At 63.6% G+C, this 55,786-nt stretch carries 53 protein-coding genes and 2 riboswitches (1 of these 55 cut by a window edge); of the genes, 25 read left to right on the forward strand and 28 right to left on the reverse strand.

What is annotated here, in order from left to right; translation table 11 throughout:
• The 3 genes in view from epsL to epsA are tightly spaced (at most 19 nt apart) and all read right to left on the reverse strand, a layout consistent with a single transcriptional unit that may run on beyond the window.
• On the reverse strand, positions 1-635 hold the 5' portion of the coding sequence (gene epsL / locus DT070_RS20620) for an XrtB/PEP-CTERM-associated polysaccharide biosynthesis outer membrane protein EpsL (protein ID WP_122957080.1). 568 nt of this gene lie to the left of the window's left edge; only the first 635 of its 1,203 coding nucleotides appear in the window; its start codon is at positions 633-635; the stop codon falls past the left edge of the window.
• Between the two features lie 19 nt (positions 636-654).
• Entirely contained in the window at positions 655-2,091 is a 1,437-nt protein-coding gene (locus DT070_RS20625; RefSeq protein WP_122957081.1) for an undecaprenyl-phosphate glucose phosphotransferase, read from the reverse strand.
• Complete coding sequence (gene epsA, locus DT070_RS20630; RefSeq protein WP_122957082.1) at positions 2,084-2,872, reverse strand: XrtB/PEP-CTERM-associated transcriptional regulator EpsA; 789 nt, start codon at positions 2,870-2,872, stop codon at positions 2,084-2,086. The genes DT070_RS20625 and epsA overlap by 8 nt, the downstream gene beginning before the upstream one ends.
• A 381-nt stretch (positions 2,873-3,253) precedes the next feature.
• Here epsA and DT070_RS20635 point away from each other — a divergent pair, with 381 nt between their 5' ends.
• From DT070_RS20635 to DT070_RS20690, 12 genes are all read left to right on the forward strand, one after another.
• Positions 3,254-4,249 (forward strand): acyltransferase family protein, encoded by a 996-nt coding sequence (locus DT070_RS20635; RefSeq protein WP_228778631.1) that lies wholly within the window; start codon positions 3,254-3,256, stop codon positions 4,247-4,249.
• A 143-nt stretch (positions 4,250-4,392) separates the two neighbouring features.
• On the forward strand, positions 4,393-5,655 hold the full coding sequence (locus DT070_RS20640; RefSeq protein ID WP_164483788.1) for a TAXI family TRAP transporter solute-binding subunit: 1,263 nt from the start codon (positions 4,393-4,395) through the stop codon (positions 5,653-5,655).
• A gap of 5 nt (positions 5,656-5,660) precedes the next feature.
• The gene (locus tag DT070_RS20645) at positions 5,661-6,959 is read left to right on the forward strand and encodes a TAXI family TRAP transporter solute-binding subunit (RefSeq protein WP_122957085.1); all 1,299 of its coding nucleotides are present in this window, start codon (positions 5,661-5,663) and stop codon (positions 6,957-6,959) included.
• A gap of 195 nt (positions 6,960-7,154) precedes the next feature.
• The gene (gene denD / locus DT070_RS20650; RefSeq protein ID WP_122957086.1) at positions 7,155-8,171 is read left to right on the forward strand and encodes a D-erythronate dehydrogenase; all 1,017 of its coding nucleotides are present in this window, start codon (positions 7,155-7,157) and stop codon (positions 8,169-8,171) included.
• A gap of 69 nt (positions 8,172-8,240) precedes the next feature.
• Entirely contained in the window at positions 8,241-9,212 is a 972-nt protein-coding gene (locus DT070_RS20655) for a TRAP transporter substrate-binding protein (RefSeq protein WP_122957087.1), read from the forward strand.
• Between the two features lie 105 nt (positions 9,213-9,317).
• Positions 9,318-9,812, forward strand: coding sequence for a TRAP transporter small permease (locus DT070_RS20660; RefSeq protein ID WP_122957088.1), 495 nt, complete (start codon positions 9,318-9,320; stop codon positions 9,810-9,812).
• A complete protein-coding gene (locus DT070_RS20665; RefSeq protein ID WP_122957089.1) occupies positions 9,809-11,086 on the forward strand; it encodes a TRAP transporter large permease in 1,278 nt (425 codons plus the stop codon). Before DT070_RS20660 ends, DT070_RS20665 begins: the two co-directional genes overlap by 4 nt.
• A gap of 343 nt (positions 11,087-11,429) precedes the next feature.
• Complete coding sequence (locus tag DT070_RS20670; RefSeq protein WP_122957523.1) at positions 11,430-11,999, forward strand: hypothetical protein; 570 nt, start codon at positions 11,430-11,432, stop codon at positions 11,997-11,999.
• Positions 12,000-12,018: 19 nt separating this feature from the next.
• Positions 12,019-12,134, forward strand: a riboswitch (glycine riboswitch).
• A 21-nt stretch (positions 12,135-12,155) separates the two neighbouring features.
• Positions 12,156-12,259, forward strand: a riboswitch (glycine riboswitch).
• A gap of 26 nt (positions 12,260-12,285) precedes the next feature.
• Positions 12,286-13,485: a glycine cleavage system aminomethyltransferase GcvT gene (gene gcvT / locus DT070_RS20675; RefSeq protein ID WP_228778664.1), complete on the forward strand. Its 1,200-nt coding sequence runs from the start codon at positions 12,286-12,288 to the stop codon at positions 13,483-13,485.
• 60 nt (positions 13,486-13,545) lie between these two features.
• A complete protein-coding gene (gcvH, locus tag DT070_RS20680) occupies positions 13,546-13,911 on the forward strand; it encodes a glycine cleavage system protein GcvH (protein WP_122957090.1) in 366 nt (121 codons plus the stop codon).
• Between the two features lie 129 nt (positions 13,912-14,040).
• The gene (gene gcvP, locus DT070_RS20685; RefSeq protein WP_122957091.1) at positions 14,041-16,935 is read left to right on the forward strand and encodes an aminomethyl-transferring glycine dehydrogenase; all 2,895 of its coding nucleotides are present in this window, start codon (positions 14,041-14,043) and stop codon (positions 16,933-16,935) included.
• A 1-nt stretch (position 16,936) separates the two neighbouring features.
• Positions 16,937-17,692 (forward strand): sulfite exporter TauE/SafE family protein, encoded by a 756-nt coding sequence (locus DT070_RS20690; protein ID WP_122957092.1) that lies wholly within the window; start codon positions 16,937-16,939, stop codon positions 17,690-17,692.
• An 18-nt stretch (positions 17,693-17,710) separates the two neighbouring features.
• On the opposite strand, the gene DT070_RS20695 is transcribed toward DT070_RS20690, so the two are convergent.
• Positions 17,711-18,361, reverse strand: coding sequence for a c-type cytochrome (locus DT070_RS20695; RefSeq protein ID WP_122957093.1), 651 nt, complete (start codon positions 18,359-18,361; stop codon positions 17,711-17,713).
• 9 nt (positions 18,362-18,370) lie between these two features.
• The gene (locus DT070_RS20700; protein WP_122957094.1) at positions 18,371-19,597 is read right to left on the reverse strand and encodes a molybdopterin-dependent oxidoreductase; all 1,227 of its coding nucleotides are present in this window, start codon (positions 19,595-19,597) and stop codon (positions 18,371-18,373) included.
• Between the two features lie 169 nt (positions 19,598-19,766).
• On the opposite strand from DT070_RS20700, the gene DT070_RS20705 reads away from it, so the two are divergent.
• Entirely contained in the window at positions 19,767-20,165 is a 399-nt protein-coding gene (locus DT070_RS20705) for an FKBP-type peptidyl-prolyl cis-trans isomerase (RefSeq protein WP_122957095.1), read from the forward strand.
• Between the two features lie 15 nt (positions 20,166-20,180).
• Here DT070_RS20705 and DT070_RS20710 read toward each other — a convergent pair whose 3' ends face one another.
• On the reverse strand, positions 20,181-21,056 hold the full coding sequence (locus DT070_RS20710) for an alpha/beta fold hydrolase (RefSeq protein ID WP_164483789.1): 876 nt from the start codon (positions 21,054-21,056) through the stop codon (positions 20,181-20,183).
• 99 nt (positions 21,057-21,155) lie between these two features.
• Here DT070_RS20710 and DT070_RS20715 point away from each other — a divergent pair, with 99 nt between their 5' ends.
• Positions 21,156-22,145: an LLM class flavin-dependent oxidoreductase gene (locus DT070_RS20715; RefSeq protein ID WP_122957097.1), complete on the forward strand. Its 990-nt coding sequence runs from the start codon at positions 21,156-21,158 to the stop codon at positions 22,143-22,145.
• A gap of 214 nt (positions 22,146-22,359) precedes the next feature.
• Positions 22,360-22,971: a YitT family protein gene (locus DT070_RS20720; protein WP_122957098.1), complete on the forward strand. Its 612-nt coding sequence runs from the start codon at positions 22,360-22,362 to the stop codon at positions 22,969-22,971.
• A 40-nt stretch (positions 22,972-23,011) separates the two neighbouring features.
• Here the strand turns inward: DT070_RS20720 and arfB are convergent, their stop codons facing one another.
• From arfB to DT070_RS20790, 14 genes are all read right to left on the reverse strand, one after another.
• Positions 23,012-23,428, reverse strand: coding sequence for an alternative ribosome rescue aminoacyl-tRNA hydrolase ArfB (arfB, locus tag DT070_RS20725; RefSeq protein WP_122957099.1), 417 nt, complete (start codon positions 23,426-23,428; stop codon positions 23,012-23,014).
• Between the two features lie 18 nt (positions 23,429-23,446).
• Positions 23,447-23,896: a type II 3-dehydroquinate dehydratase gene (gene aroQ / locus DT070_RS20730; RefSeq protein ID WP_122957100.1), complete on the reverse strand. Its 450-nt coding sequence runs from the start codon at positions 23,894-23,896 to the stop codon at positions 23,447-23,449.
• Positions 23,893-25,020 (reverse strand): Gfo/Idh/MocA family protein, encoded by a 1,128-nt coding sequence (locus DT070_RS20735; RefSeq protein ID WP_122957101.1) that lies wholly within the window; start codon positions 25,018-25,020, stop codon positions 23,893-23,895. Before DT070_RS20735 ends, aroQ begins: the two co-directional genes overlap by 4 nt.
• A gap of 1 nt (position 25,021) precedes the next feature.
• Positions 25,022-25,804 (reverse strand): alpha/beta fold hydrolase, encoded by a 783-nt coding sequence (locus DT070_RS20740; RefSeq protein ID WP_122957525.1) that lies wholly within the window; start codon positions 25,802-25,804, stop codon positions 25,022-25,024.
• 5 nt (positions 25,805-25,809) lie between these two features.
• Positions 25,810-26,217: a carboxymuconolactone decarboxylase family protein gene (locus tag DT070_RS20745; RefSeq protein ID WP_122957102.1), complete on the reverse strand. Its 408-nt coding sequence runs from the start codon at positions 26,215-26,217 to the stop codon at positions 25,810-25,812.
• The gene (gene pcaB / locus DT070_RS20750) at positions 26,214-27,449 is read right to left on the reverse strand and encodes a 3-carboxy-cis,cis-muconate cycloisomerase (RefSeq protein ID WP_122957103.1); all 1,236 of its coding nucleotides are present in this window, start codon (positions 27,447-27,449) and stop codon (positions 26,214-26,216) included. The genes DT070_RS20745 and pcaB overlap by 4 nt, the downstream gene beginning before the upstream one ends.
• 44 nt (positions 27,450-27,493) lie before the next feature.
• Positions 27,494-28,387, reverse strand: a complete 894-nt coding sequence (locus tag DT070_RS20755) for a sugar phosphate isomerase/epimerase (RefSeq protein ID WP_122957104.1) — start codon at positions 28,385-28,387, stop codon at positions 27,494-27,496.
• Positions 28,388-28,402: 15 nt separating this feature from the next.
• Positions 28,403-29,305 (reverse strand): 4-hydroxyphenylpyruvate dioxygenase, encoded by a 903-nt coding sequence (locus tag DT070_RS20760; RefSeq protein ID WP_122957105.1) that lies wholly within the window; start codon positions 29,303-29,305, stop codon positions 28,403-28,405.
• Between the two features lie 13 nt (positions 29,306-29,318).
• Positions 29,319-30,068, reverse strand: a complete 750-nt coding sequence (locus DT070_RS20765) for an ABC transporter ATP-binding protein (protein ID WP_122957106.1) — start codon at positions 30,066-30,068, stop codon at positions 29,319-29,321.
• A 1-nt stretch (position 30,069) separates the two neighbouring features.
• Complete coding sequence (locus tag DT070_RS20770; RefSeq protein ID WP_122957107.1) at positions 30,070-30,828, reverse strand: ABC transporter ATP-binding protein; 759 nt, start codon at positions 30,826-30,828, stop codon at positions 30,070-30,072.
• Positions 30,825-31,829: a branched-chain amino acid ABC transporter permease gene (locus DT070_RS20775; RefSeq protein WP_122957108.1), complete on the reverse strand. Its 1,005-nt coding sequence runs from the start codon at positions 31,827-31,829 to the stop codon at positions 30,825-30,827. Before DT070_RS20775 ends, DT070_RS20770 begins: the two co-directional genes overlap by 4 nt.
• Positions 31,826-32,701, reverse strand: a complete 876-nt coding sequence (locus DT070_RS20780) for a branched-chain amino acid ABC transporter permease (protein WP_122957109.1) — start codon at positions 32,699-32,701, stop codon at positions 31,826-31,828. Before DT070_RS20780 ends, DT070_RS20775 begins: the two co-directional genes overlap by 4 nt.
• 80 nt (positions 32,702-32,781) lie before the next feature.
• Positions 32,782-33,936, reverse strand: a complete 1,155-nt coding sequence (locus tag DT070_RS20785; RefSeq protein ID WP_122957110.1) for an ABC transporter substrate-binding protein — start codon at positions 33,934-33,936, stop codon at positions 32,782-32,784.
• Between the two features lie 50 nt (positions 33,937-33,986).
• Entirely contained in the window at positions 33,987-34,940 is a 954-nt protein-coding gene (locus DT070_RS20790) for a shikimate dehydrogenase (protein WP_122957111.1), read from the reverse strand.
• 232 nt (positions 34,941-35,172) lie between these two features.
• Here DT070_RS20790 and DT070_RS20795 point away from each other — a divergent pair, with 232 nt between their 5' ends.
• Positions 35,173-35,985 carry an IclR family transcriptional regulator C-terminal domain-containing protein gene (locus DT070_RS20795; protein WP_122957112.1) on the forward strand — a complete coding sequence of 271 codons (813 nt, stop codon included), beginning with the start codon at positions 35,173-35,175 and terminating at the stop codon, positions 35,983-35,985.
• A 209-nt stretch (positions 35,986-36,194) separates the two neighbouring features.
• A complete protein-coding gene (locus tag DT070_RS20800; RefSeq protein ID WP_122957113.1) occupies positions 36,195-37,079 on the forward strand; it encodes a DMT family transporter in 885 nt (294 codons plus the stop codon).
• Between the two features lie 146 nt (positions 37,080-37,225).
• On the opposite strand, the gene aroC is transcribed toward DT070_RS20800, so the two are convergent.
• On the reverse strand, positions 37,226-38,326 hold the full coding sequence (gene aroC / locus DT070_RS20805) for a chorismate synthase (RefSeq protein ID WP_122957114.1): 1,101 nt from the start codon (positions 38,324-38,326) through the stop codon (positions 37,226-37,228).
• A 385-nt stretch (positions 38,327-38,711) separates the two neighbouring features.
• On the opposite strand from aroC, the gene DT070_RS20810 reads away from it, so the two are divergent.
• Positions 38,712-42,425 carry an autotransporter domain-containing protein gene (locus tag DT070_RS20810; RefSeq protein ID WP_164483790.1) on the forward strand — a complete coding sequence of 1,238 codons (3,714 nt, stop codon included), beginning with the start codon at positions 38,712-38,714 and terminating at the stop codon, positions 42,423-42,425.
• 271 nt (positions 42,426-42,696) lie between these two features.
• Positions 42,697-43,119, forward strand: a complete 423-nt coding sequence (locus tag DT070_RS20815; protein ID WP_122957116.1) for a cupin domain-containing protein — start codon at positions 42,697-42,699, stop codon at positions 43,117-43,119.
• Between the two features lie 306 nt (positions 43,120-43,425).
• Here DT070_RS20815 and DT070_RS20820 read toward each other — a convergent pair whose 3' ends face one another.
• The gene (locus DT070_RS20820; protein WP_122957117.1) at positions 43,426-44,082 is read right to left on the reverse strand and encodes a glutathione S-transferase; all 657 of its coding nucleotides are present in this window, start codon (positions 44,080-44,082) and stop codon (positions 43,426-43,428) included.
• 193 nt (positions 44,083-44,275) lie between these two features.
• Between DT070_RS20820 and DT070_RS20825 the strand changes: the two genes are divergently transcribed.
• Positions 44,276-45,496 carry a polyhydroxyalkanoate depolymerase gene (locus DT070_RS20825; RefSeq protein ID WP_122957118.1) on the forward strand — a complete coding sequence of 407 codons (1,221 nt, stop codon included), beginning with the start codon at positions 44,276-44,278 and terminating at the stop codon, positions 45,494-45,496.
• Between the two features lie 835 nt (positions 45,497-46,331).
• Here the strand turns inward: DT070_RS20825 and DT070_RS20835 are convergent.
• Positions 46,332-47,543, reverse strand: coding sequence for an MFS transporter (locus tag DT070_RS20835; RefSeq protein ID WP_228778630.1), 1,212 nt, complete (start codon positions 47,541-47,543; stop codon positions 46,332-46,334).
• A 159-nt stretch (positions 47,544-47,702) separates the two neighbouring features.
• Positions 47,703-48,158: a CBS domain-containing protein gene (locus DT070_RS20840; RefSeq protein WP_122957119.1), complete on the reverse strand. Its 456-nt coding sequence runs from the start codon at positions 48,156-48,158 to the stop codon at positions 47,703-47,705.
• Positions 48,159-48,321: 163 nt separating this feature from the next.
• Between DT070_RS20840 and DT070_RS20845 the strand changes: the two genes are divergently transcribed.
• The 4 genes from DT070_RS20845 to DT070_RS20860 are packed head-to-tail and all read left to right on the forward strand — an operon-like array spanning position 48,322 to position 53,924.
• Complete coding sequence (locus DT070_RS20845; RefSeq protein WP_122957120.1) at positions 48,322-49,635, forward strand: O-acetylhomoserine aminocarboxypropyltransferase; 1,314 nt, start codon at positions 48,322-48,324, stop codon at positions 49,633-49,635.
• Between the two features lie 2 nt (positions 49,636-49,637).
• A complete protein-coding gene (locus DT070_RS20850) occupies positions 49,638-50,456 on the forward strand; it encodes an alpha/beta fold hydrolase (RefSeq protein WP_122957121.1) in 819 nt (272 codons plus the stop codon).
• An 8-nt stretch (positions 50,457-50,464) separates the two neighbouring features.
• Positions 50,465-52,615 carry an acetyl-CoA hydrolase/transferase C-terminal domain-containing protein gene (locus DT070_RS20855; protein ID WP_122957122.1) on the forward strand — a complete coding sequence of 717 codons (2,151 nt, stop codon included), beginning with the start codon at positions 50,465-50,467 and terminating at the stop codon, positions 52,613-52,615.
• A 16-nt stretch (positions 52,616-52,631) separates the two neighbouring features.
• The gene (locus tag DT070_RS20860) at positions 52,632-53,924 is read left to right on the forward strand and encodes a cytochrome P450 (protein ID WP_122957123.1); all 1,293 of its coding nucleotides are present in this window, start codon (positions 52,632-52,634) and stop codon (positions 53,922-53,924) included.
• 1 nt (position 53,925) lies between these two features.
• Here DT070_RS20860 and DT070_RS20865 read toward each other — a convergent pair whose 3' ends face one another.
• Entirely contained in the window at positions 53,926-54,330 is a 405-nt protein-coding gene (locus DT070_RS20865; RefSeq protein ID WP_122957124.1) for a thioredoxin family protein, read from the reverse strand.
• Positions 54,331-54,437: 107 nt separating this feature from the next.
• Between DT070_RS20865 and DT070_RS20870 the strand changes: the two genes are divergently transcribed.
• Entirely contained in the window at positions 54,438-54,812 is a 375-nt protein-coding gene (locus DT070_RS20870) for a DUF962 domain-containing protein (protein ID WP_122957125.1), read from the forward strand.
• A gap of 10 nt (positions 54,813-54,822) precedes the next feature.
• Here the strand turns inward: DT070_RS20870 and DT070_RS20875 are convergent, their stop codons facing one another.
• From DT070_RS20875 to DT070_RS21445, 3 genes are all read right to left on the reverse strand, one after another.
• Positions 54,823-55,077, reverse strand: coding sequence for a hypothetical protein (locus tag DT070_RS20875; protein WP_122957126.1), 255 nt, complete (start codon positions 55,075-55,077; stop codon positions 54,823-54,825).
• Positions 55,074-55,271, reverse strand: coding sequence for a DUF3606 domain-containing protein (locus DT070_RS20880; protein WP_228778629.1), 198 nt, complete (start codon positions 55,269-55,271; stop codon positions 55,074-55,076). Before DT070_RS20880 ends, DT070_RS20875 begins: the two co-directional genes overlap by 4 nt.
• Before the next feature lie 242 nt (positions 55,272-55,513).
• Positions 55,514-55,672 carry a hypothetical protein gene (locus DT070_RS21445; RefSeq protein WP_153976326.1) on the reverse strand — a complete coding sequence of 53 codons (159 nt, stop codon included), beginning with the start codon at positions 55,670-55,672 and terminating at the stop codon, positions 55,514-55,516.
• Positions 55,673-55,786: the final 114 nt, after the last annotated feature.

Below are 55,786 nucleotides of genomic sequence, written 5' to 3' on the forward strand. Positions count from 1 at the left end.
TCCCTGAACCGGTACGCCATCGACGTGCCGGAGGGATAGACATAGCGCACCCCCGCCTCGCCGCCATGGACTTTGGAATCCGCTTCGAAGGTGTTGGGCTGGCTGTTGGAACTGGTCCGCTCGAACACGCCACCGACCAGGCGCCAGACGCCGTCGAGTTCATACTCCGCGTCAAAAATGGTGGATCGGTTGGTCCGGCGGTTGATCTGCCCGGTGCCCTGCACGTCGGCGTAGGTGTCCACAAACTCGCGCCTGTCCGTCGTCAGGTTGCCATGCAGCGCCGGCGTGAAGCTCCATCGCCACGCTGCGGCGTAGTTCAGGGCTGTGAAGTCCAGGTAGGAAAACCGGCTGTAGCGATGGTCTTCGATATTGGCGTCGAACTCGAACCGCTGCAAGCCATACGGTTTGTTGATCTTGAAACCCGCTGTCGTGACGGCGACTGTGTCATCGCGGTCGGGCGTTCCTATGACCGCTTGTGCGTTGGCGCTGTCCGACAGCCGGAACACATTGCTGTCATGCATCACGCTTTGGCCCGCCCTGAACTGCAGGGTGTCGAGCTCGTCAGCCTGTGCGGCCGGCGGCAGCAGGCCGAGCAGCAAGAGCGGAAGCGGCAGGAGTTTGTGGCGGGGATTCAAAGGGCAGTCTCCGTTCTTTTCAATAAGCCGCACCGTCCTTGAACACCAGGCGAATGGTTTTCAGGATGATGAAAAAATCAAGCTGCAGCGACCAGTTGCGCAGGTAGTCGAGGTCACAGTCGATACGCGACTGCATCTTGTCCAGCGTGTCGGTCTCGCCGCGCTGGCCGTTGACCTGCGCCCAGCCCGTGATGCCGGGCCGGACCTTGTGGCGCACCATGTAGCCCTTGATGAGCGAGCGGTACATCTCGTTGTGCGCCACGGCGTGCGGGCGGGGGCCAACGATGCTCATGCGGCCCTGCAGCACGTTGAAGAACTGCGGCAGCTCGTCCAGCGAGGTCTTTCGCAAAATGGCGCCCAGGCGGGTCACGCGCATGTCGTTCTTGCTGGCCTGCCGGATGGTGCCGCCGTCTTCGGTGACGGCCATGGAGCGGAATTTGTAGACCAGTATTTCTTCACCGTCCAGGCCGTAGCGGCGCTGCTTGAAGATGACGGGGCCGGGCGAATCCAGCTTCACCATCAGTGCAATGACGGCCATGACCGGCAGGATCAGCAGCAGGATCAGCAGCGACAGCACGATGTCGCTGGCCCGCTTGAGCACGCCGTGAGCGCCGCGAAACGGTGTGTCGCATACCGAGATCACCGTCACGCCGCAGACCGTGTCGCTGCGGCCCTGGATCAGGTCGGTGATGAACATGTCGGGCACAAAGTAGATCGATGCCGTGGTGTCCTTGAGGCCGTCCAGCACCTGCAGGATACGCGGCCTGGAGGCCATGGGAAGCGACAGGTAGATGAACTGGATGCGGTGCTGCTTGACGTAAGCCGGCAGGTCGTCGATTTTCCCGATCAGACGGTGGCCGTCCTGCCCGTCCTGTGCCGTCCTGCGCTCTTCACCGCGGTCGTCGAAAAAGCCCTTGAGGTCGATGCCCGAATAAGCGGAGCCGGCGATGTGCCCGGCCAGGGACACGCCCTGCTCGTTCATGCCGACAATCACCGCGCCGCGCGGCGGGCCTTGCAGCTTCAGCAACTGCGGCGCCGCGGCCCTGAGCGCCAGGTGCGCGCCGATTTGGGCCAAGGGAGCCACCCACAGCCAGTGGCCCAGAACAGCCATGGAAAATTTGTGGAAGTACTCCGTGACGTAACCCGTCAGCAGCAGCAGGCCGGCAATCCATATCCAGTGAAAGGCGATCTTGAACAACACCTTCCACACCGGCAATCGCAACTGGGAACTGCCCGGGAAGGTCAGGGAAAAGACGATGAGCGACAGGATCAGGTAAGCCGGCCGCACCGAGCCCTCGTAGTAAAACGCCAGCCCCCACAGCGAGAACACCAGCACCAGCGGGTCCAGGCCGGCCTCGACGGCGGTGAAAAGGTGGCTTCGGCCCAGCCCCATGGAGCGGGGCTCGCGCTGGTTGAGCCATGCGGACGCTGAATTGAGTGGATTCGCTTCAGCCATAGATGCTCACCCTTGTGACTTTGGACACCGCCTGTGCGCGGTTGAAGACATTGAGCTTCTGGAAGATGCGCTGCATGTGGTTCTTCACGGTGAAACCGCTGATGCTCAGGATGGCGCCGATCTCGGAGTTGGTTTTCCCCATGGCCACCCAGGCCATGATCTGGGTTTCGCGCTCGCTCAGGCCGCAGGCGTCATCTGCGGCCCCACGCAAAGGCGCCGCCGCCGGGCGCCGTTGCTGGGGCAAGGGGGCCATCTGTCGCAACGCGGCGTCCATGCTGGGCATCAGCATGCGGATGGCCATGTGAGCCGGTTCGGACGGGATGTCCTTTGCGCCCATCAAGACGTATACGCAGTCTTGCTGTGCCCTTTCGTCGTGCATCCCGTGGATCAACACGGAGCGCATGCCGCGCAAACTGCCGCTGAAGGAGCCCGGCAGACTCGCCTGGCCCAGGAGGTACTCGAATTCGCTGAAGTCCAGGCTGCAAGGCTGCCGGCCGGCCGCCAGCCACCGGTCGTGAAACTTTGCGAGCAGAAAAGGCAGGCCGTCGGTGCCGGCAGCGTAGGAGCGCGCCCCGGGCAACACAGACACGACGTCATGCTGGATGGCGCCCTCCTGGAAATTGCCCCAGCCCGCCAGCAGGATGTCGTGCGGAAGGAATGGCTGGACGTCGCCCTGCAGCCAGTCAAGCAGTTCGGCGTGCCGCGTGATGGTCGTGCCTTGTTCTATGAGCGCTGCATAGCGCGCTGAATCTTCGCTTGAAAGCGGAGTCTGGAACTTCATGTCTGGATGTCACTTCCCTGTGTTTGTTTTGCGAACGCGCTGTGTGGCAGCGCTGCAGAACAGCTGATTGAGAATCAAACAGTTCGGCCGGGGGCGCAATGCGCAAGGCCGGACAGTTGATGTAGGAGATTGACGACTAAGTTTAGGGTTTCCCCGCTTGATTCATTTGACAAGCAGGGGTCGCATTCGTTGCAACAACGTAACAGCTGTGCGCTTGATGGCGGATGTTGTGCAAAGCGATACCGCTTGCAACAGTTTGCTTTTCCCCGTGCCCAGGCTCACGCGGTGATTGATTACGCTCTCTCCCACGAACAGTTTTGCGTTCGTGATTTAGCACGCGCAAGCAAAGAGAGGACCCCGCATCCGATGACCGGTCAGAAAATGAAACGCAATCTTGAAGTAGATACCTTGAGGGGCATTGCGTGCGTCTTGCTAGTCCTGTTTCATGTGGTGGGAGACACACCGTCGACGGGCCTGCGCATCCCGGAAGGCCACTGGGTGCAGGTTGTGAACGAGGCGCTCGCCTATATACGCATGCCCTTGTTTTCCTTTATCTCCGGCTATGTCTATGCGTTTCGCCCGTACCAGGGCAATGCGCCCGGTTTTGTCAAAGGCAAGGTGCGCAGGCTGCTGTTGCCGCTGATCACGGTGGGCACCCTTTTCGCCATCGTGCAGTCCGTGACGCCGGGCGCCAACAACTCCGTCGATCACTGGTGGCTGCTGCACATCGTGCCGGTGGGGCACTTCTGGTTTCTGGAGGCGCTGTTCATTGTCTTCCTGGTTGTGATCCTGCTGGAGCACTTCAAGGCACTGTCCACACCCGCCGGGTTTGCCGTGACGTGGGCGCTGAGCGCCGTGCTGTTCGATTACTTCAGCCCACCGAACTACTTCGCCGCCCAGGGCGCTGTTTACCTGCTGCCGTTTTTTCTGGCGGGCCTGTCCTGCAAGCGCTTCGAAATAAGCGGCCCTGTGGCGCGCGGCGCGGCGGCTGCGGCCTTTATCTGCGCCGCCACGGTGGCCATGCTGTTTCCGCAGTTCTCCGCGCAAGGAAGCTCCATCGCGGCGCTCGGCCTGGGTGTGTGCAGCGCCTTTTTGCTTTTGCGCAGCGGCTGGAGTTCGCGCTACCTCGCCTACGTCGGCTCTTATTCATTTGCGATCTACCTGCTGCACGTGTTCTTCACCGCGGCAAGCCGCATCGCCTTGAAGAAGCTGGGTATGACGGATACCTATGTATTGATGATGGCCGGCCTTGCCGCCGGCCTCATCGGCCCCATCGTCTCTGCCCTGCTGATCAGCCGGCACGCAGGGCTTAATCTGTGGCTGCTGGGCGTGACAGCCCCCAAGCCCAAACCCAAGGCTGCGGCAGCCCCGGCCTGACAAAAACCGGCTTTCGCCCTCCGCGTTACTCCGCCTGACGGAAGTAACCTCCATGCGCTATAAAGGTACAACCTTTTACAGGACGACACCCTGTGCGCATGGCGAAGTTATACCAACGCAAATGGCTCTGGATCCGGCTTCCGATGGTCCTTGCAGCCGCCGCCACGGCCACGGGTCTATGGCTGTTCGCCTGGCCCATGCCGCCATCGCGCCTGAGCATCGCCACGGCGGGGGCGGATGGGGCGTACTACCTTCATGCGCAGCGCTATGCCGAAAGATTTGCGGCGCACGGCATCACGCTGGACATCCAGACATCCGCAGGCTCACAGGAAAATCTTGCGCGCATTCGCCAGGGCGCGAATCCTTCCGACCTGGCCTTGATGCAAGGCGGCTTTGGTTACCTCGGAAGCTCACTGGAAAGACGCGACCGCAGCCGCGTCGAAACGCTGGTCAATGTGGACGTGGAGCCTTTGTGGATTTTCACGCGCGGGCGCGAGATCGACTCGCTCAACCAGTTGCAGGGCTTGCGGGTGGCCATCGGCCCCGAAGGCAGCGGCACACGCAAGGTGGCGCTCAAGCTGCTGGAGCAGGCCAGGATTGAGCCCAGGGACCTGACACTCTTGCCGGTGACCAGCAGCCCGGCGATCCAGGCGCTGCGGCAGAACGCGGTCGACGTGGTGTTTCTGGTGGCGGCGCCCGAGTCCTTTGTGGTGCAGAACATGCTGATCCTGCCGGGCATCCACCTGGCGAACATCCGCAAATCCGCCGCGATCACCGAACGCAACCCCTACCTTGAATCCCGCCTGCTGGCGCAAGGCACCCTGGATGCGCGGCTTCCCCCGCGCGACATCACACTGCTTACCACCACAGCCAGCCTGGTGGCGCGCGAAGATTTACACCCGGCCCTCAAGCGGCTGGCCATTGCGGTGGCCATGGACGTTCATGCGGGCGGGGGGCTGTTTCACCGCGCGGGTGACTTCCCCGCCCTGCGGCGCATCGACTTCCCGACCGCACCCCAGGCACGTGAGACCCTGACGCACGGCCTGCCCTGGCTGGAAAGGCTGCTGCCGTTCTGGTGGGCCCAGGTCGCCGAACGCATCCTGCTCATCGTGCTGCCGGTGGTCCTGCTGGCCCTGTGGCTGATGCGGCTCGTCCCGGCTTACCTGCGCTGGATGCTGGAAAGCCGGGTCAACCGCTGGTATGGCGAGCTCAAGTTCATTGAAAACGACCTCAACCAGGAATCGCTGTCGGGCCTGGACCTCACACGTTTCCTGCTTCGCCTGAACGGCATCGACAAGGCCATGATGGCGTTTGCCACGCCCCGCGACCTGATGGCGCGCTGCTACACGCTGCACCAGCACATCGAATTTGTGCGCCAGCGGCTTTACCGCATGAGGGGGCGATAAAGGCGATGAAGCTGCTCCTCCTTTACCGCCGGCGCTGGTGGCTGTTTTATTTTCCGGTGCTGCTGTGCACGGCCCTCGCCTTGTGGTGGGCCGCCACGCAATGGAAGGTGCTGCCGCCCGCAGAAACGGTGATAGCGGCAGGCTCGCCGCAGGGCGGCTATTCGATGCTGGCCCAGCGCTACGCGGAGCAGCTCGAACGCAGGGGTGTGCGCGCCGAGATCGTCTATTCAGACACCCAGAAGGGCTCGCTGGAGCGGCTCACGCGCGCGGGGGACGCCACCAGCATCGGTTTTGCCCATGGCATTTATGCCAATGCCGCCACCAGGGTGCATGCGCTGGCCGTCGTGGGCCAGGAGCCGGTGTGGATCTTCTCCACGATCAACGGGCCGTCGTCGCTGGCGCAAACCAAAGGACTGCGCATCGCGGCCGGGCCGGCCTCGGCGTCGTCCTTCATCGCGGCCAAACTGATGCTGGAGCACGCAGGCGTGCGGCCCGCGGACGTACAGTTTGACAGCGCTACCGGCGTTGCGGCTGCCAACGCCTTGATCGACGGCAAGGTCGATCTGGTGTTCCAGGCCGCCGGTGAAGATTCGCAGGCCGTGCAGCTCTTGACGCGCAGCAGCGGAATCCAGTTGCTGGGCGCCGAACGCGCCGGCGCGCTGGCCGCGCAGGACCCGCACCTGCAGCCGCTGCTGCTGCCGCAGGGCGCGATTGAACTGCGCGGCGACATTCCCCCCAGGGACCTCACGCTGATGAGCCTGCAAACGCACCTGCTGGTGCGGCCGGACACGCACCCCGCGCTGCAACGCGCATTGCTGGATGCCGCTTTCGAGATTCACGAAATCCCCAACTTCCTGCAGCGTCACGGGCAGTTTCCCAGCTTCCGGGGCAGCGATTTCCCGCTGTCGCCCCCGGCCCGCGCTTACAGCCTGGGTTCACGCCCATGGATGGAAACCCTGCTGCCCTACCGGACGGCGCAGTATGCGGAATTGATCTTCTATGCCGTTGTGCCGATTCTCGCCATCGCCGTTTTGCTGCTGGCCTGGATCCCCAAATTGTTCGACTGGCGCATCAGCTCGGCCCTGCACCATTTCTACGGCGACCTGAAGTTTCTGGAGGCCGAGATGGACGAGGTTGCCGCCGACAACCCGATGGCGCTGCGGCGCTTGCTGGAGCGGCTTGACAACATCGAGCGGCAGGTGGTGTCGCTTGATTTGCCCGATGAGTTTTCACAGCGCTGGTACACCCTGCGCGAGCACCTCGCCGCCGCCCGCGACCGCCTGCTCAAGCTCAGGACGCGTTAGGGCCTGTTACCGTCAAGGCCACAGACGCTTTGTTTTTAACCTGCGTACATCTGCGTAACCTGCGTAATCTGCGGATGAATTTTTTATCCACAGATTGCGCAGATTTACGCAGATTAAGGAAAAAACCTAAACTGTGCGGCACACCCGGCAGCAAGCCGCGGTAAAAAAGCAGCAAAGCACGGAGACAAAGGACACATGAACATCGTCATCACCGGCGGCGCCGGATTCCTGGGCGCCAGGCTGGCGCACCAACTGCTTGAACAAGGAAAACTTTCTCTTGCGGGCGGCCCGACGCAAATCATCCAGACCGTGACCCTTGTTGACCGCGTCGCTCCGCACGCTGCACTGACGGCGGACCGTCGGGTTCGTGTCGTGGTCGGCGACCTCAACGACCTCCTGGAGGACTCACCGGCACAAGTAGTGCGTGCCACCGACGCTCTTGTCTTTCACCTCGCCGCCGCTGTCAGCGGCGAATGCGAAGCTGACTTCGACCTCGGCATGCGCAGCAATGTCGACGCCACGCGCGCGCTGCTGCAGGCCTGCCGCGCACTCGGAACGACACCCACCGTGGTGTTTGCCAGCTCGCTGGCGGTCTTCGGCAACTCGCCGGCACAGCCCCTGCCGCCGGTGATTGACGATCGCACGCTGCCGACACCGCAAAACAGCTACGGCATCCAGAAGTTCATCGGTGAGCAACTCGTGGCCGACTACGCACGCAAGGGATTTATCCGCGGGCGTAACGTACGCCTGATGACGGTCAGCGTGCGGCCCGGCAAACCCAATGGTGCGGCGTCCAGTTTTTTGAGCGGCATGATCCGCGAGCCGCTGGCCGGTGTGCAGGCCGCGTGCCCGGTGCCCCCCGAAACGGCGGTGGCCCTGGCGTCCCCTGCGCGAACCATCGAAGGACTGATACGCGCGGCCGAAGCCGGCGACGCCGAGTGGGGCGCACGCACCGCCATCAACCTGCCGGCTCTCAAAACCACGGTGGGTGAAATGGCTGCGGCGCTGGAGCGTCTGGCCGGCAAGGAGGCAGCCGGCCTGATCGACTGGACGCCGGATCCCACCATCGCCAACATCGTGACCAGCTGGCCTGCGGCCATAGACGCGGCCCGGGCCAGGTCCCTGGGCCTCTTGCCCGACGGTGACTTTGACAGCATCATTGCCGCCTATTTAAGCGAAAACCCGCGCACTGCGCCGCAGGCGGCGAAGTAATAATAGGTGTGCATACGGCTTGACGCCGTAGTCGCGGATTTTCTGGACAACGATTATTTTGGAGACAACATGAAAATTTCAAAACTGCTGGTCGGCATGGCCCTGGGCCTGGGATTCATCGCATCTGCAAGCGCGCAAAGCACGATGCGCATCAGCATTTCCACCGCCCAGAACTCGCATCAGGGCGTTGCCATCGATACCTTCGCCAGGGAAGTCGAGAAACGCACAGCCGGCCGCTACAAGATCCAGACCTTTTATAACGGGGCACTGGGTGGTGAGCGCGAATCCATCGAAGCCGTACAACTGGGCACCCAGGAACTGGCCTTCTCCTCGACGGGCCCGATTCCCAACTTTGTGCCTGAAACCAAAATCCTCGACGTTCCCTTCCTGTTTCGCGACAAGGCGCATGCACGCGCCGTACTGGACGGCCCGATCGGCCAGGACCTGTTGACCAAATTCGATGCCAAGGGCTTCAAGGCGCTGGCCTGGGCCGAGAACGGCTTTCGCCACATGACCAACAGCAAGCGCGACGTGAAGCTGCCGGAAGACCTGAAGGGCCTGAAGATGCGCACCATGGAGAATCCGGTGCACATCGCGGCCTACAAAGGCCTGGGCATCATCACCACGCCGATGGCCTTTCCTGAAGTGTTCACCGCGCTGCAACAAGGCACTGTGGACGGCCAGGAAAATCCCCTGTCCGTGATCATGTCGGCCAAATTCGACCAGGTCCAGAAGCACCTGTCGCTGACCGGCCATGTGTATTCCCCCTGCATCTTCGTGATGAACAAGGCAGCCTTCGACAAGCTCAGCGCCGCCGACAAGACGGCCTTCGTCGATGCGGCCAAGGAAGCGACCAAGGCCAACCGCGCCCGCGTCGACCAGGACGACGCCAACGGCGTGGCCGAACTGCGCTCCAAGGGCATGACGGTGATCGAAAACGTCGACAAGGCCAAATTCGTGACCATGCTCGCACCCGTCAATGCTGAATTCGAGAAGCAGTTCGGCAAGGCCAATATCGACGCGATCCGCAACTACAAGTAAGCAATCTATCGGTAGTTGCTACACTTTTTGTAGCCGCTTACGCCCGCAAACACTGAGCTTGCGGGCGTTTTCTTTGTACTCCTCCCTGGTCTTCCGGGATACGCCATGAAACAAGCCTTCCTCAAACTTGAACGATGGACAACCGGCTTCTCCATGCTGGTGGCCTGCCTGATGCTCGTCATCGCCTCGGCACTGGGCATGTTCCAGATCGTCACGCGGTTTGTCCTCGAGCAGCCCGCCGAGTGGAGCGAGATCCTGATTCGCCTCAGCCTGATCTGGATGGTGTTCATGGGCATCCCCATGGCCTTCCGGCAAGGCGCCATGGTCAGCGTGGATGTGCTCTACCGCTGGAGCCCTCCGCGCGTGCGGCGTGTGCTGGACTGGCTGGTCTGCCTGGCCGCGCTGGCCCTGATCGCGGTCATCGTCTGGTGGGGATGGGACTACTCGCTGCGCGGCCGCGTGCAGTCCATGGCCGGCCTCGAATCCATCTCAATGTTCTGGGGCTATGTGGCCATGCCCGTGGGCGGCATGTTTTGCGTGATCGGCATCATCGGCAACCTGATCGACCCGCAACGCAATGAACTGGAGACGGCGCAATGACCGCAGTGATGATTTCAACGATGGTGCTGTGCTTTGCGCTCACCGTTTCCGTGGCCGTGTCCATCGGCCTGGCGTCCATCTTCGGCATCCAGGCCTCCAACGCCAACATGCTGATCTCCGTCAAGGAGATGTTCTCCTCGATCAACAAGTTTCCGCTGGCCGCGATCCCTTTCTTCATCCTGGCCGGCAACCTGATGGAAACCGGCGGCATCTCGCGCCGGCTGGTCGAATTCGCCAAAAGCATTGTGGGCGGCGTCCAGGGCGGCCTGCCCATGACCTGTGTGCTCACCTGCATGATTTTTGCGGCTGTGTCCGGCTCGTCCGTGGCCACCACTTTTGCCATCGGCGCCATCCTGATACCGGCGCTTATCAAGCACGGCTACCCCACCGCCTACGCCGCAGCCCTGCAGGCCACCAGTGCGGAGCTGGGCGTGATCATCCCGCCGTCCATCCCCATGATTCTTTACGGCGTGAGCGCAGAAGTCTCGATCGGTGAACTTTTCATCGCCGGCTTCGGCCCGGGCCTGCTGATCGGTTGTGCATTGATGCTGTTCGTGCACCTCTACTGCCGCTGGAAGGGCTGGGGCAAGCACGACGGCGACGGCCGCCTGAGCTTTGGCAAGGCGACCTGGCAGGCCGGCTGGGCGCTGCTGATGCCGGTGATCATCCTGGGGGGCATTTACGGCGGGATTTTCACGCCGACCGAAGCGTCTGCGGTGGCGGTGTTCTATGCGCTGGTTGTCGGCATCGTGATCTACCGCGAAATCAAGCTCGCAGACCTCTACGTCATCCTGCGCAAATCGGTCATCTCCAGCGCCGTGATCATGTTCATCATCGCCAACGCCGGGCTGTTCGCCTTTCTGATCACCCGAGCCGGCGTGCCGGATGCCATTGGCCGCTGGCTTGAGGCCGTTCTGCAGTCGCCCGCACTCTTCCTTCTGGGCGTCAACGCGGCTCTCTTCGTCATCGGTATGTTCATTGAAACCAGCGCCGCCATCATCGTGCTGGCGCCCATCCTGGCGCCGGTGGCCGTGCATTTCGGCATCGACCCGGTGCATTTCGGCCTGGTGATGGTGGTCAACCTTGCCTTGGGCATGATCACGCCGCCATTCGGCGTGAACCTGTTCGCAGCCTGTACCGTCGCCAAAATATCGCTGGACCGCATCATCCCGTACCTGCTGCCCTTCGTATTGGTCATCCTGGGTTGCCTGATGGTGGTGACTTACGTACCGCAGTTATCGCTGGGCCTGCGTGACCTGGTGTACGCCAAATAGCTTATTTTCAGACGGGGTTTCACGACTCTGTCATCTGCGGGGGCGATGCTCTAGGGCCTGTTAACGCTATTTATGCAAGATGCGTTGCGAGTCAAAAAGGCCTTGAGCAAGGCGCAAAACGCAGGCGGGGTAGACCCCGTCAAGGCTTTGCAACGCCGCGCAAGGCCTTTTTGATCGCAACCCGGAGGGAATGGGGTGAAAACGGCGCCACTCCGCGTTGCGCTCCTCACCCAGACTCCCGGTCTGGGATTCGTCGCGCGCCTTGATTGGCGCCGTTTTCACCCCATTCGCATTTGCATAAATAGCGTTAACAGGCCCCTACTTTCATGTGAGGATGAAATCCATGCAGCTCCACAAAACCGACCGTGCCCGCGCCGAGCTCAAGCCTGGCGTGAGAACGCTAGGCCAGCGCGAGCGCACCCTGCTGCTGATGGCCGACGGCAGCAAATCCGCCCAGGATTTCCGCCCGCTGTTTGACGGCGACGGCGAGGCCATTGCCCTGCGGCTTTTGCGCGAAGGCTTTCTGGAAGCGCATCCCGGGAAAACGGCAGCGCCTGCCCCGGCAGTTGCGGCCCCGCCCGCGCCAAAACCCACGCCCGCCCAGCTGAAAGACTTCCCCAGCCCGGAAACGACGCAGGCCATCCAGGTCTCGGCCGACCAGTTTGAGGGCAAGCGCTCGCTCGCCACGACCCGGATGTTCCTGTTTGACATCTGCGAGCGCATGTTCGCCCGGCGCAACCCGGAGATGGCTGAGCGCTTTCGCGAAGCGCTGCGCAACGCCAAAGACCGCGAGACCATGCTGGCCGCCTCGCGCGAGATGATCGAGGAAATCGAAAAAATCGCCGGCCACGAACGCGCCGACTCCATCAGCGAACGCATCGCCATGCTGCTGCCGCATCACCAGGCGGCCTGAGAACCTCCTTCCGTTACACTCCTCGGGGTCAGGAGAGAGTTTTCCTCAGCGAAAACCGCCGAAGGCGCACGAGCACCCTGGGGCACCCCCCTTGAGTCGCACTGAACGCTCAGGCAAAAGGACTGGCAACCGCCCTGCGGCGCACCACGCGGCACGGCGTTCCCTACTGGAGAGAGGCAGCCTTTCACAGGCAGCCCACCGAAGGAGCAAACCCGCATCGCCGGGTGAATCTCTCAGGTAAAGTGGACAGCAGGGGCAGCCCATGGATCGAGAACATGTTCTTGCCATGACCGTGTTTGCCCCCCCGGAGAATGCCTTGTCCGATTCGTCCACCCCTTCCGCCGCTTCCGCCGCCCCTGAAACCCTGCTGAAAACGCCCTTGCACGGCCTGCATGTGGAGCTCGGCGCGCGCATGGTGCCTTTTGCGGGCTATTCCATGCCGGTGCAATACCCCGCGGGCCTGATGGCGGAACACCTGCATACACGCCAGGCCGCCGGCCTCTTTGATGTGTCCCACATGGGCCAGTTGCGCCTGGTGGGCGCCGATGCGGCTGCCGCGCTGGAGTCGCTGATCCCGGTCGATGTGATCGACCTGCCCGCCGGCAAGCAGCGCTACGGCCTGCTGCTCAATGACGACGGCGGCATCATCGATGACCTGATGTTCTTCAACCGCGACTACGCCAACGGTGGCGATCTTTTTGTGATCGTCAACGGCGCCTGCAAGGTGGGCGACATCGCGCACATCCAGGCCCGAATCGGCTCGCGCTGCAAGGTCATTCCCATGCCCGAGATGGCGCTGATGGCGCTGCAGGGCCCGCAGGCCGTCACCGCCCTGCAACGGCTGGCGCCGGGCGTCGAAAAGCTGGTGTTCATGACCGGTGGGCAATTCACCGTGGCCGGCTGCGACTGCTTCATCACCCGCAGCGGCTACACCGGTGAAGACGGCTTTGAAATCTCGGTGCCGGCCACGCAGGCCGACACCCTCGCACGCGCGCTGCTCGCCGAGCCCGAAGTCAAACCCATCGGCCTGGGCGCGCGCAACTCGCTGCGGCTCGAAGCGGGCCTGTGCCTCTACGGCAACGACATCGACACCACCACCACACCGGTGGAAGCCAGCCTCAACTGGGCCATGCAAAAGATTCGCCGCACGGGCGGCGCACGCGCCGGCGGCTTCCCCGGCGCCGACAAAATTCTGGCGCAACTGGCCGACCCTGCGCTGCTCACCCGCAAACGCGTCGGCCTGGTGGCGCTGGAGCGCGTGCCGGTGCGCGACCACACCGAACTGCAAAGCACCGACGGCGCCGTGATTGGCGAAGTCACCAGCGGCCTGCTCGGCCCCACGGTCAACCAGCCGGTTGCGATGGGCTATGTCAAACCTGAATTCGCGGCCCTGGGCACGCGCGTGAACGCGATGGTGCGCGGCAAGGCTGTGCCCATGGAAGTCGCCGCCATGCCGTTTGTTCCCGCCCGCTACTACCGCGGTTAAGCATTTTTTGAGTTTTAGTTTTAGTTTTAGTTTCTGCTCACTCAACCCCTGGAGAACCTCATGACCGTCAAATACACCGAAGACCACGAATGGCTCAAGATTGAAGGCAACATCGCCACCGTCGGCATCACGGTGCACGCGCAGGACGCGCTGGGCGATGTGGTGTTTGTGGACCTGCCCGCAGTGGGCGCCACCTTCGCCCAGAAAGAAACCGCCGGCGTGGTGGAGTCCGTGAAGGCCGCCGCCGACGTGTACATGCCCGTCAGCGGCGAAGTCACCGAAATCAACGAAGCCCTGAAAAACGACCCCTCGCTGGCCAACAGCGACCCGATGGGCGCCGGCTGGTTCTTCAAGATCAAGCTGTCTGAACCTTCGCAGCTGGACGCGCTGATGGACGAGACACGCTACACCGCCTTCGCTGCCTGAAGATATGGCCCCCACGCTTTTCACTTCGTGTAATACGCTGCCCCCCGAGGGGGCTGTGCTTGCTTGGGGCGGCCCGGCGCTGCGCACGTCGGCTAGCGAATGTTTACCCTCCCGTTTCTAGGACCCGATATGTTGATGCAATCCGCCAAGCCGCTGGGCGATCTTGAAAACCCTTCCGAATTCATTGCCCGCCACATCGGCATTGACGAAGCCGACGAAATCCACATGCTCAGCATCGTGGGCTCGGCCTCGCGCCGCGCGCTGGTCGAAGGCATCGTGCCGCGCTCGATTGCACGCAGCACGGCCATGGCCATTCCCGCGCCTGTCACCGAAGCCGCCGCACTCAAGCAGCTCAAGGCCATTGCGGCCAAGAACCAGGTGTTCAAGAACTTCATCGGCCAGGGCTATTACGGCACCTACACGCCGGGCGTGATCCTGCGCAACATCCTCGAGAACCCCGCCTGGTACACCGCTTACACGCCTTACCAGGCCGAGATTTCGCAAGGCCGCATGGAAGCGCTGATCAACTTCCAGACCATGGTGTGCGACCTGACGGGCATGCCGATCGCCAACGCCTCCATGCTCGACGAAGCCACCGCCGCCGCCGAAGCCATGACGCTGGCCAAGCGCAGCGTAAAAAGCAAGAGCAATGTCTTTATCGTGGCGGGTGATTGCCATCCGCAGACGATTGAAGTGATCCAGACGCGCGCCAGGCCGCTGGGCATCGAGGTGAAAGTCAGCACCGCATCCGTCACGGTGCCGCAGCTGATGGCCGAAGGCAATTACTTCGGCGTGCTGGCGCAATATCCCGCCACCACCGGCAGCATCCATGACCTGCGCCCGCTGGCCGGCCAGGCGCATGTCGACGGCGCGGCCCTGTGCGTGGCGGCCGACCTGCTGGCCCTCACGCTGCTAACGCCACCCGGCGAATGGGACGCCGACATTGTGCTGGGCAACACCCAACGCTTCGGCATGCCCATGGGCAACGGCGGCCCGCATGCGGCTTACCTTGCCTGCCGCGACGAATTCAAGCGCTCGCTGCCCGGCCGCCTGGTCGGCGTCACCGTCGACAGCCACGGCAACCCAACCTACCGCCTTGCACTGCAAACCCGCGAGCAGCACATCCGCCGCGAAAAGGCCACCTCCAACATCTGCACCGCACAGGTGCTGCCGGCCGTGATCGCCAGCATGTACGCCGTCTACCACGGCCCGCAAGGCCTCAAGCGCATCGCCGAGCGCGTGGCCGCCTACACCGCCATCTTTGTGCGCGGCCTGCAGGAGCTGGGCTATGAAATCACCAACACCGGCGCCTTTGACTCCGTGACGGTGAAAACCGGCGATGCTACCAATTTGATAGCAGAACGTGCACGTTCCGCGGGGGCCAACCTGCGATTTCGCTTGAAAAATCACCTGGGCGTGTCGCTCGACGAAACCACCAGCCGCAAGGACATCGAGCTGCTCTGGTCCTTCTTTGCCAAGCCCGGCCAGACCGTGCCCGTGGTCAGCGCCTTTGAAAAAGGCGTCGAGTCGCTGATCCCCGCCGACCTGCGCCGCACCACCGCCTTCCTGACGCACCCGGTGTTCAACACCCACCACTCCGAAACAGGCATGCTGCGCTACATCCGCATGCTGAGCGACAAGGATTTGGCGCTGGACCGCAGCATGATCCCGCTGGGCAGCTGCACCATGAAGCTCAACGCGACCAGCGAGATGGTTCCCATCACCTGGCCGGAGTTCGCCAACATCCACCCGTTTGCACCCGCCGAGCAACTGCAGGGCTACGCCGAACTCGACAAGCAGCTGCGCGACTGGCTGTGCCAGGCCACCGGCTATGCCGGTATCAGCCTGCAGCCCAATGCCGGTTCGCAAGGCGAATATGCCGGCCTGCTGGTCATCAAGGCTTTTCATGAAGCCAAGGGCCAGGGCCACCGCAACATCTGCCTGATTCCCTCCTCGGCTCACGGTACCAACCCTGCCAGCGCCCAGATGGTGGGCATGACCGTCGTCGTGACCGCCTGCGACGCGCAGGGCAATGTCGACATGGCCGACCTCAAGGCCAAGTGCGAGCAGCACAGCGCCAACCTGGCCTGCGTGATGATCACCTACCCCAGTACGCACGGTGTGTTTGAAACGCAGGTCAAAGAACTCTGCGCGATGGTGCACAGCCACGGCGGCCGCGTGTATGTCGACGGCGCCAACATGAACGCGCTGGTCGGCGTGGCGGCGCCGGGCGAGTTCGGCGGCGACGTGAGCCACCTGAACCTGCACAAGACCTTCTGCATCCCGCACGGCGGCGGCGGCCCGGGCGTCGGCCCGGTCTGCGTCGTGGCCGACCTGGTGCCCTACCTGCCCGGCCATGCCACGGCGGGCATCCCCGTCAACGGTGTGGGCGCAGTGTCAGCAGCACCGCTGGGCAATGCGGCTGTGCTGCCCATCAGCTGGATGTACTGCCGCATGATGGGCCCGGAAGGCCTCACGCAAGCGACCGAAGTCGCCATCCTGAGCGCCAACTACATCAGCTCGCGCCTGAAAGACCACTTCCCGACGCTCTACGCCAGCGAGAACGGCCATGTCGCGCACGAGTGCATTCTGGATTTGCGCCCGCTGAAAGAAACCAGCGGCGTCACCGCCGAAGACGTGGCCAAGCGCCTGATGGACTACGGCTTTCACGCACCGACCTTGAGCTTCCCGGTGCCCGGCACCTTGATGGTCGAGCCGACCGAAAGCGAAACCCTGGCCGAGCTGGACCGTTTCATCGACGCGATGATCGCCATCCGCGAAGAGATCCGCAAAGTCGAAGCGGGCCAATGGCCGCAAGACAACAACCCGCTCAAGCATGCGCCGCACACCGCGGCCAGCCTGATGGGCGCCGACTGGGACCGCCCCTACCCGCGCGAGACCGGCGCGTTCCCGCTGGCGTCGCTCAAGCAGGTCAAGTACTGGCCGCCGGTGGGCCGCGTCGACAACGTCTACGGCGACCGCAACCTGTTCTGCAGCTGCGTGCCAGTAGCCGACTACGCCTGATTTGGACACGCAGCTCATCCTGATCGTCGCGGGCGCAGCGGCGGCCGGGTTTGTGCAGGGCCTGTCGGGCTTTGGCTTCAGCCTGGTCGCCATGTCGTTCTGGGCCTGGTCCATCGACCCGAAGCTGGCCGCTGTCATGGCGGTGTTCGGTGGGCTGACGGGCCAGCTCATGGCGGCCTTCACGGGCAGCCGCATCACCGACTGGAAGCGCCTGCTGCCCTTTCTGGCCGGCGGGCTGCTGGGGCTGCCGCTGGGTTTGCTGTTGCTGCCGCGGCTTGATGTCCAGCTGTTCAAGCTGTTTCTCGGCATGCTGCTGGCTGTGTGGTGCCCTGCCATGCTTTTTTCAGGCAAGCTTCCCCGCATCCACCACGGGGGCCGCGTGGCCGACGGCGCCATCGGCGTTGCCGGCGGGTTCATGGGGGCCTTGGGTGGTTTCAGCGGCGTCATTCCGACGCTGTGGTGCACCTTGCGAGGCTACGAAAAGGGCGCCCAGCGCGCCGTCATCCAGAACTTCAACCTGGCGGTGCTGACCGTCACCATGGCCAGCTACGTCGCCGCCGGCCTGGTCACCCGCGAGACGCTGCCCATGCTGGCCATCGTGGCGCCTGCTGCGCTCATCTGCGCCTGGTTGGGCGGACGGGTTTACACGGGCATCAGCGACCTGGCTTTTCGCAGGCTGGTGCTGAGCCTGCTGACCTGCTCCGGTGTTGCCATGCTGGTGTCGTCGGTGCCGGTGCTGCTCAAGCGCCTGGGTTGAGCAGCAACCGCTTTTCCATCATTGCTTCAGCACAAAGCCCGCGAGTGCCTTCAACTCCTGCGGGCTCAGATTGCCAAACGGCGGCATGACGACAGGCCCCCACTTGCCCGACCCACCGGCTTTGATGCTGGTCTCCAGTTTGGCCAGCGCCTGCGGGTCGTTTTTGTATTTGACCGCCACGTCGTGATACGCCGGCCCCACAATCTTTTGTGAGACGGCATGGCAGCCGAGGCAGGCATTGGCCTTGAGCACGGCCTGCACGTCCACCTCGGCAGCGGGTGCGCCGGGAGCGGCAGGCGCCGGCTTGGCAGCCACCACGGGCCCGAGCGTGGGCTTCGCGCCGCCATAGGTCACCGCCAGGTATTCGCCGATCTGCGCCACGTCGCTGTCGCTCAGCGGTGCCGCGTAAGCGTGCTCCATCTTGCGCACCTCGGCCGTCCACTGCGTTGCCGTCATGGCCGGTGGTTGCTGGCTGATGTAGTCGGCCGAATGGCAGATGCCGCACTTTTGCATCGCGATCTGGTAGCCGGCCAGTTTGGACGGCTTGAGTTTGGCGTTCTCCAGCGGCAAGGTCACGGTCTGCACGGCTTGCGCCCATGCAGTGCTGCAGCCCAGGGCCAAAACAGCTGCGGACAGGACACGCGCGGCATTTAAATTGAGGAGGTTCATGGCGATCCCTTAGACCGCTACAAGGCGAGTGGTTTCAATGACATTGCGCGCATAGCCGCCCGGGTTCCAGGTCGCCGTGGCAGGTTGCACATCGCCCTGCATGTTGGTGGCCCGCACCATCAGCTTGAACTCGCCCTTGCGTTGCGGCGTCATGTCAAAGCGCCATTCGCGGAACGAGAAACGCCCAAGGTCCTTGCCCAGCACAGCCTCGCGCCACTGCTGCCCGTCTTCCGACACCTCGACCTTGCGGATGCCGCTGCCGCCGTCAAAGGCAATGCCTTTGAGCTGCGCGGGCTTGCCCACCGGCAGGCGCGCCCCGCCCGCCACGCTGGTGATGAAAGAGCGCACCGGCAGCGTCGTGAGCGGCCGCGTCGCCGTGGGCGCGGTGCCGGCCGGCACGCAGTGGCAATCGTTGTCGGGCACGCGGTAAGCCGTCGACATGAAGAAGCCCTCAAAGTTGTGGTCCATCACGACGATTTCGCTCAAATGCTTGACCCAGTAGGTGCCGAAGTAGCCCGGCACGATGAGTTTGATCGGGTAGCCGTTCAGGAAAGGGATGTCCGCGCCATTCATCGACCAGGCCACGATGGGCTCGGCGCTCAGCGCCAGGTCGATGTTCAGGGCCTTGATGAAATCCGGCGTCTGGGGCAGCACAGGCGTGTCCAGCCCGTTCAATGCGACCTGTTTGGCGCCGGGCAGCACGCCGGCTTTTTCCAGCACGGCCCGCAGCGGCACGCCCACCCACCGCGCATTGCCCATGGAGCCGTTGCCCAGCTGCGCGCCAAAGACACGCGGCTCAAAAAACCCGCGGCTGTTGCCCGAGCACTGGTTGACCGCCACCACTTCGACCGGCGCGGCCAGCGCCTTCAGTTCCGCGAGTGAAAGCGACAGCGATTGTTTGACGTGGCCGCCGACCCGCAGGCGGTAAGTGCTGGCATCGATGCGCTTGGGGATATTGGCCAGGTGGTAACGCACAAAGAAGGCGTTGTTGGGTGTGATCGCGCCTTCGCTGAATGCGCTGAACGGCGTTTCAAGGTGCGGCGGCCTTGTGGTGACCCGCAGCAGCGGGCGTTTGCCCGGGTAGGTGACCAGCTCACGCTCGCCGTTGCCGAAGGGCAGCGTTTCACGCCCCCTGGCGAACCCCTCCAGCGGAAGGCCGCCGAGCGCCGCGGCCCCGAAGCCGGCACGCTGTAAAAACTGTCTCCTGCGGGCATCGTGGTCATCGCGATGGTTCATGGGGCGTCCTCTTTTTTTGGGATGAATGGTTGCCGCAGGCTTGGCGATACACGGCCATCCCATGATAGGGGCAGCAGCCCGCCGGGCGCGGGAGGATAATCCCGCATCGCCCCGCGCAGGCCTGAAAGCCCGGCGGAAATCACCTCCCGCACCTGAAAGCCCTCACCCCATGAAAATCCTGATCGCCACCCTGGCCTGCTTCGCCTTCTCCACCGCCGCCCTGGCCGCAGCCCCGGCCGAAACCCTGCCCAGCGGCGTCAAGGTCGTGCACACCAAAGACGGCACCGGCCCGCAGCCCAAAGCCAGCGACACCGTGAAGGTGCACTACCGCGGCACGCTGGCCGACGGCAAGGAATTTGACAGCTCCTACAAACGCGGCGAACCCGCTACCTTTCCGCTGAACCGTGTGGTGCCCTGCTGGACGGAAGGCATGCAAAAGATCAAGGTCGGCGGCAAAGCCACGCTGACCTGCCCGCCCGCCACGGCCTATGGCGAGCGCGGCGCCGGCAATGCCGTGCCGCCCAATGCAACCCTCACGTTTGAGATCGAGCTGCTGGCGATCCAGTAAACAAACAGCCAGAAACTAAAGGCCGGCGTCCAGCGCTGCAAGAAGCGCTTCATCAAACGCGCCGGCCCGCTCAAACTGCACCCAGTGGCCGGCGTCTTCAATCAGCGCCAGGCCCCTGAAATGCGGTGCCTTCTCCAACGCCGCCTGCAGCAAGTCGAGTTTGTCGCGGTACAGTGCATCTTCACGGCCATACACCGCATACACCGGGCATTTCAAGCGCGCCAGTGCCTTTGCCAGCGCATCGGTGCGCGCCAGGCTGCGGCCTTTCATGCGGTCGCGCAGCACATTGGCAATGTGAAGGCGCAGCGCAAGTTCGGTAATGGATTCCTCGTGGTGGAGCATCAGGGCCGCCAGGTTATGTCGGTGGATGGCGTCACGCTCAGCCGGATCGGTGAGATGCCGCCAGGCGCGCAGCCGTATCGCCTTTTCAAGGGCCACACCCAGGCCGGGAGCGCCCACCAGCACCACACGCGCAGCCCGGGCCGCAAAGCGTTCAGCGATAAAGCCGGCCACCATGCCGCCGAATGAAAACCCCACCAGGTCGCAGGCGGCGGCGCCCACCAGCATGTTCAAGCCCTCCTCCATAGGTTCGGGCAGCGCATCGGCATCGCTGCCGCCCGCCGGCACGGCCGAGTCCCCAAAACCCGGAAGATCCGGCACCAGCACCCAGCGGCCCGAATCCACCAAGGCAGGGATGTTGCGCAGCCAGTGCATCCAGCTTCCGCTGCCGCCATGCAAAAGCACCAGGGGCGCGAGTTCGGGCCGGCGTGTCGCTTGCCCCCAGGTGTGCCAGACCATAGCCCCGCTGCCGCAGGGGGTTTCAATGCGGCTGGCGGTACGCAAGAGGGACTGCGCCTCAAAAGGCAGTGCGGGAACGAACGGATCTGTCATGGAGGATTTATACCCTGCCACCCGTGCGGCCATCGTGAAGCTCCTAAACTGGCCTGCCGCCCCTTGCTACAAGGCGCGCACCTCTCACAACACACCCCCATGATTCCCTTTTCAGTTCTCGATCTGTCGCCCATCGTCAAGGGCGCCACCGCCGCCGACGCCTTTCGCAACACGCTGGCGCTGGCCCAGCATGCGGAGCGGCTGGGCTTCAAGCGCTTCTGGCTGGCCGAGCACCACAACAACCCCGGCATTGCCAGCGCAGCCACCGCGGTGGTGATAGGCCATGTAGCCGGCGGCACGAAGACGATCCGGGTGGGCTCGGGCGGCGTGATGCTGCCCAACCATTCGCCGCTGGTGATTGCCGAGCAGTTCGGCACGCTCGCCTCGCTCTACCCCGGCCGCATCGACCTGGGCCTGGGCCGCGCACCCGGCACCGACCAGCCGACCGCCCGCGCACTGCGGCGCGACCACCAGAACAATGCCGACACCTTTCCGCAGGACGTGCAGGAGCTGCAGCACTACTTCGGCGATGTCGAGCCCGGCCAGAGAATCCGCGCCGTGCCGGGTGCGGGCCTGAAGGTGCCGCTGTGGATACTGGGCTCCAGCCTCTTCGGCGCGCAACTGGCCGCCGCGCTGGGCCTGCCCTTTGCCTTTGCCTCGCATTTCGCACCCGACATGCTGATGCAGGCGCTGGAGATTTACCGCGACCGTTTTGAGCCGTCGGCGCAACTCGACAAGCCTTATGCCATGGTGGCGGCCAATGTGGTCGCCGCCGACACCGATGAAGCGGCCCGCTACCAGCAAACTTCTGTCCAGCAGGCCATGACCAACCTGTTGCGCGGAACACCCGGCCCGATGCCCCCGCCGATTGACGACATCGAAAGCTACTGGTCGCCCGCCGAGAAAGCCGGGGCACAGCGCATGTTGCGCTATGCCCTTGCCGGCTCAGCCGCGACGCTGCGGGAAGGGCTGCGGGATTTCATTGCCCAGACGCAGGCGGACGAGTTGATCGTGACCACGCACATCTATGACCCCGAGATCGCCAGACGCTCACTCGAGATCGTTGCGCAGGTGCGAGACACGCTGTAGGAACTCTCGCCTGCCGCGGTGCCAGCCTCAGCAAGTGCTATTGTTTTTATAGCTACTTGCCCACGTGTTCATTGGGCTGGAGCCCTAAAACACCATTGATCACGATCCATGGCCCGGACCGGCCGGTCGCACGGATTGGCTGGCAAGCGCCCATTTGGCACAGATCATGCTGCGCCTGAAGTACCCGTCCGCGGGCACTATTCCAGTCTCCGATATGGCCCCATTCCCCGCCCCCGAACGCCACACCCTCTTTGATGATGCCCAAGGCATCTTCACGGGTACGTTGTTTGTGTCGCTGGCGATGGTGATCTTCAACCAGGCGGGGCTCTTGACGGGCGGTACGGCCGGCGTGGCCTTTGTGCTGCACTACGCCACCGGCGTGAGTTTCGGCAAGCTGTTCTTTCTGGTCAACCTGCCCTTTTACTGGTTCTCATGGACCCGCATGGGGCGCGAATTCACCATCAAGACATTTCTGTCAATTGCATTGCTGTCGCTGCTGGCGGACTGGTCACCCAGGGTGTTTGACATCGCGGACATTCATCCGCTGTATGCCGCACTGGTGGGCGGCCTGCTGCTGGGAACCGGCTGCCTCTTCCTGGCCCGGCACCGGGCCAGTCTTGGCGGCGCCACCATCGTAACGCTCTACCTGCAGGAAAAGCACGGCTTGCGCGCCGGCAAGGTGCAGATGGGCATTGACTCCATCGTGGTGCTGCTCGCTTTGTTGGTGGTGCCGCCTGAGCGCGTCGCTTATTCCGTGATGGCCGCCGTGCTGATGAGCCTGTTCCTTTGGGTCAATCACAAGCCCGGCCGCTATACGGTGACCTGAACGGCACAAAGCCCCGGCGGCTGGCCGGCTCCACGCTGGCTCAATCGCCTCCGCCTACCTTGCCCCGTGAAGACTTGATTTCCGATCGCTGGCTTTTGCCTACCAGGCGGCGCTGTTTGGAGCCATAGGTGGGCTTGGTCGCCCGCCGCGCCTTGGGCGGGGTAGAGACACCGTCCACCACTTCCTGCAAACGCGCCAGCGCATCGCTGCGGTTCATCTCCTGCGTGCGGTACTGCTGCGCCTTCAGCACCAGCACGCCCTCTTGAGTGATGCGGCTGTCGGACAGGCACAGCAGGCGTTCCTTGATGGCCTCGGGCAGTGAAGAGGCGTGGATGTCAAAGCGCAGGTGCACCGCGCTGGACACCTTGTTGACGTTCTGCCCACCCGCCCCCTGCGCACGGATGGCGCTGAACTCGACCTCGCGTTCGTCAACCGGGAATTTCGGTGGCGCGGCCATGGTCAGCGCCTAAATGGTTCAGCCAGCCAGTTCTGCCAGGCCTGCGATGGCGAGCGCGTAGCCCTTCACACCAAAGCCCGCCATCACCGCCTTGGCCGCCGGTGAAATATAGGAGTGGTGGCGAAAGGCTTCACGTGCATGCACATTGCTGATGTGCAGCTCGATCAGCGTCACGCCCGCGCCTTTGATGGCGTCATGCAGCGCCACGCTGGTGTGGGTGTAGGCGCCGGCATTCAGCACCACACCGGCCAGCGTGCCGGCGGCCTGCGCGCGGCCGGCTTCATGGATGGCGTCGATCAGCGCGCCTTCATGGTTGCTCTGGCGAAAGTCCAGCTTGAAGCCGTGGGCCGCGCAGGCCTTGACGCACAGGGCCTCGACGTCGGCCAAAGTCTGCGAGCCGTACACGGCGGGTTCGCGCGTGCCCAGCAGGTTGAGGTTGGGACCGTTGAGGACCAGGGCTGTTTTCATGAAGCGGCTCTTTCGATGTGTTCAGGTTGGCTGATTCTTGTGGCGAGGTCTTGCAGGGCGACCACCTGGCCGGTGGCAATCGAGCGCCGCACGGCTTCGACGGCGCACAGGCTCTGCAGGGCATCCGTGACGGTGATTATCGGTGCTGCCTTGCCGTCTATCAAATCGCAGAAATGGTCCAGCTGTGCTGCCAGCGGGTCCACGGCTTCCAGCGTGAGGTTTTGCTCCGTGAAGGGCGTGTTCCAGCCCGGCTCGCCGCCGCCTTCGGGGCCATGCGTCCAGCTGTGCAAGGTAGGCACCGCCATGGAGCCTTTTGTGCCCGCAATGAAGTAGCAGTCTTGTGACGGGTAACGCGCGTAAGCCGTGTTCTCGCCCGAGGTCTGCTCCCAGCTGCGCGGCGACGCCACGGTGTCTGACAGCGTGAAGGTACCCAGCGCGCCGCTGGCGAACTTCAGCGTCATCACCGCCGTGTCTTCCACCGCCAGCTGCCGCACGGCGTGGGATGCCACGGCGTAGACCGATTCCAGCTCACCGCACAGGTAACGCAGGTTGTCCATCTCGTGGATCAGGTTGATCAGGATGGGGCCGCCGCCCGGCTGCTTGCGCCAGAGGCCTTGCTCAAAGTAGCTGTCGGGCTTGTAGAACTGCGCGCTTCCCGTCACCGTGACCACACGGCCCAGCAGGCCCGACCGTATGGCGCGCCGCGCCGCCTGGAGCGTGCTGCTGTAGCGCCGGTGGTGGCCCACCAGCATGGGCGTTGGATTTTGGGCCAGCGCCCCGGCCAGCTGCAAACCGGCCTCCAGTGAATCGGCCACGGGCTTTTCAATCAGGGCCGGTACGTGGTGCTGCGCGCACACCAGCGCGCCAGGCACATGCAAGTGGTTGGGCGTGGCGAGGATCACGCCGTCCGGCCGGGCCGCATTCTGCACAGCAAACAGCGTCTCCAGGCTGTCGAAGTGCGGCACACCCAAACCGGCAGCCAACTCTTTTGACGCAGGCTGTGGGTCCACCACGGCACACAACCGGGTGCGTGGGCTCGCCTGGATCAGCTCGATATGCCGCCGGCCAATGACGCCGGCGCCCGCCACGGCGATGCGCAGCGTGGCATGGCCGGGCGAAGACATGTCAGCGCACGCTTTCGAAAAAGCCCACCAGCAAGTCCGCAAAGGCGGCGGGCTGCTCAACTGCGCTCAGGTGCGCGGCGGGCAAGGTGCGCAACTGGGCGCCTTTGATGCTCCTGGCAATCGCCCCCGACATCGCGACGGGCGTGGCCTCGTCGCGCGTCCCGCCAATCACCAGGGCCGGGCATTGAATGCTCCCGTTGCTGGCACGAAAGTCGATATTGGCAACCGCTTCGCAGCTGGCGGCATAAGCCTTGGCATCGGTCTTCTCCAGCTGCAGGCGCAATGCCGCCACGCGCTGCTGGCCGCCACCCGCTTCGTCGGCCCGAAATTCAGGCGTGAACCAGCGCTGCATCGCGCCGTCGGCAATCGCCGCCACGCCCTGCTCCAGCACGGTCTTCACGCGCGCCGCCCACATGGCACGCGCCGCATCGTCGTAGTGCATGGCCGCGTTGGCGATGGTGATGCTTTTGAGCAGCTGCGGGTGCCGCACAGCCAGCGCCTGCGCGGTCATACCGCCCATGCTGAGGCCCACAAAATGCACCGGGCGATTGCTGTGCGCCTTGATCAAACCAGCCACATCGTCAGCCAGCAAGTCGATGGTGTACGGACCAGGTACGGCTTCCGATTGCCCATGGCCCCGGTGGTCATGGCGCAGCACGGTGTAGCGGCTCTTGAGCGCGGCGGCCACGCCGTCCCACATGCTGGTGTCGCAGCCCAACGCATGGCTGAGGACGACCACCGGCCCCCGGCCTTCCTGGGTCCAATGCAGATGCGGCTTTGTCATGCCGTTCATGCCTGCTTCTCCGCAGCGGGCAGCAAGCCCTTTTCACGCAGGATGTCACCGGCCACCGCAAACGCATGGTTGGCCGCCGGCACGCCGCAATAAATCGCGGCCTGCAAAATCACTTCCTTGATGTCGTCGGGCGTGAGGCGCGACTCGGGCGGGCCGTCGAGTGCCGCGCGCACATGCATGGCAAATTCTTCATAAGCCTTCAGCGCGATCATGGTCGACAGCACCATCAGCCGGCGCGTCTTGTCGCCCAGCGCGGGGCGGCCCCAGACTTCGTTCCACGCATAGCGCGTGATCAGGTCCTGGAACTCGCCATTGAAGCTGTTGCTTTTGGCAATCGATTTGTCGACCCACGCATCGCCCAGCACGCGGCGGCGGTTGGTCATCCCCTTGTCGTGGTCACTCATGCGTTTACCTTTGTGCGTTGATCGGTTGTTCTGGCGGGTGCAAGGAGAAGCTCCAGCGCGTCAGCCTGTGCATGCGCCAGGCCGGCGGCCTGCTTCGCCAGCTCTGGCGCAAACCATTCGTCGGCTGCGTCTGCCGGCAGCTCGGCACGCAGCGTGTCGAGATTGGCACGCATGCGCTGCGTGTCGACCTGCAGGCCCGGCAAGGCCTGCGCCATCGCGCGCACCGAGCCGTGCGCCGACATCAGCAGCCCCGGCCACTCGGCCAGCTCGGCCTGCCAGTTGCCCAGTGCGCGTTCGTGTTCTTGCGGCATGGTGGCCAGCAAGGCGGCCACGCGCTGCGGTACGCGTGCGCTGGCGGCCAGCGCAACCATGCAGGCCACAGGGTTGCGCTTGTGCGGCATGGCCGACGAGCCGCCGCGCCCGGGCTCGGTCGGCTCGGCCAATTCGCCAACTTCGTACTGGCCCATCAGCGAAATGTCTTTGGCGATCTTGCCCAGGCTGCCCACCAGCAGGCCCAGCTCGCAACCCAACGCCACCCACTCGTCGCGCTGCGTATGCCACGGAAAGGCCGCAGCCTTGAGCTTCAGGTCGGCCGCCATCAGCGCCGTGATCTGCGGGCCCTTGCCCTTCATTTGCGCGAGCGTGCCGACGGCCCCGCCCAGCTGCACGCTGAGTGCGTTGTCGCCCGCGGCCTGCAGGCGCTGCAGGCTGCGCGCCAGCGGCGCGGCCCAGCCGGCGCACTTGAAGCCGAAGCTGGTGACCGAAGCCGGTTGCATCAGGGTGCGGGCCAGCACCGGGTCGGCGGCATGGCGCCGGGCCAGCGCCAGCAGCGCCGTCACGGCCTTGCGGATATCCGCTTCGATCAGGTTCATCGCATTGCGCGAGACCAAAGCCAGCGCGGTGTCGATCACGTCCTGCGAGGTCGAGCCGAAATGCACATAAGCCGCGGCCTCCTTGTTAAAGAGCCCCACGGTTTCCTTCAGCGCCTTGACGAGCGGAATCGCAATGCTGCCGGCGCGCCCGCTCTCGCGCACGATCTTGGCCACGTCAAACAGCTCGACCTTGCAGGTGCCAACGATGGACTGTGCCGCAGCCTCCGGGATCAGGCCGGCACTGGCCTGCGCGCGCGCCAGCGAGGCCTCAAAGCGCAGCATGGCGTCAATGAAATTGCGCTCGCTGAACGCTTCCAGGATTTCAGACGACGATAAAAAACCTTCAAAAATACTGCTCATTCGATTCCACTCTCAAAATAATTCATGCCTGCAGGCAGAAGGCCTTATCGTTTCAACCTCATCTGGTTGGGTAAGGGCACGGAGCGGCGCAGAACGTCCTCTCCCAGCCACAAGGCCGAGCGCCACGCCCGCTCCGCCACCGCCGGCAGCGGCATCTGCTGGTAGTCGTCGTTAAACACCTCAAAGCTGTAGTCGCCCCGGTAACCCAGGCCGTGCAAACGCGTCACCAGCGTGGCGAGCGCTTCGCTGTGCACGCCCTCCCCTGGAAACACACGGAAGTGCCGGGCCGTCGCAATGCGCTCTTCCACCGACTTGATCTCGGTCCACATGAAGTCGGCCAGCTGCACCAGGAAAATCCTGTCCGGATCCAGGATGTCCAGTTCGTCCAGCGAGGTGCCGGTGGCAAACATGTGGTACGAGTCAAAGCCCAGCCCGAGGTTGGGCATGTCAGCCTGGCAGATGATGTCCCAGGCCTGCGGAAACTCATTGATCACGCGGCCCCATGACAAAGCCTCGTAAGCAATCTTGATGTTCATCGGAATCGCCAGCATGGCCAGCTTGCGCAGGTCCTTCACCAGCGCGGCTGTTTCATCGGTAGCGTGCACCGAGGTCGACGAGCAGACCAGCAGCAGCCGGCAATCCAGCGCATGGCACATGTCCAGCATGGACTTGGCGATGTCCATCTTGTACTCATGCAAATGGCCCGAGAGGCCTTCAAAGTCCCGCAGCACCTGAAAGCCCGTGACGCGCAAACCGCTGGCGCGTACCGCCGCCACCGCCGCCTCCATGCCGTCGGGGTGGCCCACGATGTCTTTGGCCGCCAGCATGATCTGCGAGAAGCCGGCGCTGCGCACGGCCTTGAGCTTGGCCTCCAACGGCCCGGCCAGCGAGATGGTGTCCATCCCGAAGTCGTCGATGTTTCCGCTGTAGTGGCTCATGGTATTGCCGCCGATTCAGCGTTCGTTGTGCACGAGCTCAAAGCTCACGCTGCCCATCCAGGTGCGCGTGAGCGCGCCGCGGTCTTCGGTGTGCACACCGCGTGACTCGACAAATTCCACACCGCGCTTGCTCAGTTCAGCCACCGAGGCCAGCACATCCGGGCTGCCCAGGCCGACGCGTTGCAGGGCCTCATCGCCCTCCACATCCAGCACGCTGGCTTCGGGCTCGATCAGCTGCAGGTAAAAGCGCGACGACGCCGGGCACGGGCTGCGCAGGATGCGGCCCTTGGGCAGGATGCCGAAGCGCTGGTCGTCGGGCAGATCGGTAAAACCAAACAGCTCGCGGTAGAACTCGGCCCAGTCTTCGGTGCGGTCATTGCCGATGTACTGCACCACGCCGAAGAAATGCAGTCCGGCCACCGCAGGCGGGCGCGGCTCTACCGTCGGAATCGGCACAAAGTCCACGTCGTAGATGGAAAAGGTCTCGTAGCGGTCGACAAAGTAGATGCGGCTTTTGCCCACACCGTGGATGGCCGGGATGTTGAGCTCCATCACCTCCACGCGCGAGGGCACGGCCCAGGCGCCGCGGTCGAGCGCGCGGCGGTAGGCCTCGGCCGCATCGCGCACACGCAGCGCAATCGCGGCGATGGCGGGCTTGTCGGTGGGCGCCGCGCCGTCGGGCATGGCCGGGATGTGGGCGTTGACGATAACATTCATGCCGCCCTGGCGGTACAGCATGACCTCGCGTGAGCGATGTCGCGCCACCGGCCTGAAACCCATCATCTCCAGCACCTGGCCCAGGGCCTGCGGCTTGGCGGTGGTGTATTCGATGAACTCGATGCCGTCCAGCCCCAGCGGGTTGGCGACTTCCGGGATCGCTTCGCGGTCGGCGGCTAGGGCTTGCGTGGCAGTGCTCATGATGTTCTCCGGTTCAGGGGGCCTGTACGGCAGCGCCCGGCACATGGCCGCCGCCCAGAAAGAGGCGCTCAATGTTCGGATCGGCCAGCAACTGCGCAGCCGGCTTGTGCAGCACCAGCTGGCCGGATTCGAGTGCGATGGCGTCGTCTGAAATCTTCAGCGCGCTCTTCACGTTCTGCTCGACCATCAGCACAGTCGTGCCCTGGGCCGCCAGCCTTTGCAGCAGCTTGAACACGTCCTGCACCACCATGGGCGACAGGCCGATGGAAGGCTCGTCGATCAGCAGCACCTTGGGACGCAGCAGCAGCGCACGGCCGATTTCGAGCTGCTTCTGCTCGCCGCCCGACAGCGCCGAGGCCTGTGAATGCAAACGTTCCTTCACGCGCGGGAAAAACTCCAGCACTTCGGGAATGCGCTCATGCGTGGTTTTGGTGCCCAGCGTGATGCCGCCCAGCTCCAGGTTCTGGAACACGGTGAGTTGCCCGAACAGGTTGCGGCCTTGCGGCACAAAGGCAATACCTTTGGCCAGCAGCTCTTTTTGAGTGGATCCGGAGATGTCCACGCCGTCGAGCAGGATGCGGCCCTGGCGCGGCTTGAGCAGGCCGAACAGGGTTTTGAGCACTGTGGATTTGCCCGCACCGTTGGGGCCCAGCAGCAAGGTGATGGAGCCGCGCCTGACCTTGAAGGACAGGTTATTCAGGATCATGAAGTCCTTGTAGCCCGCCACCACGTCGTCGAATTCAATGCAGATGTCGTTGCTCATGTCAGTTCCCGAGGTAAGCGCCGAGCACTTCTTTATTGGCTCTGATCTCGGCCGGCGTTCCAATCGCCATCACCCGCCCCTCCACCATCACCATGATCCGGTGGCACAGGTCCATCACAAAATCCATGTTGTGCTCTATCACCACAAAAGAACTCTTGCGGCCGAACTTCGGGTTCTGGTTGAGCTCCTTGAGCAGCGACGAGATACCGCCCACCAGGCTGGGGTTCACACCGGCGCAGGGCTCGTCGAGCAGCACCAGGTCGGGCTCGGCCATAAAGGCCATGGCGATGTCGACCAGCTTTTGCTGGCCGTAGCTCAGCGTGCCGGCGGGCTTGTCGGCCACATGGCGGATACGGAACTGGTCGATCAGGGCGTCGGCCTTGCCGCCCAGGCCCGAATCGCCGGGCGCAAACATGCGGCTGAACATGCTGCCCTTGTGCTCCTGCGCGGCGACGATGAGGTTGTCGCGCACCGTCATCTTGCCGAAGACCTGCAGCGTCTGGAAGGTGCGGCCCACACCGCGGCGGCTGAGTTCCAGCGGCGAGAGGCCGGTGATGTTTTTGCCGTTGAGTTCAATCGAGCCTTCGTTGGGCGTGATCTGCCCCAGCACGCTGTTGAACATGGTGGTCTTGCCCGAGCCGTTGGGGCCGATGACGCCGAAGATTTCGCCCGGCATGACCTCAAACGACACACCCGCCACCGCCTGGATGGCGCCGTAGGCTTTTTTCAGGCCCGTGACTTTCAGCAGTGCGCCGCTCATGATGAGGCCCCCACTTTGCTGGTCGCCGCAGCGCGCGCGGCCGACGCGGCACGCGCCGCGCGGCGGTCGCGTATCCGGTCAGGAATGCTGAGCAAGCCATCGGGCAGCCACACCATCAAAAACACCACCGCAGCCCCGAACATCGGCAAATACCAGTTGGACACCCCAGGCACATCGCGCAGCCATTCAGGCAACACCACCCCTACCGCGGCGCCGATGACAGGACCGAAGAAGTAGCCGGCCCCGCCGACCACCACCATCAGGTACAGCATGATGGACGCGGCCACATTAAAAGGCCCCGGCTCGATGAACTGCACCAGCGACGCGAACAAGGCGCCCGCAATGCCCGCATACACCGCGCCGATCGCAAAGCTCAGCAGCGTGTAGTGGCGGATATTCACGCCCAGGCTTTCGGCGCGTATCGGGTTGTCGCGCAGCGCCGTGAAGGCCTTGCCCCAGGGCGAGCGCAGCAGGCCCCACAGCAGCCCGGCCAGCAGCAAGGTCACCGCCAGCACGAAGTAGTAATACGCCAGGTTGCCTTCGAGCGAATACCCAAAGAGCGAAGGCCGCGCGATGTTGTTGATGCCGAAGGTGCCGCCGGTGAGCCACTCTTCATTGCGCATGACCAGCCAGATGGCGGTGTTAAAGCCCAGCGTGGCAAAGGCGAGATAGATCGCCTGCACCCGCAGCGCCGGAAAGCCCAGGATCAAACCAGTGACAAAGCAGATCAGGGCCGCGGCCGGCAGGCCCAGCCAGAAGCTGAAGCCGGCCTTCATCAGGATGGCGACGGTGTAGGCGCCTATGCCGAAGAAGGCCGCATGGCCCAGCGACTTCTGGCCCGCATAACCGATGGTGAGGTTCAGCCCCATGGTGGCGATGATGAACACCAGCCAGTAGCTCAGCAGGTAGATGCCGTAGTTCTTCAAAAACTGCGGCACCACCAGCACCAGCAAAGCGGCAACGATGGCCAGCACCAGGGAAAGTTTTCCGGGGAGCTTCATACCTTGCGCTCCTCTTTCTTGCCCAGCAAGCCTTGAGGTTTGAACAGAATCACGACCATAAAGATCACCAGCGCCACCGCATCCTTGTAGGCCGGCGAGATATAGGCCGAGGCCAGGTTTTCACAAACGCCGACGATGAGCCCACCCAGCAAGGCGCCGCGCGAGTTGTTGAAGCCGCCGATGATGGCGGCGAAGAACGCCTTGGTGCCCAGGCCCTCCCCCATGTCGAACTTGGCGAGGTACGTCGGCGTGACCAGCATGGCGGCCACCACCGCCAGCACGGCGTTGATGGCGAAGGTGTAGAAAATCATGCGCGGCACATTGATGCCGAGCACGGACGCGCTTTCGGTGTTCTGCGCGACAGCCTGCATGGCGCGGCCGGTCACGGTCTTGGCCAGGAAGGCTTGCGTGGCCATCACGACGACCAGCGCCAGCGCAAAGGTGCCGACATCCTGCATGGTGATGGTGACACCGGCGATGTTGAAAAGCTTGTCGGGGAAGAGGCTGGCAAACGGGTGGGCCTCGGCGCTGTAGCCGGCACGCACGCCGTTGCGCATGGCGATCGACAGGCCGATGGTGGCCACGACGATGGGCATCATGCCGTACTTGAATAGCGGGTCCACCACGCCGCGCTTGAACAGCCAGCCCAGCAGCAGCACGGCCAGCAGCGCGGTGCAGACAAAGCTCACCAGCATGGGCGCGCCCAGCGAGATAAAGCCCAGCATCATGAAGGCCGGCAGCATCACGAACTCGCCCTGGGCGAAGTTGATGGTGCCCGACGCCTGCCACAGCAAGGTAAAGCCCAGGGCCGCCAGCGCATAAATGCTGCCGGTGGCCAGGCCCGAGAAAAAGAGTTGGAGGAAGTCTGTCATGGCAGTGCGTGCTTGGGTACGTGCTTGAAGAGATGAAGAGGCGCCACGCCGCTCACGCGGCATGACGCCGGTCTGCGTGCTTACTTCTTCGCAGCGCCCAGCGCCGGCAGAATCGCCACCACTTCCTGCTTGCCGTTTTTCACTTCGATCATGAAGCTCTCGCGGTCCAGGTCGCCCTTGCTGTCAAACGACACGTCCATCAGCACGCCGGGCTGGTCGGCCGCCTTGACCTTCAGCGTGTGCAGCGCGGCGGCCACGGCCTTGCGGTCCAGCTTGCCGACTTTTTCAATCGCGGCCTTCAGCACGTAGATGCCGGAGTAGCCCTTCATGCCGTTGTGGTCGGAGACATATTTGTATTCCTTCTCGAACTTGGCGCGGAAGGCGCGGATGGCCGGCTGCGGCGCGTCAACCGTCAGGCCCACGTGCGCAATCGCGCCGTTGGCGGCTTCGCCGGCAAGCTCGATCACTTTCTGGCCGGTCAGCGTGGTTTCGCCGATCACGGGCTTGTTCCAGCCTTGCTTCCTCAGCTCGCGCAACAGTCGTGCAGACTCTTCTTCGTTCGAATAGGCAAACAGGCCGTCGGCATTGCTTTGTTTGGCGCGCAGCACGGCGGCCGAGAAGTCGACCTGGCCGGGCTCGGTGGAAATTTCTGCCGCCACCTTGGTGCCGGTTGCGGCCAGCGCCTTCTTGATGGCGTCGTTGCCGCCCTTGCCGAAGTCGTTGTTCACATAAATGATGGCGATGTTTTTCAGCTTGGCCTGGTCGCTGATGTAGCGCGCCACCTTGGGCATGGCGTCGGCCTGCGTGAAGCTGGTGCGGAACACATACGGATTGCCTTGCTGCGTGATGCTGGACGCCTCACCGCCGGTGAAGTTGGGCACCTCGGCACGGCGCGACTCCGCCATGCTCACCATGATGGAGCCGGAGAACACCGGGCCGAAGATCGCAAACACATCGTTGTCGATGGCTTTTTGCGTCAGGCCCTTGGCCACGCCGGGGTTGCTTTGTGTGTCGGCCGTGGTGGTCTGGATTTTCTTGCCGAGGATGCCGCCGCTGGCGTTGATTTCCTTGACGGCCAGTTCCACCCCGTTCTTGAAGTTGGTGCCCGCCGTGGCGCCGCCGCCGGAGAGTTCAACGATGTTGGCGATCTTGATCACATCTTGAGAAAAACTGGCTGTAGCGCTTATGGTTAATGCACAGGCCGCTATCAATTTAAGAGCAAATCGTTTTTTCATGGTTGTCTCCTCTGGTTTAAAAATCAAGGCATTCGTCAAAAAAAAGGCCGTCAAAAAACTGCGGCATCCGCCAGCGGCGCAGACTGCCCGTGGCCGCCTCCCGGCACACGCCGGATCTCACCCGCCAGGGCGGCCGGGTACAGATGCTCGCGGATGAAGGTCGCGTCGCGCCGCACCGCCTCGGCCGCTTCGGTGTAGCCGAAGAAGGCCAGGTAGTCCGGTGCCTGCTGGATCAGCATTTCAAAGCCCGGCTGGGCCACCAGGCCGCGCGCGCGCACGGCGCGTACGAAAGGCGTCGGCTGGTTCTTCATCAGGATGTCGACCACCGCCGCCTGCGGCGCCAGGCGCTGCACATCGCACGGCAGCGGATCGCCAGCCTGCAGGCCCAGCGGCGAAGCATTGACGACGAGGTCGTAGCCGGACGGGTCGCTGCTGGCGGCGTGCACGACGCGCGTGCCGGCGGCCTGCGCAGCGGAGCCTATATGCGCGGCCACGGCTTCCGCCTTGCCCGGCACCGGGTCGTAGAGCGCAATTTCCGCCGGGGCACTGCTGCCGGCAATCGCCAGCGATGCGGCAATGGCCGAAGCGCCGCCGCCGGCGCCCAAAATCAGCACACGCTTGCCGGCGTAGCCGATGGCGAAATAGTCCAGCGCCGACACCAGCCCCTTGCCGTCAAACAGTCCGCCTTCCAGCGAACCGTCGGCGTTGCGGCGAATGCCGTTGACCGCACCGGCCACCCGGCCGTAGTCATTGCAGTGCGACAGCAAACCCACGACCAGCGATTTGTGGGGAATCGCCAGGAACATGCCCTTGATGTTTTTGGCCAGGAAGGCTGAACGCACAAAGGTTTCAATGTCGCCCGCCGCCACATGCACCGGCACCAGCACGGCATTGATGCCCATGGTTTTGAAAATCAGGTTGAAGACGTCCGGCGCGCGCACCTGCTCCACCGGGTCGCCGGGGATCAAGTACACGTCGGTGTTGCCCTGGATGGTGGGGAGCATATATATCTAGGGGTTCCTGGTTGGGCTGGGGCGCTTGCTGCCTGGTTTCGACGAAACGTTCGATGATCGACTATTTCGAGGAGATTTTGCTGAACTTTAGAAGCTGACAGCTCGTTTAGAAAGCAGAATTTCCGCAGATTGATCGACAATCGATCATTAACGTTCAATAATCGAACGAAACAAGGGTTTGACCTATGATTTCACCCGGCGCCCTTCTTCAATACTTCAGCGCATGACCTCACCCGCCCCCACCCCGCCTTCCGACGCCCTGCAGGCCCCGCGCGCGCCGGAGCTGGACAAACGCGACTGGATCGCCGGGCTCGAAAAAGGCTTGTCCATCATTGAATGTTTTGACGACGCCAACCCCCGCCTGACCGCCAGCCAGGCCGGCGCCCGTTGCGGCATGACACGCACCGCCGCGCGCCGCTATCTGCTGACGCTGGAGCATCTGGGTTATGTGGCCGGCGACGGCAAGCTTTTCTGGCTGACGCCGCGCGTGCTGCGCCTGGGCCAGTCCTATCTGGAGTCGGCCCGCCTGCCGCGCATCGTGCAGCCCTTTTTGCAACGCGTGACCGCCGGCACCCAGGAAAGCGCATACGTCAGCGTGATGGACGGCGACGACATCGTCTACATCGCCCGCAACGGCTCCAGCCGCGCCATGAACACCGGCTACGTGCTGGGCTCACGCGTGCAGGCGCAGGTCACTGCGGCGGGCATGCTGATGCTGTCCATGCGTGAAACCGCCTGGCTGGAGAACTGGCTGTCGCACCACGAACTCAAGGCGTATACCTCTTTCACCATCGCCAGCAAAGACCGCCTGCGCATCGAGCTGGCGCGGGTGCGGGCGCAAGGCTGGGCGATTTCCGAACAGCAACTCGAGCTGAACTACCGCGGGATTGCCGTGCCGCTGCGCGACCGGCATGGGGATGTGGTGGGGGCGTTGAGTGTGACCATGCCTATGGGGCATGAGTCGAGTGAGGAGGCGGTTGGGCGGGTTTTGTCTGTGCTTCGGGAGACTGCGCAGGCTATGAGGAATCTGATTTAGGCCGGCGCTTCACCAGGCTTCGATACCTCAGCCCGAACGGGCAACGGGCAACGCTATCAATTCAGGAGCTACAACCCAAGGCAGATCTTGGGCTATAGGCCGATTTCATTCACAAGATCCCTCAAGCCAGCAAGCTCCTCACGAATCTTGCACAATCTCCAGACCGACTCCCTCGCCACTTCCTGACTGCCGCCACCCGCGCGCGCTCCATGCAAACCCGCCATTTCATCCAGCTGATCGCCATGTCCGCCCTGTGGGGCGCATCGTTTCCCCTTCTTCGCATCGCCAGCCCGGCCCTCGGCCCGTGGGTGGTCGCGCTCACCCGCTGCACGCTGGCGGCCATTGTGTTGAGCCTGCTGATGAGCACCTTGCGCGGCCGCTGGCCGCCGCGCAGTGCGTGGCCGCACCTGACCTGGGTGGGCCTGCTGTCGGTGGTGATTCCCTTTGTGCTGTTCAACTGGGCGGCGCTGATCATTCCTTCGGGCTACTCGGCGGTGCTCAATGCGACCGCGCCGCTTTTCGGCGTGATGGCGGCCGCGCTGGCCGGGGAAGAAAAGCTCACGCGGGTGCGCCTGCTGGGCTGCGTGGTGGGCTTCGCCGGCGTCGCGTTGCTGGTGCAACTGGGGCCTGTGGCCGTCACGCCCATGGTGATCCTGGCGGCGCTGGCCTGTGTGGTGGCCTCGGCCAGCTACGGTTTTGGCGCCATCCAGATGAAACGCGCGACCATGGCCCATTCGCCGCTGCCTTCGTCGGCGGTGGTGCATATCACGGGGGCGCTGATTCTGCTGGTGCCGGGCGGGATCGCCGCACCCGCGGCCGTGCTGACACCGGGCGCCGTGGCAGCGGTGTTGGTGCTGGGCACGCTCACCTCGGGTTTTATGTACTGGATCAGCATGCGGCTGATGCGCGAAATACCGGCCAGCGCTACCACGTCGGCGGCGTTCATGATCCCGCTCTTCGGCGTGACCTGGGGCGGGCTGTTTCTGGGTGAGCCGGTGACGGCCAGCATGTTGCCGGGTTGCATTCTGGTGCTGTCGGCCACGGCATTGATCACGGGCTTTAACCCGTTTCGCTCGGCGCCGCCTGAGCCGTAACGGTCAGAAAGCGTTGCCTGCAACGCTGTTCTTTTAGGCCGTTCGCCCTGAGGTATCGAAGGGTTGCCCGCATGGCGAAGAAGGCTTCGATACGTAGCCTGTCCTGAGCCTGTCGAAAGGTCAGCCCGAACGGTTTTTGGAAACCGTTAGCTGAGACGCTGACGCATGATGTTCGGCGTACTCACCACAACATCCCCATTCTGCGCACGCTGGCGCAGCGCATGCTCCATCACCACCAGCGCCAGCATGGCCTCGGCGATCGGCGTGGCGCGAATGCCGACGCACGGGTCGTGGCGGCCCTTGGTCACCACTTCAGCCGGGTTGCCGGCGGTGTCGATGGACTGGCGCGGCGTGATGATCGAACTGGTCGGCTTGATGGCGATCGACACTTCCAGGTCTTGCCCGGTGCTGATGCCGCCCAGCACGCCGCCGGCGTTGTTGGACTGAAAGCCCTCGGGCGTGAGCCCATCGCCATGCGTGGTGCCGCGCTGCGTGACGCTGGCAAAGCCGGCGCCGATTTCAACGCCCTTCACGGCGTTGATGCCCATCATGGCAAATGCGATGTCGGCATCCAGCTTGTCAAACAGCGGGTCGCCCAGGCCCACCGGCACCCTGGACGCGGTGACGCGGATGCGCGCGCCGCAGGAGTCGCCCGCCTTGCGCAGCGCATCCATATAGTCTTCCAGCTTGCTGACATCGGCTGTCGGGGCAAAGAACGGGTTGTTCGGCACGTGCTCCCACGACTCAAACGGAATGGCAATGTCGCCGATCTGCGTCATGCAGCCGCGAAATGTGGTGCCGTACTTTTCAGCCAGCCATTTTTTGGCCACCGCACCGGCCGCCACCATGGGCGCCGTGAGGCGCGCTGAGGCCCGGCCACCGCCGCGCGGGTCACGCCGGCCGTATTTGTGCAGGTAGGTGTAGTCGGCGTGGCCGGGGCGAAAGGTCTCCAGGATGTTGCCGTAGTCCTTGCTGCGCTGGTCGGTGTTCTTGATGAGCAGGCAGATCGGCGTGCCGGTGGTCTTGCCTTCGTAGACGCCGGAGAGGATCTCGACAGTGTCGGGCTCGTTGCGCTGGGTGACGTGGCGGCTGGTGCCGGGGCGGCGGCGGTCCAGGTCGCCCTGGATGTCGGCCTCGCTGAGCTCCATGCCCGGCGGGCAGCCGTCAATCACGCAGCCAATGGCCGGTCCGTGGGATTCACCAAAGTTGGTGACAGCGAAAAGTGTTCCGAAGGTGTTGCCGCTCATGGGGACTGATTATCCCAGACGGCGTGAAAGGCCCCGGATGCCGCTTTTGCAGAGGTCGGCGGGCCTGAAGACTTCATGGCATGCACCGGCGCGGGCTGTAACTTGCGCATTCCTCATCAGGTCTTGCGCATCGCGCATTGACAGCGGCAGCGTTGTACCTGCGAAGCAACTGCTTGCCGCCTTCTGCTCGACTCACCCAATCGGTAACCCATCGGTAGCACCCCGAAATTTAGAGTCGTTTCAGAAGCCCCTCAAGCCCGGCAGACCATGCAGAGCGGTCTCGCCGGGCTCTTTTTAATGGGCCATTTCACGCGCACTACCGGCCTTCCCTGCGATGCCGTATGCCGCTCCACCGCCCGCTCTGCCTTCAACGAGAACCTCCGCCATGAACCACTTTCACCGGGTCATCTTCAACCCTTCCCTGGGCGTGCGCCAGGTCGTCTCTGAAATCGCGAGTTCCGGCCGGGGCGCCGGCAGCCAGGCCAGTACAAGCAGCACGTCCCGCGCGCCGCGCCTTTCTGTACTGGCTGCCGCCTGCGTGCTGGCCTGGTGCGTTGTGCCCCAGGTGCAGGCGGCCAGTTGCGATGCCAGCACGTCTTCCGACCTGGTCAATTGCATCAGCACTGCGAATGTCGACACCATCAACCTGATGGGCAGCATCACCCTCGGCGCCAATCTCGGCGTGATTGACAGAGATCTCACCATCAACGGCAACGGCAGAACGCTCAATGGCGCCGGCACCTACCGAGGCTTCTTCGTCGGCGCGGGCAACGTCACGATCAACGATCTGACGATGACCAACCTGCACGCCAAGGGCGGCGATGGCGGAGGGGGCTACGGCCCAGGCGGTGGCGGCATGGGGGCCGGTGGCGCGGTTTTTGTGGCTACCGATGCGAGCGCCAATTTGAACAACGTGAGCATTACCGGTAACGCCGCGACAGGAGGAAATGGCGGTAACGCGACTGCGTTCTTCAGTACGGGCATCGGCGGCGGTGGCGGCATGGGAGGTAATGGTGCCGGCCCTTCGGCCATACCCGTCTCATCGGGCGGTGGCGGTTTGTTTGAGGATGGCCAGGGTGGGACAGTAGTTGGCGGCGGCAACGGCGGCGGGCCAACTGGCGGCGCTGGCGATACTGCTGGAACCGGATCAGCCGGTAACGGCGGTAACTACACCGGCGGCGGCGGCGGCGCCAATGTATCCAACGCCGCTGGTGGAAGTGGCGGCCTTGGCGGCGGTGGCGGCGGGGCGAACACAACCGGCGGCGCCGGAGGTTTTGGCGGCGGCGGCGGCGGGAGTGCTCTTAGCGGCGGGGCCGGCGGTTTCGGGGGCGGCGGCGGCGGCAGTTTCGGCCCCTCCGGAACATCCGCAGGCAGCGGCGGTTTCGGGGGAGCCAACGGCTCCTCCGCAACCCTTCCCGGTAGCCCGATCGGGCGCGTGGGCGGCGGCGGTGGAGCAGGCATGGGCGGCGCCATATTCGTGATGGCCGGTGGCTCACTTACCTTTGGCAGCAGCACCAACACCCAGATTAGCGGCAATAGCGTGACGGGTGGTGCCGCCGGTTCAGGCGCAGGGGCGGGCTCCGCTTTCGGCAATGGCATCTTCCTGCAAGGCAGCACCGCGCAGCTCAATCTGGCCCCCACCTCGGGCACACAGACCGTAACCGATGTCATTGCCGACCAAACCGGCTCAGCCGGCTTCGGTGGCAGCGTCGCCATCACCAAGACCGGCGCAGGCACCACGATCCTGTCGGGCGATAACAAATACAGCGGCGGCACCACCATTTCAGCCGGCACCCTGCAGCTGGGCAACGGCCTGGCCAGCGGTTCCATCACGGGCAATGTCAATAACAACGGCACCCTGGCCTTTAACCGCAATAACACCCTGACCTTCTCGGGCCTTATCTCCGGCACCGGCAGCGTGCACCAGATCGGCACCGGCACCACGATCCTCTCCGGCAACAACACCTACAACGGCGGCACCACCATCGCCACCGGCACCCTGCAGCTGGGCAATGGCCTGGCCAGCGGCTCCATCACGGGCAATGTGGCTAACGATGGCACGCTGGCCTTCAACCGCAACGACAGCGCGCTGAACCTTCTGGGCGTTATCTCCGGCAGTGGCAGCGTGCGCCAGATCGGCACTGGCACCACGATCCTCTCAGGCGACAACAGCTACACAGGCGGCACCACCATCACCGCCGGTACGCTGCAAGTGGGCAACGGCGGCACCAGCGGCTCCATCACAGGCAATGTGCTCAATAACGCAGCGCTGGCCTTCAACCGCAGCGATGCCTACATGGCGGCCAATTCCATCTCAGGCACCGGCACGCTCACCCAGAACGGCGCCGGTAATCTGATCCTGACCGGCGCCAGTATCTACACGGGCGCCACCAGCGTCAATGCGGGCACGCTCTCTGTCAACGGCTCCATCACCTCGGCCACCACCGTCAACAGCGGCGGTGCGCTGGGTGGCAACGGCTCGGTTGGCAATGTGAATGTTCTGGCCGGCGGCACTTTGGCCCCGGGCAACTCCATCGGCACTCTCACCGTCAACGGCAACCTCACCTTTGCCCCCGGTTCTGTTTACCGCGTTGAGACCGATGCCGCCGGCAACGCCGACCGCGTCAATGTGGTCGGCGCTCCGGGCACGTTGACCATCAACGGCGGGACGGTCGATGTGCAGGCCGGTGCGGGCAACTACGCGCGCAACACCAGGTACACCATCCTGACGTCGACTGGCGCGACCACCGGCGCCTTCACCGGCGTCACCAGCAACCTGGCCTTCCTCACGCCATCGCTCAGTTACTTGTCTGGTGGGGTGGTTCTCAAGCTGGCAGAGGACACTCCTTACAGCACCGTGGCGCAGACGTCCAATCAGGCGAGTACGGCCAACTACCTCAACAGCTTTGCCAACACCCCGGGCAATGCCGCAGCAGCCGCGCTGATCCAGCAGATCGACAACCTCACGGCCGGGCAGGCGCGCACGGCATTTGATTCGATGTCTGGCAGCTCACATGCGGCCGCCAGCCAGATCGCCGGCGCAATGGGGCGTAACTTCTCGGCTACGCTGGCAGCACGTATCGGCTTCGGGCTGGGCTCAGCCAACACCTCGGCTTCCAGCACGGCAGGCTTGAAGGCGATGAAGTTCGCCAGCGTGAGCCCGGCGCTGCTCACTCGCCCGGGTGATGTGGTGAGCGACTCGTCGCTAAGAGTGGCAGCAGCCGATCCATCCACTGAATCACAAGACCGCCCTGCACTGCAAAGCGTGGGCGGCCTGTGGGGCCAGGCCACAGGCACCGGAGGGCACACCGGCAGCGATGGCAACGGCGCTGCGTCGCGCTACCGCGCCAGCGGCTTTGTGTTTGGTTATGACCAGCCCATCACATCGAACTGGTTGGCCGGAGCCGCCCTCGGCTACAACAAAGCGCAGTGGGACGCCAGCACCAACGGGGCAGCTCCCGCCAGTGGCCGCATCAGCACACCGCAAGCAGGCCTATATGCGCGTTACACCGATGGCCCCTGGCAAGTGCGTCTTGATGGCACCTACAGCAACCACCGCTTCAGCACTGATCGCACCGTCACCATCGGCAATACAAGCGCTATCGCCCGCTCCAGCCATGGCGGCACTGAGTGGGCGTTTGCCGCGCAGGCAGAGTACTCGCTGCCGTCAGGCGACTGGGACATCCGCCCACTGGCAGGCCTGCGCCATGCGCGACTGAGCGAACACGGCTTCACCGAAACAGGCGCCGGCGCGGCAGACCTGACCGTCAACGCACGACGCTCGCAGAACACCGTCGCGTCGCTGGGTGTGAAGTTTGCGAAACCCCTGGGCGACCAGGGCGGCAAACTGCAGCTGTCGGCCATCGCCTCGCACTTGATGGGTGACAACGACTCGCCACTCTCCTCCCGCCTGGCGGGTCAACCCGGCACCTTCACAGCTGCCGGCACGCCGCTCAAACGCACCGCGCTGACGCTGGGCGGCTCGCTCACGGGCCAGCTCTCGCGCGGGCTCAGCGCTTATGCCGATGCGGCTTACGAATACCGAGGCTCCGGCCAAAACGCCTTCATGTTCACGGCGGGCCTGCGCCTGAACTGGTGATGCACGGGGGCGCTGTCCGCGTGATGGGTGCCCCGCCCTGGCTTCACAGAAGCAGTTTGCTATTAAATTGATAGCTACACGCCAATATGCTGATTGGGCTAGAGGCACTTTTTATGCTTAAACAGCAATTCATCTCAACCCAGGAAGGCTGAGGCGGGCTCTTTCTGGATGCCCTGTCAGCACCCACCCGACGCCGCCCAGCTGGAACACTTCATGCTTGCTGCACTGCACCAATCCCCGGTTGGATGTTTTGACTGAACAGGAGCACCCCATGCTGGACCGCACCACCACCAAGTTCTCGCACGTCAAACCCGGCGACACGCAGTTTGTCTCCGGCGGGCTGCGTGATTTCTTCCTCTACCGCGACCTCGGCATTGCCGACGCGACCAACGGCAAAGTCATCGCGCACCTTGTCAAAGCAAACATGGCACCAGAAACAGGCACAGGCTGGCACCGACATGAGGCAGAGTTCCAGATCGTCATCATGACCAAAGGCTGGGCCCGCTTCATGTACGAAGACAAGGAAACCCTGGTCGAAGCCGGCGACGTCGTCCACCAGCGCCCAGGCATCAAACACTTTCTGTTCGACTACTCCCCCGACATGGAATACCTGGAAATCGTCGGCCCGGCAGATTTCAAGTCGATAGACGTAGACCCGGTCTGCGAAATCCCACCCCCCACCCCCTGGAAATAGCTGACCTGCTCCCGAATCCGATCCCGCCCCCGATTGCCCCTTGTGGATGCGCCGAGGAGCGGAGGACCAGACGGATCAGGGCAAAAACTTGTTTGAGCCGCAGGCGAGTTGTTTTTGACCCCGTCTGGGCCGAGCACCGCAAGTTGCCCGCAGCGAAGCGAAGGGACGCAGGAACCAGGGTCGCCTTTTTTTGCTTACTTTTTTTGGCGAAGCAAAAAAAGTGAGTCGCGTGCCGGGCGACTCCCGGCCAGCCGCCCTCAGCAGAACGCGCTCGCCAGGAACAACAAAGCCGCGTGAACCGCCAGCTCAGAACTCAGCGTCGAGTTCGTCAATATCATCCGGCTCCTTCTTGGCCGCAGCCACCCACTCCTTCATCGCCGGCAACTCCATCACCCGCTTGCAATAAGCCGCACACACCTTGTCCAGCGCCACGTCATAAGTCAAAAACCGCGTCACCACCGGCGCATACATCGCATCCGCCACCGACAACTGCTTGCCAAACAAATAAGGCCCGCCATAGGAACCCAGGCATTCCCGCCAGATCTCCACCACCCGGTCAATATCCGCCTGGGCCCGCGACCACACCTTGAAGTTCGAAAAATGCGCCTTGATGTTCATCGGCAGCGCGGCCCGCAGCGAGGCAAAGCCCGAATGCATTTCGCCGCACACCGCCCGGCAATGCGCCCGCTCCTTGATGTCGGCCGGCAACAGCTGCGCCTTGGGCTTGATTTCATTGAGGTATTCGGCAATCGCCAGCGTGTCCCACACCTTCACGTTGCCGTGCTGCAACGAAGGCACCAGCATGCTGGACGACAGCAGCAGCATCTCGGCTTTCATGGCCGGGTCGTCGGGTGGGATCACTTTTTCGGTGAACTCCAGCCCGGCAAACTTGGCCAGCAGCCAGCCGCGCAGCGCCCAGGCGCCGTAATTTTTGCTGCTGATCGTCAGGACTGCCTTGGCCATGAGATTGCTCCTTGAAGCACACACACAAAGTTGGCCCCCACTATCCGGGGCAAGCGATTCTCCGCAAGGGTTGTGCCAACGCCGGGCCCGCGATCATTCACCACTGCCCGGCCCCTGCTTGGCCCCTCCTTGGCCCGTTCCTTGCCTGCATCCGCTGTACCGGGCCACAAGCCCGCTTCACGCCAGGACACCCATGCTTTACCAGGCCTACCAACTCCAGTCCGACCTGATGTCCCCGCTCCGGCTGCTGGCGCAAGGCAGCAGCGCCGCGCTCTGGCTGGGCAAAACCGAAGGCAGCCTGCTGCGCAAGTTGTCCGCGTCGATGGAGGTGTTTTCACGCCTGCGCCTGACGCACTCGCGGCCGGCTTACGGCATTGCCTCCGTCAAAGTGGGCGAACGCGACTTCGCCGTCACGGAAGAAGCCGTGCTCACCATGCCCTTCGGCACCCTGCTGCGCTTCAAAAAAGAAGAGACCAGCGACCTGCCCTACCAGCCGCCCGTGCTGCTGGTAGCGCCGCTCTCAGGCCACTTCGCCACGCTGCTGCGCGAAACGGTGCGCACGCTGCTGCAAGACCACGATGTCTACATCACCGACTGGCACAACGCACGCGATGTGTCGCTGCGCCACGGCCCTTTTGCGCTGGACGACTACATCGACCACATGATCCGCTTCACCCAGGCGATCGGCCCCGGCACCCATGTGGTGGCCGTGTGCCAGCCCTGCGTGGCCGCGCTGGCGGCAGCCGCCGTGATGGCTGAAGACGACGACCCGGCCCAGCCGCGCAGCCTGACGCTGATGGCCGGCCCGGTCGATTGCCGCGTCAACCCGACCGGCGTCAACACGCTCGCCACCAGCAAGCCGATCGAATGGTTCGAGAAAAACCTGATCAGCCACGTGCCGCTGCCGCACGCCGGCTATATGCGGCGCGTGTACCCGGGCTTTGTGCAACTCAGCGCCTTCCTCAGCATGAACCTGGACCGGCACAAAAAATCGTTTCAGGACATGTACCAGCACCTGCTCGACGGCGATGTGGAAAAAGCCAACATCATCCGCGTCTTCTACGACGAGTACCTCGCCGTCAACGACCTGCCCGCCGAGTTCTACCTGGAGACGGTGGAAAAAGTCTTCCAGACTTATGACCTGCCGCTGGGCAAACTCAGCTACCGCGGCCGCATCGTCAAACCCGCCGCCATCCGCCGCACGGCGCTGATGACGGTAGAAGGCGAACGCGACGACATCTGCTCAGTCGGCCAGACCGTGGCCGCGCAAGACCTGTGCACCGGGATACGGCCTTATATGAAAACCCATCATGTGCAGACGGGTGTGGGGCACTACGGGGTGTTCAGCGGGCGCAAGTGGAACCAGCAGATTTACCCGCGGGTGCGGGAGATGATTCATGCGAGCATGGGGTGAGGTTTTAAAGAAATCGGCTCTAGCCCAATAACCATCTTGAGTAGTAGCTCCTGAATTGATAGCAACCCTGTTACGCCTTAGCCGCTACCCCTACCCGTCATCCGTTCGGGCTGAGCATGTCGAAGCCTTCCCCCTCCGTTCGGGCTGAGGTATCGAAGCCTTGCCTCCTCCCCCGTTCGGGCTGAGCCTGTCGAAGCCCTGTCCGTTTCGAGCGCTGAGCTGTTTTGAATTCCGGGGCCGGGGTTGCCGGCGGCAAGTAACTTTCTTTTGCTTCGCCAAAAGAAAGTCACCAAAGAAAAGGCGACCCTGCTGGCTGCGTCCCTCCGCTTCGCTACGGGCAACCTGCGGTGCTCGATTCAGGCGGGGTCTCGCTAAACTCGCTTCGCTCAAACAACGCGATCCCTGATCCGCCTGAATCTCCGCTCCTCGGCGCATCCAGAAGGGGGTGGGGAAAGAAACACCCAACAGCCGAATACCAATACCGAATACCTGAAGAAACAAGGACTCGCCGCGGCGAGTCCTTGTTGGTATTTGTATTGGTTTTTGTCTTCTGTCCCCGCTCCCGATTGCCCCTTGTGGATGCGCCGAGGAGCGCAGGACCAGACGGATCAGGGCAAAAACTTGTTTGAGCCGCAGGCGAGTTGTTTTTGACCCCGGCTGGGCTGAGCACCGCAGGTTGCCCGTAGCGAAGCGCAGGGACGCAGGAACCAGGGTCGCCTTCTCTTTGCTTACTTTCTCTTGGCGAAGCAAGAGAAAGTGAGTCGCTGCCGGGCGACTCCCGGCCAGCAGCCTCAGCAGAAGACGCGAAGGCCGGAGCAAACACCGGCGAAAAAACTCACCTCCCCCGCCCCATCCAAGCCACCAAACCCCCAATCAACCCCATCACCCCCACCAACCCAAGAATCACCCCCCGCCCTTCCATCACCCCCGCAAACACGCCCACCAGCATCCCCGCCAACGGCTGCGACAAGTTGTTGAGCATCACGATCACACCCGTTGTCTTGCCCAAATCCCGCGGCGGGATCAGCTTCTGCCGCAGGCTACGGATATAGACGTTGAACATCTTGTCAAAGCCGATCACCAGCAAAAAACCGGCGGTGTAAATCCAGAAGTTACCGGCCAGCCCCGTCAGCAAGCCGCCACACACCATCACCGTGTACGAGACAACACCCAGCGTGCGCAGCGACAGCACAGTGCGGGCAATGAAGAGCAGGATGACGACAGTGGCAATCGCGCCGGCGGTTTGCAGCACCGCGTAGTCGCCGGTGGAGCGCTGCAGCACGCCGGTCACCATCGCGGCCGAAGTGGCCAGCGTGACGCCGATAACCAGGTTGACGCCGGCCGCCAGCGCGATCACCTGCTTCAGGCCGGGCAGATGCATCACCTGCGCAAACGCGGTGCGAATGGGCGCGGCCCAGTGGCCGGGGGCGGGCTCTGGCGCCGCCAGGGTGACGGCGTTTTGCCGTTGCCACAGGGTAATTGCCCCATCGGCAATCAGGAAAAAGCCTGCCGTGGCACCGACGACCATGGGCCAGGGCATCCAGCGCAGCAGCAGCGAGGCCAGCAAAGGCCCGAGCACCATGCCGAGCTGGTCGGCGATTTGCGCATGGGCCAGCACCTTTTCAAAGCGGTGCTGCCGGAAGATTTGCGGCAGCATGACCTCGCGCGCCATCAGGCCCTGGGTCGTCAGCACACCGCACACGGCCGACAGCGCAATCAGCCAGCCGACACCACCCACCCACTGAAACGCCACCACGCCGGCCAGGCAGACCAGCGCGCGGAAAAGCTGGCTGATGCGCAGCAGCTTGAGCGGCGAGACACGGTCGCACAATGCGCCGCAGATGGGAAATGACAAAAAGCGCGGCAGCGTCTCCAGCGTGAAGGCGATGCCTGACCACGCCACACTGCCGGTGGTTTCAAACACCACCAGCGGCACGAGGAATAAAAGGATCTGGTCAGCGAGCCGGGAGAAAAAGAGGGAGGCGTAAAACAGCTGGCCTTTGGCGTTAGCGTTGACCTTAACGCTGCCTTCGTCTTGATCGCTCACCCCGGCTCCCATGGCGTCCCGCCTGCGGGCGGGGCAGATGCCTTGCACACCTGCTTGTTGTTGTGATTGCTATTTTTTTGATAGCGGATAGCCCATGTATCGCCTGGGCTGGAGGCCGTTTTTACCTAAAACCGCCCCAGCCGGCCGCAACGCTTTTCTTCAAGCGCGGTCAGCGCCGTCTTCTTCAGGCCAGTCGCGGATGTAGGCCTTGAGCATCTTGTTTTCGAAGTTCTGGCTGTCGACCACGGCCTTGGCCACGTCGTAAAAACTGATGACGCCCATCATGACTTTCTGGTTCATCACGGGCATGTAGCGCGCGTGGCGGTCCAGCATCATGCGGCGCACTTCGTCGAGTTCGGTTTCGGAGGTGCAGGTAAGTGGGTGGTCGTCCATCGCGGTGCGTACCAGGGTCGTGCCGATCTCGCCGCCGTTTTTGACGATGCAGACGATGACTTCGCGGAAGGTCAGCATGCCGACCAGGTCGCCGTGCTCCATGACGACCAGCGAACCGATGTCTTTTTCGGCCATGATCTGGGCCGCCTTGGCAAGGGGTTCGTCAGGCTGGACGGTGTAAAGCGTGTTGCCCTTGACGCGCAGTATGTCTAGAACCTTCATGGCCGTCTCCTCGGTTGTGCTGACCTCATTGTCCCACCGCAGCGCGGCGACAGGGAATTCAGTTTAAATATAGCCCACAATCAAACGGCAGGTTGCAAGAATCTGTTCAGGTTCCGGCGATTTTCCGAGGCGGCACCACTTTTTTCTGACTGGAGACAAACCCATGCCCGGTTACTCAGACCCTGGCTTTGACACCCTGGCGTTGCACGCCGGCGCCGCACCCGACCCCACCACCGGCGCGCGCGCCGTGCCGATTCACCTCACGACCTCGTTCGTCTTCGAGTCCAGCGACCACGCGGCCAGCCTCTTTAACCTGGAGCGCGCAGGCCACGTCTATTCGCGCATCAGCAACCCCACCAACGCGGTGCTGGAGCAGCGGGTGTCGGCCCTGGAAGGCGGCATAGGCGCGATTGCCACCGCCAGCGGCCAGGCGGCGCTGCACCTCTCCATCGCCACGCTGATGGGTGCGGGCTCGCACATCGTGGCCTCGACGGCGCTTTACGGCGGCAGCCAGAACCTGCTGCACTACACGATGCGCCGCTTCGGCATAGACACCACTTTCGTCAAACCCGGCGACCTGGACGGCTGGCGCGCCGCCGTGCGGCCCAACACCAAGCTCTTCTTCGGCGAAACCGTGGGCAACCCCGGGCTGGACGTGCTGGACATCGAAGCGGTCTCCGGCATTGCCCACCAGGCCGGCGTGCCGCTGCTGGTGGACTCCACCCTCACCTCGCCCTGGCTGATCAAGCCTTTTGAGCACGGCGCCGACCTGGTCTACCACTCGGCCACCAAATTTTTGAGCGGCCACGGCACCGTCATCGGCGGTATCGTGGTGGACGGCGGCAGCTTTGACTGGGAAAAGTCCGGCAAATTCGCTGAGCTGACCGAGGCCTATGACGGCTTTCACAACATGGTCTTCAGCGAGGAAAGCACGGTGGGCGCCTTCCTGCTGCGCGCACGGCGCGAAGGCCTGCGCGACTTTGGCGCCTGCATGAGCCCGCACACCGCCTGGCTGATTTTGCAGGGCATTGAAACCTTGCCGCTGCGCATGGCGCGGCACATGGGCAACACTGAAAAGGTGGTGCAGTTCCTGGCCAGCCACCCGCTGGTGGCGCGTGTGGGCCACCCGCTGCTTGAATCGCACAGCAGCCATGCGCTGGCCAAAAAGCTGCTGCCGCGCGGCGCGGGCTCGGTCTTCAGCTTCGACATCAAGGGCAACCGTACGCAGGGCAAGGCTTTTATCGAAGCGCTCAAGGTCTTCAGCCACCTGGCCAATGTGGGCGATTGCCGCAGCCTGGTGATCCACCCCGCCAGCACCACCCATTTCCGGATGACGGACGAGGCACTGTCGGGCGCCGGCATCACCCAGGGCACGATACGCCTGTCGATTGGCCTGGAAGACCCGGACGACCTGATCGACGACCTGAAGCGCGCGCTCAAAGCGGCCGAAAAAGCGGCAGAAAAAGCGGGGGCCTGAGCATGTACCTCGACGTCAACGGCCATAAAACCTATTGCTACACCGGCGGCAAACCTTTTGACGCCGCCAAACCCACAGCCGTGTTTATCCACGGCGTGCTGAACGACCACAGCGTGTGGATTTTGCAAACGCGCTACCTGGCCAACCACGGCTGGAACGTGCTGGCGGTCGACCTGCCCGGGCATTGCAAAAGCGAAGGTGAAGCGCCCTCTTCGGTGGAAGAAGCTGCGAACTTTGTCGCCGCACTGTTGGATGCGGCCGGCGTGCAGCGCGCGGCGCTCATCGGTCACAGCTGGGGGTCACTGATCGCGCTGGAGGCGGCCTCGCGGCTGAAAGAACGCGTGAGCCACCTGGTGCTGGTGGGCACGGCCTTCCCGATGAAGGTGTCGCAGGCCTTGCTGGATGCCGCGCTGAACGAACCGATGAAGGCGCTGAACATGGTCAATGTGTTTTCACGCAGCACGCTGGCGCCGCCGCTGGGCGCCGGCAGCTGGGTGCATGGCGCCAGCATGGCGCTGGGCCGGCGTGTGCTGGCCAGCAATACCCAAGTCAATGTGTTCCACCGCGGCTTCAAGGCCTGCGACAGTTATGCCAACGGCGAGACGGCCATCGCCCAGATCACCTGCCCGGTGCTGTTTGTGCTGGGCGCGCAAGACCAGATGACCATGGCCAAAGCCGCGCAAGGCCTGATCGGCAAGGCCAAAGAGAGCGGCAAAAAAGTCAGCATCGCCAGCCTGCCGGTGGGCCACCACCAGATGAGCGAGACACCCGAGGCGACGCTGTTTGCCATCCGCGACTTCCTCGCCACGCCGTTGGCCTGACGCAAGGCATGGCAACCCCCCTCGTCATCCCCACACTCGCGCAGGCGGTGGAGCACGTGCTCACTGCGATTGACGGCGACATCGTGCTCGGCCTGCCGCTGGGCATCGGCAAGCCCAACCCCTTTGTGAACCTGCTCTACCGCCGCATCAAGGCCACGGGCAGCGACGCCAACCCGCGGCGCCTGAAGATCATCACCGCGCTGTCGCTGGAAAAGCCCGAGGGCAAAAGCGAGCTGGAGCAAAACTTCCTCACGCCGCTGGTAGAGCGCGTGTTCAAGGACTACCCCGACCTGGACTATGTGAAAGACCTGCGCGCCGGCGTGCTGCCGCCGCACATCGAGGTCTCGGAGTTTTTCCTCAAGACCGGCGACTACCTCGGCAATGAGCGCGCGCAGCAGGCCTACATTGCCACCAACTACACCTTTGTTGCGCGCGACATGGGCCTGCTGGGCGTGAACGTGATCGCGCAGGCGGTTGCTGCGCGTGAAGAAGATGGCGAAAAAGGCGGAAAACTCACGCTCTCATTGGGCAGCAACCCCGACGTGACCTTTGAGCTGGCCGAACGCCAGGCCGCGCAGGGCAAGCCGCTGCTGAAAGTCGGCGTGGTCAATCGCCAGATGCCCTTCATGCCCAACCACGCGGTGGCGCCTGACGGTTTCTTTGACGTGGTGGTGACGGACGCCGAAGGCACGCACACCCTCTTCGCACCACCCAACAACAAGGTCGGCACGGCCGACTACGCCATCGGCCTGCACGCCGCCAGCCTGGTGGCGGACGGCGGCACGCTGCAGATCGGCATTGGCGCGCTGGGCGATGCCATCGCGCAGGCGCTGATCGTGAGGGACAGGGACAACGCGGAGTACCGCCGCATCATGGCGGCCCTTTCTCCCAATAGCCTGCAGGGGCGTGAACTGGGCGGTTTTGAGCAGGGCCTGTATGCGTGCTCGGAGATGTTCGTCAACGGCATCCTGAAGCTCATCGAAGCGGGGATTGTGCGGCGCGAGGTGTTTGAGGATGTGGCCTTGCAACGCCTGGTCAATGAAGGTCACTTTCCGGACCTGGCAGTGAATACCGACACGCTCGCAGCATTGATTGATGCGGGTCGGATCAGCGCCACACTCAGCGCGGACGATCTGCAATTCCTGCAACGCTTCGGCGTACTCAGCCGCAAAGTCCAGCTGTCGCAAGACGGCTCGCTCGACGTGGCCGGCACGCGCATCGACAACCGGCTCGGCGACCCGGCTGTGCGTGCTGCCTTGCAAAACGCTGGCGGGCTGGGTGGGCGACTCACCGGCGGCGTAATCCTGCACGGCGGCTTCTTCCTCGGCCCCACTGATTTTTACGGGCACCTGCGCGCCATGCCGCCCGAGGCGCTGGCCAAAATCGACATGACGCGCATTGACTTCATCAACCAGCTCCAGGGCCAGAGCCGCCTCAAGCAGGCGCAGCGCACCCAGGGCCGCTTCATGAACACGACCATGATGGTCACGCTGCTGGGGGCCGCGGTGTCGGATGGTTTGGAGTCGGGCCAGGTGGTGTCGGGCGTCGGCGGTCAATACAACTTTGTCGCCATGGCGCACGCGCTGCCCGGTGCGCGCTCCATCCTCATGCTGCGCTCCACCTACGACCACAAGGACGGCGTGCGCAGCACCCTGGTGTGGAACTACGCGTATGAAACCATCCCGCGCCACCTGCGCGATATGGTCATCACCGAATACGGCGTGGCCGACCTGCGCGCGCAGCCTGACGGCGAAGTCGTCAAACGCCTGATCGCGATTGCCGACTCGCGCTTTCAGGACGACCTGGTGGCGAAGGCCAAAGCCGCCGGCAAGCTGAGCGCGGACTACGAAGTACCCGAACAGCATCGCCAGAACCTGCCCGAAGTGCTGCGCGCGCAGCTACAGCCATGGAATGCATCCGCGCTGTTGCCCGACTTCCCTTTCGGCACCGACCTGACGGCCGACGAGTTGCGCATCGTGGGCGCGCTGCGGCAGATGCAGCACGCCAGCCAGCACCCGGCGGAGCTGGTGGCCATGCTGGTCAAAAGCCTGTTGGCTGACCGCGAAGCGCCACCCGCCTATTTGCAGCGTCTGGGCCTGGACGACGCCACGAGCCTGCGCAAAATCCTGATGCGCAAACTGTTTGCCGGCAATCTTTAACGAGCTGAGCCACACCATGACCGACGCATTGCCCTTTGCCATCACCCCGGCGATGCCCGCCGCCCGCGCAATGGAGATCGCGGCGGGCTTTGACTTGCGCGCCCTGCCCGTGGACTTCTACGCCAACCCTTATCCGGTGTACGCCGCGCTGCGCGAGAACGAGCCGATACGCCGCATGCCCGACGGTTCGTTTTTCCTCACGCGGCACGCCGACGCCGTGGCGGTGTACCGCGACGCGCAAACCTTCAGCTCCGACAAGAAAGTGGAGTTCGAGCCCAAGTACGGCGCGGGCTCGGCGCTGTTTGAACATCACACCACCAGCCTGGTGTTTAACGACCCGCCGCTGCACACGCGGGTGCGCAAGCTGATCATGGGCGCGCTGACGCGGCGCGCGATTGCCGACATGGAGCCTGGCCTCGTCATGCTGGTCGACAGCCTGCTGGACGCCGTGGAAGCCAAAGGCGGCGGCGACCTGATTGAAGACTTCGCCTCGGCGATTCCGGTCGAGATCATCGGCAACCTGCTGGGCGTGCCGCATGCCGACCGGGGGCCACTGCGCGCCTGGTCGCTGGCGATTCTGGGTGCGCTGGAGCCCAAGCTCACACCCGAGCAGGAGGCCCTGGGCAACCAAAGCGTGCGCGACTTCACCGGCTACCTCAAAGACCTGGTGGCCGACAGGCGAAAACACCCCGGCGACCCCGAGCACGATGTGCTGACGCGGCTGATACAGGGCGAAACTGCGGGCGAGAAGCTGAACGAAACCGAGCTGCTGCAAAACTGCGTGTTCATCCTCAACGCCGGCCATGAAACCACCACCAACCTGATCGGCAACGCGCTGGTGCTGCTGCAGGAATGGCCGGATGCGAAACGGCATTTGCTATCAAAAGTAGAGCAGCAACCCAATGCAGTTATTGGGCCGGAGGCCGATTTGACTGTCGAAATTGACGAGTTCCTGCGCTTTGAGCCGTCCAACCAGCTGAGCAACCGGCGCGCGCTCAAGGCCTGCCAGGTGGGCGGCGTGGATCTGCCCGAAGGCGCACTGCTGACGCTTTGCATAGGCGCGGCCAACCGCGACCCGGCGCAGTTTGCCAACCCCGAAACGCTGGACCTGACACGCGCAGACAACCGCCACCTGGCGTTTGGCTTCGGCATTCACCAGTGCGCCGGGCTCAGCCTGGCGCGCCTGGAAGGCCGGATTGCCGTGGGGCGTTTTGTGCAGCGATTCCCGGATTACCGCCTGACGGCCAGCCCCACGCGCGGCGGGCGTGCGCGCTTCAGGGGTTTCCTGAAGGCGCCGTTTGCCGTCTAGATCAGACGGATTTGATCCAGTGCTGCGGCGCCGCGTGCAAGGCGTGCAGCAGCGCCTGCATCGACGGCAAATGCGGCGTAGCCGCACCAGGCCGGGCCAGCGAATCGAGTAGGCGCGACAGCGTTTGCGCATGCGGTGTGAGCGGCCCCAGGAAACGCGTGCCGGCCGCATCGGCGACCAGCAGCGTCGGGAAAGTCTCCACCTCGATATCACCGACCAGGTCGGCCTGGTCTTCAATGTCCAGCCAGGCAAAGCGGCTGGCCGGGTAGCGCGTGGCCATCTCCTCAAACACCAGGCGGTAGTCGCGGCACAGGCCGCACCAGTCGGCGCACAGGCAGATGACCCAGTTCACCGGGAGATCAGGTGCGCTGGAGGGTGCCGTTTCCGGCGGTGAGATGAGGGACATGCGGAGCGTCGCCGGTTTGACATCCGGGGGGAGACAAGGGATTGACTATTATGTCGGCCGCCGCAAAATGGGGAGCGACACGGGGCTATCCCGGCAGGAGACAAACGATGAATGCATCAGAAGCATCGCCCCAGGCGGGCCCCACCAATGCCCCGATCGCCCCGGTCGATCCGCGAAGCTTTGACTCCTTCGCCAGCTTCTACCCCTTCTATCTCGGCGAACACCGCAACCCCATTTGCCGGCGCATGCATTTTGTGGGCTCCACGCTCACGTTGCTGTGCCTGGCGGCCTTGGTCATCACGCGCAACCCATGGTGGTTGCTGGCGGGCCTGCTGTGCGGCTACGGCTTTGCCTGGATAGGGCACTTCGGCTTTGAGAAGAACAAGCCCGCCTCGTTCAAACGCCCGCTTTACAGCTTTATGGGTGACTGGGTGATGTACCGCGACATGTGGACCCAGGCCTTTCGCAAGGCCAAAGACTAGGCCGCACGGGCTACCAGGCTTGCTGGGGTTCGAACGCTGAAGCCTTCAGCGCCTTGAGGCAGGCAGCGCCGGCATCCATCGCGGCTTCATGCGTCGGGTAAGGGTGGTCCGACGCTTCCACGCGCTGGTCGGCAGTGTGCTCGTCGGCCGACAGGCGGGTGACGACCCAGTAAAAAAGCCCGACAGAAGGTTCTTTGACACGTACGGCCAGCGGCCCGGGCGCTGTGGGAGTGACGGGCCCGATGGAAGGCGGCAGCTTGCTCATAAAACCCGGCCCAGTTCGTTGCTGACGTCCTTGACCGAGGGGCCGACTTCGGCCACCGCCACACGCAACTCCAGCTCGCTGCAGTCCAGCGCCGAGACCCAGTATTTCAGGGACTCCTCTTCGTTGACGTTGATAGGTTGGTTGTTCAGGGGTGCGTCAGCAGTCGCTGCGGCAGGGTGGGACGGTGATGTCACGATTTTCTCCGGCAGGTAGTGAATGGATGGAGCAAATAGTGCCGCGATCATCACGCCCGCCTTGTAAGAATCGAACCCGCGTTTTGCCATCCTGGCCTGAAAAAAGCAACGAAACGTGCAGTGAGGTGACGATGTGCGCGCGCATGTATGAATGCGTGTGAACAAGGCGGGCACGCTTACACGTTCGCCTTATCACTTCACCTTATGAACTTCTGATGCTGCGCGGCCTGCGGCAGCGGTCCTCAGGCCTGTTTTTTCTGCGCGGGGCGCCGGGTTTGCGCTCCAGCGGCGGGCTTGGCTGGCGTGCGCGATGCGCGTTGATCCTGCTTCTCGACGTAGCTTTTATAGAGCTTGGCGGCCAGGCCGGACGTGATGGCAAACACGATTAGTTTTTTCAGCATGAATCTCTCCAAGGGTTCAGTCACGGGCGGGTGCGAAGAAACGAGATCAAAGCCCCGGGCCGGTCCCAGCTGGCCAGCCAAAAATCATCGTAAAGAGAGCAGCAGCGTTTGCAG

This window comes from Polaromonas sp. SP1, from assembly GCF_003711205.1.
In the GTDB taxonomy this organism is placed as follows: Bacteria; Pseudomonadota; Gammaproteobacteria; order Burkholderiales; family Burkholderiaceae_C; genus Polaromonas.

Bases quoted from the DNA above. Each gene is read 5' to 3' on its own strand.
- DT070_RS20625 (WP_122957081.1), bottom strand. From the start codon at position 2,091: ATGGCTGAAGCGAATCCACTCAATTCAGCGTCCGCATGGCTCAACCAG.
- DT070_RS20820 (WP_122957117.1), bottom strand. From the start codon at position 44,082: ATGGCCAAGGCAGTCCTGACGATCAGCAGCAAAAATTACGGCGCCTGG.
- gcvP (WP_122957091.1), top strand. From the start codon at position 14,041: ATGTTGATGCAATCCGCCAAGCCGCTGGGCGATCTTGAAAACCCTTCC.
- DT070_RS20850 (WP_122957121.1), top strand. From the start codon at position 49,638: ATGTACCTCGACGTCAACGGCCATAAAACCTATTGCTACACCGGCGGC.
- DT070_RS20840 (WP_122957119.1), bottom strand. From the start codon at position 48,158: ATGAAGGTTCTAGACATACTGCGCGTCAAGGGCAACACGCTTTACACC.
- arfB (WP_122957099.1), bottom strand. From the start codon at position 23,428: ATGGCCGCGCCACCGAAATTCCCGGTTGACGAACGCGAGGTCGAGTTC.
- DT070_RS20710 (WP_164483789.1), bottom strand. From the start codon at position 21,056: ATGACAGATCCGTTCGTTCCCGCACTGCCTTTTGAGGCGCAGTCCCTC.
- DT070_RS20635 (WP_228778631.1), top strand. From the start codon at position 3,254: ATGAAACGCAATCTTGAAGTAGATACCTTGAGGGGCATTGCGTGCGTC.
- DT070_RS20785 (WP_122957110.1), bottom strand. From the start codon at position 33,936: ATGAAAAAACGATTTGCTCTTAAATTGATAGCGGCCTGTGCATTAACC.
- DT070_RS20770 (WP_122957107.1), bottom strand. From the start codon at position 30,828: ATGAGCGGCGCACTGCTGAAAGTCACGGGCCTGAAAAAAGCCTACGGC.
- DT070_RS20695 (WP_122957093.1), bottom strand. From the start codon at position 18,361: ATGAACCTCCTCAATTTAAATGCCGCGCGTGTCCTGTCCGCAGCTGTT.
- aroQ (WP_122957100.1), bottom strand. From the start codon at position 23,896: ATGAAAACAGCCCTGGTCCTCAACGGTCCCAACCTCAACCTGCTGGGC.
- DT070_RS20845 (WP_122957120.1), top strand. From the start codon at position 48,322: ATGCCCGGTTACTCAGACCCTGGCTTTGACACCCTGGCGTTGCACGCC.
- DT070_RS20875 (WP_122957126.1), bottom strand. From the start codon at position 55,077: ATGAGCAAGCTGCCGCCTTCCATCGGGCCCGTCACTCCCACAGCGCCC.
- DT070_RS20670 (WP_122957523.1), top strand. From the start codon at position 11,430: ATGCAGCTCCACAAAACCGACCGTGCCCGCGCCGAGCTCAAGCCTGGC.
- DT070_RS20660 (WP_122957088.1), top strand. From the start codon at position 9,318: ATGAAACAAGCCTTCCTCAAACTTGAACGATGGACAACCGGCTTCTCC.
- DT070_RS20870 (WP_122957125.1), top strand. From the start codon at position 54,438: ATGAATGCATCAGAAGCATCGCCCCAGGCGGGCCCCACCAATGCCCCG.
- DT070_RS20765 (WP_122957106.1), bottom strand. From the start codon at position 30,068: ATGAGCAACGACATCTGCATTGAATTCGACGACGTGGTGGCGGGCTAC.
- DT070_RS20760 (WP_122957105.1), bottom strand. From the start codon at position 29,305: ATGAGCACTGCCACGCAAGCCCTAGCCGCCGACCGCGAAGCGATCCCG.
- DT070_RS20740 (WP_122957525.1), bottom strand. From the start codon at position 25,804: ATGACAAAGCCGCATCTGCATTGGACCCAGGAAGGCCGGGGGCCGGTG.
- pcaB (WP_122957103.1), bottom strand. From the start codon at position 27,449: ATGAGCAGTATTTTTGAAGGTTTTTTATCGTCGTCTGAAATCCTGGAA.
- DT070_RS20780 (WP_122957109.1), bottom strand. From the start codon at position 32,701: ATGACAGACTTCCTCCAACTCTTTTTCTCGGGCCTGGCCACCGGCAGC.
- DT070_RS20735 (WP_122957101.1), bottom strand. From the start codon at position 25,020: ATGTCTTCGCCCGGCCATGCCACGCTGCGCATCGCCGTGGCGGGCGCC.
- DT070_RS20795 (WP_122957112.1), top strand. From the start codon at position 35,173: ATGACCTCACCCGCCCCCACCCCGCCTTCCGACGCCCTGCAGGCCCCG.
- DT070_RS20715 (WP_122957097.1), top strand. From the start codon at position 21,156: ATGATTCCCTTTTCAGTTCTCGATCTGTCGCCCATCGTCAAGGGCGCC.
- DT070_RS20705 (WP_122957095.1), top strand. From the start codon at position 19,767: ATGAAAATCCTGATCGCCACCCTGGCCTGCTTCGCCTTCTCCACCGCC.
- DT070_RS20745 (WP_122957102.1), bottom strand. From the start codon at position 26,217: ATGAGTGACCACGACAAGGGGATGACCAACCGCCGCCGCGTGCTGGGC.
- DT070_RS20815 (WP_122957116.1), top strand. From the start codon at position 42,697: ATGCTGGACCGCACCACCACCAAGTTCTCGCACGTCAAACCCGGCGAC.
- DT070_RS20790 (WP_122957111.1), bottom strand. From the start codon at position 34,940: ATGCTCCCCACCATCCAGGGCAACACCGACGTGTACTTGATCCCCGGC.
- DT070_RS20655 (WP_122957087.1), top strand. From the start codon at position 8,241: ATGAAAATTTCAAAACTGCTGGTCGGCATGGCCCTGGGCCTGGGATTC.
- DT070_RS20665 (WP_122957089.1), top strand. From the start codon at position 9,809: ATGACCGCAGTGATGATTTCAACGATGGTGCTGTGCTTTGCGCTCACC.
- DT070_RS20810 (WP_164483790.1), top strand. From the start codon at position 38,712: ATGAACCACTTTCACCGGGTCATCTTCAACCCTTCCCTGGGCGTGCGC.
- DT070_RS20755 (WP_122957104.1), bottom strand. From the start codon at position 28,387: ATGAGCCACTACAGCGGAAACATCGACGACTTCGGGATGGACACCATC.
- DT070_RS20800 (WP_122957113.1), top strand. From the start codon at position 36,195: ATGCAAACCCGCCATTTCATCCAGCTGATCGCCATGTCCGCCCTGTGG.
- DT070_RS20645 (WP_122957085.1), top strand. From the start codon at position 5,661: ATGAAGCTGCTCCTCCTTTACCGCCGGCGCTGGTGGCTGTTTTATTTT.
- DT070_RS21445 (WP_153976326.1), bottom strand. From the start codon at position 55,672: ATGCTGAAAAAACTAATCGTGTTTGCCATCACGTCCGGCCTGGCCGCC.
- gcvH (WP_122957090.1), top strand. From the start codon at position 13,546: ATGACCGTCAAATACACCGAAGACCACGAATGGCTCAAGATTGAAGGC.
- DT070_RS20700 (WP_122957094.1), bottom strand. From the start codon at position 19,597: ATGAACCATCGCGATGACCACGATGCCCGCAGGAGACAGTTTTTACAG.
- epsA (WP_122957082.1), bottom strand. From the start codon at position 2,872: ATGAAGTTCCAGACTCCGCTTTCAAGCGAAGATTCAGCGCGCTATGCA.
- DT070_RS20860 (WP_122957123.1), top strand. From the start codon at position 52,632: ATGACCGACGCATTGCCCTTTGCCATCACCCCGGCGATGCCCGCCGCC.
- DT070_RS20865 (WP_122957124.1), bottom strand. From the start codon at position 54,330: ATGTCCCTCATCTCACCGCCGGAAACGGCACCCTCCAGCGCACCTGAT.
- DT070_RS20720 (WP_122957098.1), top strand. From the start codon at position 22,360: ATGGCCCCATTCCCCGCCCCCGAACGCCACACCCTCTTTGATGATGCC.
- DT070_RS20855 (WP_122957122.1), top strand. From the start codon at position 50,465: ATGGCAACCCCCCTCGTCATCCCCACACTCGCGCAGGCGGTGGAGCAC.
- DT070_RS20775 (WP_122957108.1), bottom strand. From the start codon at position 31,829: ATGAAGCTCCCCGGAAAACTTTCCCTGGTGCTGGCCATCGTTGCCGCT.
- aroC (WP_122957114.1), bottom strand. From the start codon at position 38,326: ATGAGCGGCAACACCTTCGGAACACTTTTCGCTGTCACCAACTTTGGT.
- DT070_RS20640 (WP_164483788.1), top strand. From the start codon at position 4,393: ATGGTCCTTGCAGCCGCCGCCACGGCCACGGGTCTATGGCTGTTCGCC.
- DT070_RS20825 (WP_122957118.1), top strand. From the start codon at position 44,276: ATGCTTTACCAGGCCTACCAACTCCAGTCCGACCTGATGTCCCCGCTC.
- gcvT (WP_228778664.1), top strand. From the start codon at position 12,286: ATGACCGTGTTTGCCCCCCCGGAGAATGCCTTGTCCGATTCGTCCACC.
- denD (WP_122957086.1), top strand. From the start codon at position 7,155: ATGAACATCGTCATCACCGGCGGCGCCGGATTCCTGGGCGCCAGGCTG.